The following is a 56,595-nucleotide window of genomic DNA, read 5'->3' as shown; positions in this document are numbered from 1 at the left end:
TGCCGTGATTCCGCTGGTGGTATTGGGCGCGGGCATGTTTGCCGCCTTGATTGCGTCGAAGGTGTTGCCAGTCCAGCTTTATGGCCATGCGCTGCCGCGTTCGGCATTTAGCTACGATCTGCTGAATAAGGTGAAATGGTTCTTTTCAGAGTACCTTAAAAACATCATCTGTCATTTTGATCTCGGGGCAAAAACCGTTTCGGTGATTCTCTCTTTAATCGTCATTGGCTTTGGGCTAAAGAAAATTAAAGCCGCTGGCACTGATAAGTTCTGCCTGATCTTTTTTTTATTGCTGATCGCCGCGCTGCCCAATCTGATTGTCAGTGAAAGCATGGCAGCCTATCGAACCCTGATTGCCGGCGCCCTGATTTCAACCAGCATTTTTATTGTCGGTCTGTTTGAGATCAGCCAAAAATTTAAATGGAAAAAGTGCTTATATGCCGCGCTGGTGCTGGCAGCGGCTTCACTGGCAATCAGTCATCTCAACAACGGCTATTCGGTTCCGGCGCGCAAAGAGTTTGCGCTGCTTAATCAGGCCATCACCTCTCAGGTGCCAAAAGATTTCCATGGCGCGCTCTATTATCGTCTGACCGGAGAATATCTGCCGAAAGTGGCGACATTGCGTAAATATGATGATTTTGGCGGGCTGGGATTAAGCATGTCGTGGACCTTTGCCGGCATGGCGCACTTTATCCGGCAACAAAACGGCATGGCGTTTACGCTGCCGGCGAATCCGGTTATTACCGACGAAGCCGGTTGTCCGGGTGACTGTCTGGTTATCGATTCGCGCGCGGTGCTGCGTCAGCCTCATTAAGCGCAAAGAAAAGGCGGCCAGCCAGGCCGCCCTTGTTGATTGCGTCACAGCACTGGCTAGGCAGACTTATTGCCGCCCTTCTGCAACGCCTCTTTCATCTGTCCTAACAGCTCGCGACGGAAATCGCCCAGCCGCGGCTTATCCTGCTCCAGCCACGGCAGTGGGCGACACAGTTCCATCGCTTTGATGCCCAGCCGCGCGGTCAGCAAACCGGCGCCAATACCCTGCGCGGCGCGGGTAGAGAGTCGGGCGGCGATATCCTGCGACATCCAGTCCATCCCCACTTCGCGCACCAGTTCCGACGCACCGGCAAACGCCATGTTGAGCAGCACCAGCCGGAACAGGCGTATACGACTGAAGTAACCCAGTTCGATACCGTAAATTGCGGCGATGCGATTGACCAGCCGCAGGTTACGCCAGGCAATAAATGCCATATCAACCAGCGCCAGCGGACTGACGGCGATCATCAACGTGGCTTCTGCCGCGTGACGGCTGATTTCACGTCGCGCCTGGCGATCCAGCACCGGCTGCACCAGCTGGGCATATAAACGTACTATTTCGCTGTCGTTATGAGTTTCATGAAGCGCGGCATGCCAGCGCTGTAACGCCGGATGCGCCTGATCCAGCTCGGCCTGCTGGGCCAGCTTTTCGCAAAATGCCCGGCCTTTACCTATGCCATGGCTGTGCAGCAGTTCGCGGCCGATGTCGCGCTCTTCGGCACGCTGACGAAGCTGATAGAGGCGGCGCCATTCACCGGCCAGCGCGCCGACGCCAGCCAGCACGATCAGGCCGCCCGCCACGCCACTGCCGAGCGAAAACCAGTCGCGGGCCAGCCAGGCATCATGGGTCCACTGCACGCCCTGTGCGACGACGCTGACGCCGAACAGTGCCACGCCAGCCATCACCAGTTTGCGCCACAGGCTGCGCTTCGGTTTCAGCGCCGCTTCCACCGCGCGCTCACCTGCGCCCTCCTCCTCGACGACGGCTTCATCATCCTGCACCGCCAGAAACGCCGCCTGCGCCTGGGCGTCAAAAGTCTGCGCGGGCCGTAACGGCACCTCTGTCGCCTCATCCAGCGGACGAGAAAAATCGATACGGGGCTTCAGCGGATCACTCATCGCAATTTATCTCCTAACAAAAATTCCAGCGCAGCATCCATGCGGATATGCGGCAACGGCCGATCAACGTCCAGCTGCTGTGGGCGGAATTGTTCAAACTGGAAACCCTGCTGCTGCCAGAAAGCATTGCCCGGCAGCCGCGGCGGCACTTCACCGGGATAGACGGTCAGCGGTTCGCCATCACTCAGCCGATTGCCGCGCAGCGCCGGGATCTTCTCACCCCGGTGATCCACCAGCCCGCTCTGCGTCGCCTGCACCGAGGCCAGGCCGATGCAATCCATGCTGATCCCCTCAAATGCGGCGTTCTGCCAGGCATCCTGCACCAGCTGCTGCAACAGTGACACCATATTACCGTGCTGATCGCTGGTGATATGGTCCGCTTTGGTGGCGGCAAACAGTAATTTATCGATAACCGGTGAAAACAGCCGGCGGAACAGCGTCCGCTGACCATAATGAAAGCTTTGCATCAGCTGCGTCAGCGCCAGCCGCATATCATTGAAGGCTTGTGGTCCGCTGTTGAGCGGCTGCAGGCAATCGACCAGTACAATCTGGCGATCGAAGCGCAGGAAATGATTTTTATAGAAGCCTTTCACCACGTGCTGGCAGTAGTAGTTAAACCGCTGCTGCAGCATGCTGAAGTTGCTGCCTTTGTCGGCCTGAGCGAGTTTGCTGAGCTGCAGATCGTCGGTAACCGGCCACGGGAAAAACTGCAGCGCCGGTGCGCCCGCCATGTCGCCAGGCAGGACAAACCGGCCCGGCTGGATGAAATGCAATCCTTCAGCCTTACAGCGGTGCAGATAATCGGTCCAGGCTGCGGCAATTTCCGCCAGCCGGTTTTCATCGGCGGGCGCGAGCGGGTCGAGTTGCTTACAGAGGGTGCGCCACGGCGTCGCCCACTCTGCGCGATCGCCCTGCAGCAGCCCGTTCATCTGCCGCGACCAGGCAAGGTAATCCTGCGCCAGCATCGGCAGATCGAGCAGCCATTCGCCGGGATAATCCACGATCTCCAGATAGAGCGTGGCGGTCTCTTTCAGATGTCGCAACAGCGATGCATTGGGGCGATAGCGCAGCGCCAGCCGCATCTCACTGACGCCGCGGGTCGGTGTCGGCCAGGCAGGTGGCGTGCTGTAGAGCTGTGCCAGTCCTTCATCGTAGGTAAAGCGCGCCGTTCCCATATCGCGCTGCGGTACCCGCTTTACCCCGAGCAGGCGCTCATCCCGCACCACGGAAAACAGCGGCAAACGTGCGCCGCTGTGGACCGTCAGAAGTTGATTAACCAGCGAGGTGATAAACGCGGTTTTTCCGCTGCGGCTTAGGCCGGTAACCGCTAAGCGCAGGTGCCGGTCAACGCCGCGGTTCATTAACGCGACAAATTCAGTTTGCAGTCTTTTCATCTTTCTCCCTGATGAAGCGCGACGCCGCGCGATTCATTACGCGTTTCAGCAATGGCTCCAGCGCCATCGCCAGTAAAAGACGTAACGGACGGCGTGCTACCGATTTTACCGCCCAGCCGGTGACGCCAGCAGGACCGTAAGTGACAGCGTTAATAATGATGAATTTAGCCGCCGACTTCAACGCGGGTGCCGCGCGGTGGCGAAAAGCAGTGGATCGCGAGAAGGACATCGACACCTCCGAAGGGTCAGCGAAAGGGCCTGTTACAGGCCCGGTATGATAAGAATTAAAGCTGGCGGAAGCGGCTGCGCACGCTAAAGGTTTCAGACGTGACGTAGCGTTCCACATCGCGCACGCTGCGTTCATCACGCTGCAGTGCGCTTTCTAACTGGTCCAGCAGTTCGCTGGCGCTGGGCTGACGTGGGTTGTCAGCGGCATTGGCCGGTTTAACATCCAGTACAAATCCCAGCACGAAATAGGCGACCACGGTAAACATAAACAGGCCAAAAAACAGTGACAGCACCATGATGACGCGCAGTAGCCGCACCGGAATATCGAGATACTCCGCCAGACCTGCACAGACGCCCATCAGTTTTCCTTCGTCAGGCTTACGCCATAACTTGCGGCCATTGATCATGGTTGCCTCCAGTTAGGGTGTTCTGCGTCCAGAATCGCCTCCAGCGCATCAATGCGTTCGCGCATCCGCTGCGCGTCCTGAGCAACACGCTGCAGGCGCTGGATTTCGCTTTGCGACAGTTCCGAACCGCCGTTGCGTTTGTTGCTGTAATGCAGCCATAGCCAGATCGGTGCCACAAATAACACGAAGATCGTTAGCGGTATGGCAAGAAAAAGTGCGCTCATTGACTCTCCTTAATCACTCATCGCAACGTCGATAATTATTCACTGCGGTTCATTTTGGCTTTCAGCGCATTCAGTTGCTGGCTGATTTCATCATCCGCTTTCAGATCGGTGAACTGCTGATCCAGCGTTTTAGGTTTGCCAAAACCGTGACTTTCCGCTTCCGCTTCCATGTGATCGATGCGACGTTCAAACGATTCAAAACGCGCCATCGCTTCATCAATTTTACCGCTGTCCAGCTGACGACGAACGTCACGTGAAGAGGAAGCCGCCTGATGACGCAGCGTTAACGCCTGCTGACGCGCCCGCGTTTCGCTCAGTTTTTTCTCCAGCTCGCTGATTTCGCCTTTCATGCGTTCCAGCGTCTCTTCTACCTGGCTCACTTCCTGTTTCAGGGTGGCGATCAGGTCAGTCAGTTTCTGTTTTTCGATCAGCGCTGAACGGGCTAAATCGTCTTTATCTTTTCGCAGTGCCAGCTCGGCTTTTTCCTGCCATTCGGCCTGCTGAATCTCTGCCTGCTCAATCCGGCGTGTCAGCTGTTTCTTTTCAGCCAGCGCCCGTGCAGAGGTTGAGCGGACTTCAACTAAGGTGTCTTCCATTTCCTGAATCATCAAACGGACCAGTTTCTGCGGATCTTCCGCACGCTCCAGCAGCGAATTGATGTTGGCATTTACGATGTCGGCGAAACGAGAAAAAATACCCATAATGATGTTCCTCTTTAAATGTGTCATGGCGTGTTGCGCTGTATGGCTAATACAAGATGCGTGCCAATTTTATAATTATTTGATTATTATCAATTTTTAAATTTTACAGCCCTTTTGGCTTGTTCTAATATAGTCAAAATGATTAAGGGGTGGCGAAATTCATCATGGCTGGAAACAACGACAACCTTCTCGGTGAGTCCAATAATTTTCTTGAAGTGCTGGAGCAGGTGTCGAAGCTGGCTCCGCTGGAAAAGCCGGTATTAGTGATTGGCGAGCGCGGTACCGGTAAAGAGCTGATCGCCAGCCGCTTACACTATCTTTCTGACCGCTGGCAGGGACCGTTTATCTCGCTGAACTGCGCCGCGCTGAATGAAAATCTGCTCGATTCTGAGCTGTTCGGCCATGAAGCCGGGGCCTTTACCGGCGCTCAGAAGCGACATCTGGGCCGCTTTGAACGGGCGGATGGCGGCACGCTGTTTCTTGATGAGCTGGCGACGGCACCGATGCTGGTTCAGGAAAAACTGCTGCGGGTAATCGAATATGGGCAGCTGGAGCGCGTCGGCGGTAATCACTCATTGCAGGTTAATGTGCGGCTGGTCTGCGCCACCAACGAAGACCTGCCTGCCCTGGCGGCCGCCGGAAAATTCCGCGCCGACCTGCTTGATCGTCTGGCGTTTGACGTCGTTCAGCTGCCGCCACTGCGCGAACGTCGCAGCGACATCCTGGTGATGGCTGAGCATTTTGCTATCCAGATGTGCCGTGAACTTGGCCTGCTGTTGTTCCCTGGCTTTACCGCGCAGGCGCAGCAGACGCTGTTGAGTTACCACTGGCCCGGCAACGTTCGTGAGCTAAAGAATGTGGTGGAACGGTCGGTTTATCGTCACAACAGCAGCGAGCAGCCGCTGGATAACGTGATTATTAATCCGTTCGCTCGCCGGCCTGAGCCGGTCGATACCCTGCCGGTGAGCCGTCCCGCGCCCGAGGGCGACCTGCCGGCGCTGCCGCTCGATCTGCGTCAGTGGCAAAATCAGCAGGAACGAGAGCTGGTGGAAACCAGCCTGCAACAGGCACGATACAATCAGCGCCGCGCCGCGGGGTTATTGGGCGTTACCTACCACCAGCTCCGCGCCATGATGAAAAAGCACGGTATTCAGGCGCGTGAAGATATCAGCTGATACCGTGCGGATCGACTTCGCCCTTCCCCTGCCGTCTCAGGCGCTTATCAGGCCAGCCGTCCGCTTCGCGTTGACCATTTCAGGCAAAAAAAAGCCCGCCATCAGGCGGGCAACAATACTGGAAGCAATGTGAGCAATGTCGTGCTCTTCTTCGGTAGAGCCACCGTCGAAGTGCAGGTGAATAATAATCATTCTTATTATCATCTGTAAAGCGCTAATTGAGAATATTTCTCATCACCACACTCTCTGTACGTTTTTTCTGCCGCAGGCTGAATGAATATCAGGCCGGGCAGCGTCGCAGATTTTGGGACAACGCCCGCTTTGCGATACACTCTGTCTAATGCCTCAAAATCGTTGAGTTCTATGTCAAAACTAATATGTTCGCTGTTGTTCAGCCTCAGCGTGTTGAGTTCGCCTGCGTGGTCGGCCCCCGCCGGTGATATTCGCCAGACCGGCTTTGTCTATTGCGTCAGCGGCACGCTGACCACCTTCAATCCTCAAATGGTCAGCAGCGGGTTAACCGTCGATACCCTGGCGGCACAACTGTACGATCGCCTGCTGGATGTCGATCCCTACACCTACCGTCTGAAGCCCGATCTGGCCGCCAGTTGGGAAGTGCGTGACAATGGCGCGACCTATCGTTTTCACCTGCGCAGCGGCGTGCAGTTCCAGCAGACTAATCAGTTCAAACCGACACGCGCTCTGAACGCAGATGATGTGGTGTTCAGCTTCGCCCGGATGTTCGATCGCCATCATCCGTGGCATAACGTCAACGGCGGAAACTATCCCTACTTCGATAGCCTGCAGTTTGCCGATTCAGTGCAGAGCGTGAAAAAGCTGGATAACAACACGGTTGAATTCCGGCTGAACAGCCCGGATGCCTCCTTCCTCTGGCATATGGCGACCCACTATGCGCCGGTGCTGTCTAAAGAGTATGCCGATCAGTTGACGGCTCAGGGCCGCCAGGAAGAGATGGATCGCCAGCCGGTGGGCACCGGCCCTTACCAGCTGAGTGAATATCGCACCGGCCAGTACATCCGCCTGGCGCGTAATCCGCATTACTGGAAAGGCGTGCCGCGTCTGCAGCAGGCGGTGATCGATTTAGGCGCCGGCGGCACCGGCCGTTTGTCGAAACTGCTGACCGGCGAGTGCGACGTGCTGGCTTATCCGGCTGCCAGTCAGCTCAGTATCTTGCGCGATGATCCGCGCCTGCGAATGACGCTGCGACCCGGGATGAATATCGCCTATCTGGCGTTTAATACCCGCAAGCCGCCGCTTGATCGTCCTGAAGTCCGGCATGCACTGGCGCTGGCGATCAATAATGAGCGGCTGATGGAGTCGATCTACTACGGCACGGCCGAAACTGCGGCCTCGATATTACCGCGCGCCTCGTGGGCTTATGACAGTGACGCGCGGGTGACCGAATACGATCCTGAAAAGTCTCGCGCTGCGCTGGAAGCGCTGGGCCTGACCGACCTGCATCTGCGGCTGGTCGTGCCGTCGGCCTCGCAGTCGTGGAATCCCAGCCCGCTTAAAACCGCGGAATTATTGCAGGCCGATCTGGCCCAGGTGGGCGTCCGCCTGACCATTGTGCCGGTCGAAGGACGTTTTCAGGAGGCGCAGCTGATGTCGATGAATCACGACCTGACCCTGGCGGGCTGGGCGACCGACAGCAACGATCCGGACAGCTTCTTTCGTCCGCTGCTCAGCTGCGCGGCGATCCGTTCCCAGACCAACTATGCGCATTGGTGCTCGCCGGCCTTTGATGAAACATTGCAGAATGCTCTGCTGACACAGCAGCTGTCGGGGCGCATCGACAGTTACGACAAAGCGCAGCAGATTCTGGCTCAGGAGCTGCCGGTATTGCCGCTGGCGTCGTCGCTGCGTCTGCAGGCGTTTCGCCATGACATTAAAGGCCTGGTGCTGAGTCCGTTTGGCAACGCCTCGTTTGCCGGGGTTTATCGTGAAGAGGGTGAGGAAAAGTAAGTGATCATCTATATTTTGCGCCGCCTGCTGCTGCTGCTGATTACGCTGTTTTTGCTGTCGCTGGTCAGCTTCAGCCTCAGCTATTTCACCCCAAACGCGCCGCTGGAAGGTGCTGCCCTGTCTGACGCCTGGTGGTTCTGGTTTAAAGGGATGCTGCAGTTTGATTTTGGCGTCTCCAGCACCAACGGACAGGAAATTGGCCTGCAGCTGCGCGAAGTTTTTCCCGCCACCATGGAGCTGTGCATTCTGGCGTTTGTGTTTGCCCTGCTGGTGGGTATTCCGCTCGGCATCTGCGCCGGGGTGATGCGCAACAAATGGCAGGATAAGACCATCAGTGCGCTGGCGCTGCTCGGCTTTTCAGCGCCGATTTTCTGGCTGGCCCTGCTGCTCACGCTGTTTTTCTCGCTGACGCTCGGCTGGCTACCGGTGTCGGGGCGGCACGATCTGCTCTATCCGGTACAGAACGTATCAGGCTTTGCGCTGATTGACGCCTGGCTCAGCCGCTCACCGTGGCGGCACGAGATGATTATCAGCGCCCTGACTCACCTGATTTTGCCGGTGCTGGTACTGGCGATGGCACCCACCACCGAAGTGATCCGCCTGCTGCGCAACAGCACCAGCGAGGTGATGGAAAAAAATTATGTTAAAGCCGCCGCGACCCGCGGACTGTCACAGCTGACGGTGATCCGACGTCACGTGCTGCACAACGCCTTACCGCCGGTGATCCCGCGTCTTGGCCTGCAATTTTCAACCATGCTGACACTGGCGATGATCACTGAAATGGTCTTCAACTGGCCCGGCCTTGGCCGCTGGTTGATCAATGCGATTCGCCAGCAGGATTATGCGGCGATCTCAGCCGGCGTGATGGTGATTGGCGGGCTGGTGATTCTGGTCAACGTCATCTCCGACGTGATTGGCGCAGCGATGAATCCGTTGAAACATAAGGAATGGTATGCCCTCCGATAATATCTACGCCGAGAAACGCCTGCCGAGCGCCTTTCGTCAGAGCTGGCACCATTTTTATGGCGATACCCCGGCGATGGTCGGTCTGTACGGCTTCGGCGCGTTGCTGCTGCTGTGCATTTTTGGCGGGCTGATGGCGCCTTACGGCATTGATCAGCAGTTCCTCGGCTATCAGCTACTGCCGCCGTCGTGGTCTCGCTATGGCGATGTTTCTTTCTTCCTCGGCACCGACGATTTGGGCCGCGATGTGCTGAGCCGCCTGTTGAGCGGTGCTGGCCCGACGGTCGGTTCGGCGATCCTGGTGACGCTGTTTGCCACATTCTGGGCGCTGGTACTGGGTATTCTGGCCGGCATGACCCACGGCGTGCGATCGGCGGTGATGAACCACGTGCTGGATACGCTGCTCTCGATTCCGTCACTGCTGCTGGCAATCATCGTGGTGGCGTTTCTCGGGCCACGGCTGGAACACGCGCTGCTGGCGGTCTGGCTGGCACTGATGCCGCGACTGGTGCGCGAAATTTACAGCGCGGTGCATGATGAGCTGGAAAAAGAGTATGTAGTCGCGGCGCGGCTGGACGGTGCCAGCAGCCGCAATATCCTGCGCTACGCCATCCTGCCCAACGTTCTGCCATTATTAATCAGTGAGATTACCCGCGCTCTGTCAATGGCGATTCTGGACATTGCCGCGCTGGGCTTTCTCGACCTGGGCGCACAGCTGCCCTCGCCGGAATGGGGTGCAATGCTGGGTGATTCGCTTGAACTGATCTATGTCGCGCCGTGGACGGTAATGCTGCCTGGCGTGGCGCTGATGGTCAGCGTATTAATTGTTAACCTGCTCGGTGACGGCCTCCGTCGCGCCGTCGAAGCGGGAGTGGAATAGATGCCGTTACTTGATATTCGTAATCTCACCATTGAATTTATGACTGCCGACGGGCCGGTCAAAGCGGTCGATCGCGTTAATCTGACCCTGAGCGAAGGTGAAGTTCGCGGCCTGGTGGGTGAGTCAGGTTCAGGCAAAAGCCTGGTGGCAAAAGCGATTTGCGGCGTGACCAAAGATAACTGGCGCGTGACCGCCGACCGGATGGTTTTTGATGATGTCGATCTGCTGCGCCTGTCACCACGCGAGCGCCGCCGCATTATCGGCCATAACGTCTCGATGATTTTTCAGGAGCCGCAGTCCTGTCTCGATCCGTCAGAAAGTATTGGCCGTCAGCTGATGCAGGCGATCCCGCGCTGGACCTATAAAGGCCCGTGGCTGAAGCGCTTCTGGTTCTGGCGCAAAACCCGTGCCATTGAACTGCTGCATCGCGTCGGCATCAAAGATCACAAAGATATCATGCGCAGCTTTCCTTATGAGCTGACTGAAGGTGAATGCCAGAAAGTGATGATCGCCATCGCGCTGGCGAATCAGCCGCGCCTGCTGATTGCCGATGAGCCGACCAACGCCATGGAACCTACCACTCAGGCGCAGATTTTCCGTCTGCTGAGTCGTCTCAACCAGAATAACAACACCACGATTCTGCTGATCAGTCACGACCTGCGTACCATGAGCCAATGGGCCAATCGGATTAACGTGATGTACTGCGGACAGACGGTAGAGACCGCCCAGAGTGACGATCTGATGAGCACGCCGCATCACCCTTATACTCAGGCGCTGATCCGCGCCATGCCCGATTTTGGCCGCGCTCTGCCGCATAAAAGCCGGCTGAACACGCTGTCGGGCGCGATCCCGTCGCTGGAGAGTTTGCCGATCGGCTGCCGGCTGGGACCACGCTGCCCCTATGCGCAGCGCAAATGCGTCGAAACGCCACGGCTGGCGGGCGGCAAGTCGCACCTGTATGCCTGCCATTTCCCGCTGAACATGGAGAGCCAGTAAGATGGAAACCCTGCTGGAAGTGCGCAACCTGAGTAAAACCTTCCGCTATCGCACCGGACTGTTTCGTCGTCAGCACGTTGAAGCGGTGAAATCGGTCAGCTTTACCCTGCGCGAACGGCAAACGCTGGCGATTATTGGCGAAAACGGCTCCGGCAAGTCAACGCTGGCAAAAATGCTCAGCGGCATGGTCGCGCCGACCGAAGGTGAGATCCTGATTGACGATCATCCGCTTAGCTTTGGCGATTACGGCTATCGCAGTCAGCGCATCCGGATGATTTTTCAGGACCCTTCGACCTCGCTTAATCCGCGTCAGCGGGTCAGTCAGATCCTCGATTTTCCGCTGCGACTCAATACCGATCTGACGGCAGAGGCGCGCGAAAAACGCATTATAGCCACGCTGCGTCAGGTCGGGCTGTTACGCGATCACGCTGGCTATTATCCGCATATGCTGGCCCCCGGTCAGAAACAGCGCCTCGGTCTGGCGCGTGCGCTGATCCTGCAACCGAAAGTGATTGTGGCAGATGAGGCGCTGGCCTCGCTCGACATGACCATGCGCTCCCAGCTGGTTAATCTGATGCTCGAGCTGCAGGAGAAACACGGCATCGCCTACATTTATGTTACCCAGCATCTGGGCATGATGAAGCACATCAGCGATCAGGTGCTGGTGATGCATCAGGGTGAAGTGGTGGAGCGTGGCGGCACCGCCGATGTGCTGGCCTCCCCGCTGCATGATCTGACCCGACGGCTGATCAGCAGCCACTTTGGTGAGGCGTTAACCGCCGAAGCCTGGCGGCGTGAGCACTGATTATTGCTGCATATCCCGGAAATTGCGGGCTGATTTACCTGATCTCTGACAGACGTGCTAGAATCCGCACGTCGATTAACGTCGGTCGCCTACTTTTTAAACAATGCGGCCGCCAACTACAATGACCATAAGGATTACAGCTATGGGTTTTCTTTCCGGTAAGCGCATTCTGATTACTGGCGTTGCCAGTAAACTTTCCATCGCCTACGGTATTGCACAGGCGATGCACAAACAGGGCGCAGAACTGGCTTTCACCTACCAGAACGACAAATTAAAAGGTCGTGTGGAAGAGTTTGCTAAAGATTTGGGTTCAGAGATCGTTCTGCCATGTGACGTGGCCGAAGATGAGAGCATCAAATCCCTGTTCACTGAACTGGCAAAAACCTGGCCGAAATTTGACGGTTTCGTTCACTCCATCGGTTTCGCCCCTGGCGACCAGCTGGATGGTGATTACGTGAATGCCGTAACCCGCGAAGGCTTCAAAATCGCGCATGACATCAGTGCCTACAGCTTCGTTGCGATGGCCAAAGAGTGCCGTGCGATGCTGAATCCACACTCTGCGCTGCTGACCCTCTCTTACCTGGGTGCTGAGCGCGCGATCCCGAACTATAACGTGATGGGTCTGGCGAAAGCATCGCTGGAAGCTAACGTGCGTTATATGGCCAATGCGATGGGTCCGGAAGGCGTCCGTGTGAACGCCGTTTCTGCCGGTCCAATCCGTACGCTGGCGGCATCAGGCATTAAAGACTTCCGTAAGATGCTGGCACACTGCGAAGCGGTTACCCCGATTCGTCGTACCGTGACCATTGAAGATGTCGGCAACTCAGCCGCCTTCCTTTGCTCCGATCTGGCGGGCGGCATCACCGGTGAAATCGTTCACGTTGATGGCGGCTTCAGCATCGCCGCAATGAATGAACTGGAACTGAAATAAGTTCTCAAGGGCGAGTCTGACTCGCCCTCTTCTTTGCTGCCTCTCGCCCCTTCCTGCCTGATTTTCCTGTCGTTATACCGTAACGCTATTAATTATCACCGATCATTCTTTTGCCCAGGCCTGGCCTTCGGCGACGATACGTCTGCCCTTCGGTTTATGCATTTTTTCAGATTCTGCCGCCTGCATGCCGAACCAGAATTTTGCAAAAGGATTGATCATGGAACAACGCCGCTATCCGGGCCATAACCACTGGTTTTACGAGAGCCAGACCAGTCCACGTACTTCGCAGGCCGCTCCGCTAGTCCCTGAAGCCGCCGATATCGATGACCGTTTTCTGCTGGGATGTGTCAGCGATCAGCTGACGCTGCCGTCACTGTTACGTGCTAATCAGCCCGCCTTGCTGGCGGCGCGCGATCTGGCGCAGCTGCTGTTCCCTGACCGCGTCGTGACGTCGCTGACCCACACGCTGACCCTTTACGATCGCCTGAGTACCGCCCTGACCGTCGCGCAAGTGGCAGGCGTTCAGCGCCTGTGTAATCACTATTCGGCGCGCCTCAATCCCCTGCCGGGGCCAGATTCGTCTCGGGAAAGCAATAACCGTCTGACTCAGATTACCCAGTATGCCCGTCAGCTGGCGATGCAGCCTGAGCTGATTACCGCCAGTGCGATTACCGCGCTTGATGCGGTGGGGCTGACCGAGCCGGACATCGTGACGCTCAATCAGCTGATCGGCTTTGTCAGCTATCAGGCGCGGGTAGTCGCCGGACTGCAGGCGCTGCAGGCCCAGCCGGTACGCTGGCTGCCCGGCACCACGCCGCCGCCGGATGCGGATGCGGCGGGCTTTGGCAAACCAACCGTCTGGCGTCCGGCGCTGAAACCGCTGGAGTTGCGCTACGCCAGTGCCGAACAGCTGGCAGCGGTGACCCGCAGTCAGGCGCTGGCCGGCATGCAGGATGCGGTGTGGTTGCTGGCGCATGATGCCCCGGTATTGTATGGCTGGGTAATGCTGCGTCAGCAGCTGTCTGCTGGTCAGCCGCTGGCCGAAGCGACCGCTGCGCGTATCCTCGGCAGTCGCTGGGTTTTCCAGCAACTGTCAGGCGTCGACGCGTTAATAGCGGGCGTGGATGAGGCGCAAGCGCCTGAGATTCAGCGGCAAATTATCGCCCTGGCTGCCCAGCTAACTCGTGCGCCGGAGCGGTTCAGCGCCGCGCATCTGCAACCGCTGGCGGAGGCTGGCTGGTCAGCCGATGCCCTGTTTGATCTGATTCAGTCGGTGGCGATCGGTAACTGGAACAGCCGTCTCTGTTATGCGCTGGGCGAGGCGCAGTAAGCGACTTAAACCGGTAACTGGCCGCGCGCTTCGTCGAAAAAGTGCTGCGCCAGAGGGGTTGCGCGTCCCGGTTCGGCAATCACCAGCGCCGCTTCGCGCGCCATCGGCGGCAGCGTAATCGGCCGCTGCTGTAATCCCTGCAGGGAAGCAGGCAGCAAATGGCCGACCGGTGAGACCAGCAATCCCAGCCCAACCTGCGCGCACTGCATCAGCTGCATCACCGAGGCACTTTCGACAATCACCCGCGGTACCAGCGACGCTTCGCGAAACGCCATGTCGAGATAGCGGCGAAAGTAACGCGTCTGTTCGGCCAGACAGAGCGGCTGCTGCGCCAGTTCACTGAGCGTGAGCGGCTCACCAGAGATCAGATCGGGAAAATGATCGGGATGGAAGATCGCCTCAACCCCACGATCGGCCAGCATTGCCGTCTGAAAATGGAGTTCGCGCAGCGTAGCCATCTCAAAAAAGCCAATGCCTACATCCACGGTGTGGCTGTTAAGCGCTTCCAGCAGCTGGTCGGCGCTCAGCACCGCGATCCGGTAATCAAGCTGCGGATAACGCGCCTGCACCGCCTTTAGCAACAGCGGCAACGCCACGCTGCACTGTGGCACCACCCCGACTCGCAGGGTGCCATTGACCCCATGTTTCAGCGACTCCACTTCCAGCTTCAATCCCTGGTAAACCGAGACGATTTCCCGCGCCCAGGCCAGTACCCGATCGCCTTCCGGCGTAAAACCGGCAAAGTTATTGCTGCGATTAATCAGCGACAGGCCCAGTTCACGCTCCAGATTTTTCAGGCGCATCGAAAGGGTCGGCTGGGTGACAAAACTGGCTTCGGCGGCCCGGCCAAAATGGCGTTCGCGTTCGAGATTACACAGGTAAATTAATTGTTTTATGTCGATATTCTTTTACCATCAATTACTTAGGTGGCTTCATTTTGCATGAATCTATTTTTATGTACTAGTTGCTGTACTAAATAAAATTTCGCTATGTTTTTATCGCCGGGATTGGGAACATCTTATGCCTAATATAGCCACGCTTCAAACAGCTGGAAACATGTCCCATCAGATAGTCGGCCGGTAGGGCTCATATACCGCCAGCACCTCGGCCGTTACCTTCCCCAGCACAATGACACACTCTAAACCTTCTCCATCGATCGTTTCACCGTCCTGAGTAATTATGCCGCTCGGGAAAAGCTTCCCGATTTGCGGGTAATCCTCAAGCTGATACGCGACCCTGTCACCGGGCTTCGGCCGTACCGAACGGTCTACCAACACGAACCCCTCTGGCGTCTCAATGCGCATCATGTTGGCCGGGTTTGGCATCAGGATACTGTTCAGGTTAAGACGCTGTTCGATGTGGTCAGCCGCAGGTGAGGGAAATCCCATGTCAGATTCCCCCGTTCGGGTTGAACTGAGCGTAGGTCTTGGACTCACCCTCCTGCGTTGATATGTCCCTGAACGTCGACGTGTGGACCTTTATCCACTGATTAGCCTCCCGCAGGCTGAAATGCCAGTTAACCCGCTCCAGTTGATGAACGAAGTCCTGTGTGGTAACGACATAACGGCCTGATGCCTCTCGTTTGATGGCACTGAAAAATGCGTCTTTGATTTGTTAGTCCCGCGGCATGTTAAATCCTCCTCTGATAAATACTGTATGTATAAACAGTAATATCGATCGATGGATTTGATCAAGAGGGTTAATCGTATTTTTCTAAACGTGCGTAACCCAGTGCGTGAAGAGGTAATTAAATAATCTTTTGGATTTTAATCGTAAGAAGGTGTTAGTAGATGATCATTTAGATAAATGCATGTATTTTACTTATCGGCCAGCGAAGCCGGACCGCACGTAACCAATATTGGGGTGAATGATATGAAGCCGAATCATGCTTCAGCCGGATGTAACGGCTTTTCTGTTCTTTTTCGCACAGCAAGGGCGGCAGGGTGGATTGTAGCTCTGCTTCTGACAGTTTTTGTTTGCCATGAGATCGCTCAAAACATCAATGAGCAACAGAAATGGCATAATTACGTGATAGATAACAATTGCTACATTTCATCTAACGGTGAGAAAACTAAGGCTTTTGATGAGCGCGGGGGACGTCTTGCGACAAAGCCTGCCCCTAAGGTGTGGTCCTGCGATAATGGACTAAATTTTACGCGATATTAATGGAGTAAAGGTGAAAAGAACTATTGCGGCATTTCTTGCCTCTGCGGCTATGGCGCTGTCTCTATCAGCGCACGCGCTTGACTACGAGGAAACAATTTTAGGTAAGACGACCACTATTAAAGCATCGAACTATGGCGAGTTGTCTGAAGCCATTAGCGAAGCTAACAAAAATGGTGGCACGATCATCCTGGCTCCAGACGTTCCGCGTGGCGAGATGCCGGTCAAGCCTAACGACAATACCCGCATTGTTGACCAGCGTTACAATGGCGGTATCGACATTGTTCGCGGCAACCATCCTCGCCTTGAGGGGCAATGGCCTCAATACAGCAATCTGGGTGTTGGTCTCGGCAAGAACTTCGTAATTTCTGACGTGGTACCTTACGACGCAAAAGTCGAGTCGTGGAAAGGTGAGCCCATGCAGGCTAATGCGGACAACCCTAACCGGGCGCAGGACTCACACGAATACTCTAACTCCCACAACCATTACCAGAACTTCCTGAGTGAAGTATGGACGTTTTCTCCAACGGTAAACGGCGTATCTATCTGGGGCGACAGCGGAGCGTTTTACCCGGGTGCCAAAACGTGGGGCGGATTCCTGTCAGCTCGTTCATGGCCGGTTCATTGGGAAAAATATGTCCCTGAGGGCACACCTTCGTTTGAAGACAAAGATTTTGACGCCCAGCTTGTTGGACTGGAAATCGACGTGCTGAATGGTGGCCTGCCTAACGGTCAGGTATCAGAAAAAATAGGTCGTCCTCTTTCGAAGTCTGGCATGCAGATTGTCGGCTTCGGCAACACGAACACCGCGGCTATTGAGTTACGTTCTGAAGATTCTGATGACATGTCGAAAAAGCCTGGTGAGCGTAAAGGCACCTGGCATTACGGCATCATTGCATATAATTCGCTTAACCCCGACTCAACCCTGATTTACTCGGCTACTCCGGCAGGCAAAACAGGTATCGATTTCGAGCAGACCCACTATTCCGACAGTGCGATCAAGATTAACTCAGAAGGTCCTAAAACTGGCATCAGCTTTACGCACTATGACGGTGGACAGATTTACTCTAAAGGCCGCGAGCTGTTTATTCAGCCTGGGCAGGAAGGCCTGACCATCGCAGCGCCTAATGGTGAGCCTGTTTGGCGGTTTGGGGTAGGTGGAAGCGTATGGTTCAAAGGCTTCAACCTTATGAAGGTGGGGATTCCAGTAGGAGCAATCCTGCTTATCATCTTTATCTTTATGTTGATTCAGATCATCTCTCTGCGTAAGCAGGTCGCTGAGATTAAGCGTATCGTTAAGCGCTAAAAACATGAAGGGGGCTTTCGCCCCCTTTTTTTACTTTTGGTCTAATGCGTCAAGTCGCTCGGACAACTCACTTATAGCTTTCACAACCGGAGCAATGAACTGCTCATATCGCAATCCTAGAGTGCCATCTTCGCCTTCGACATATCCTCCAAAGTCCTTCACGCCAAGCTTATCCAGTAATGCCTTCACCTCCTGAGAAATAAAGCCAAAATGTGTGCGCTTGCCAGCAACCGACGTAATTTTTTGCGTCATCTTTGGAACCTTTACTATTTCCATGCGGGGCTGACTGATGGTTTCCAGGTAATTGCCACTTTCATCCACGACGTCTATTGAATCAAATACAGGACGCTCAACCTGCTTAGTGACATATGAACGAACGTATTTTTTTACGCCATCAATTTCCACTAGCTCTTGGACCATTTCCGTAGAATCGGTAATTTCTGTAACCTGCCGCTCGACTTCCTCGTAACCGTCTTCAACCTCTTCAACAATGTTACCGCCACTGATAAACCGGTATGACACTGGTCGCAGCCCTTTAATGAATTCGAGCCCCAACTCTGAATCAACCACATTAGTTTTCAGGTTACCGTCAGACGTTTGAATTGCTCCATTCGCCGCCCAAACCTGAGATGCCCTCGCTCCAGATGCACCAATGGTGTAGGCATTATCGACATTGAAAACAATTGCCGCGTTTGGCCGTATGACGCTGTTGAACTGGATAAATCCTGAACCTTTAGCAGCCATCACTGTGTTGATATTAGTGTCTGGACCTACAGCTGATAGAGAGGCTGGGTTGCCAGCTGTGCCGCCATCAAATCTAAATCGGTTAACATCTCCGGTGGAAAAATTTCGGTATCCAAACTCTGCTGCGGATCTTCCGTAGCCACCTCCAACAGTGGTTACACCATTCGTACCGTCAACGGTGATTTGCCTGCGAGCGGTTCCGTCAGAGTCATAACCACTGCCAATATAAAGGGGATATTGATCTGTGCTACCTGAGGCTGCATGGAGATGATAGAAACCGCGAGCAGAGGCAATGATGGATACATTTTCCTCAAACCCAGCACCAGACAAGCGATGGACGCGTAAGGCTGAGACAAGATTATCAACGCTACCCCACCAGTAATAATCAACGTTGCTCGCGGTGCCAGCTGAAGCTGATAGCGTTGCTGACCAGGAGTCTGTATAAGCGGCTTGCGTGGTTGTTACGCCATTAACAACGAAAGTGGTTACGATGTTGTTGAGTGGAATAAATGGGTCTCCGGATATTCTTGTGATGGCAGTACCGCTGACATTGCACTTACCGCGCCCCCAGATATAACAACAGATATAAGTCATTGTTGCCGATGAAGAGAAGCTGACAGCGGTGCCGTTCAGGTTCGTTACGGTAAATGTATTATTCCCCACACTTGCTACGGTATAGCCAGCATCCTTTAGCCAGACTGTTTTACCTACTTCAGCTGAAGTTAGGCCCGCACCGCCGATAATAGTTACCTGATTAGTGCCTGCAACAGTCGTGCATTTACCTGCTCGAGAAGACGGTTGAATAGCCAATTCTACCGGGCTGGGGTACTTGCTAGGCTGCATAGTCAGCCAGCTTGAATACCCATCAATGAATGGAACAATTCCATCAGTGCCATGGATTGGATCCGCCCCACCAATCTGGAACCCCGTCACGTTACCGGCGTTACCACCGTACCTGAACATGGTGCCATATTGAGGATTGCCATCTCCGCCACGCACACCATTACTGGCAACGCTCACCGAACCAGTTGAACCATCATAGCGGTGGATTACAGCACGTCGCAGATAGCCGGAGCCGGAAAAGGTCACAGGCTCTTCGAAGATGAAGTGGCGACCGTAACAATCCACATCTGTACTAAGCAAATAATTTCCTGCTGGAACAAGAATTTGCCTACCCTTTGGAACCAATGTATTTGCAGCATTAAACGCAGCCGCCGCATTGGTTGTGCCGTTATAGGTATCACCTAGAAAATCAAGAATGCTTGAGAATTGCGCATTAAAATTATGCTGTGTTCTAGCAACGGACCCTGCATAAGGCTGCTTGACAGTAATTAGTGCGTCACCTTCGTTTATCCCCTCTCCTGCCAGTGCGCCAATACCAACAGCAATCCATTTACCAGAACCAATTCCCCCCGCTGAAGATGGAGTAGAGTTAGCAGGAACATCCTTCGGGAACGCCCCATCCCAGCGATAATATTCACCGTCAGTCGTATCTTTAAGAATCTGATTAGGTAGTGTTAGATTTGCACCAGCTTGGAATGAGCCGGCTGGCACCCAACCGTAAGCTGAAATTGCTTGCTGGGCCCACATTTTGAGACCCTCTATGGTGTAGTGGCTTACACCAAAGCGGTCTATATATTGTTGCTCAAGCGAAGTGACAAATTCATCAATTTTCCCAGCGTTGAATTTAAGGTCGCGCGGGGACTCACTTGGAACAGGGTTGTTTGTTGGCTGGGTTGTCATATTTTTTCCATAAAAAAAGCCAGCTCAATGGCTGGCCTGGTGTTGGATTGATATCTGTCAGGTGTAAATCAGATCGCTATATTCCGCGAGGGTTAATGCGGTAGTGCCATCGCTATTAGGCTGCTTCTCGCTGATGATCCACTGCGTCGCATTGAGCTCTTCAGTTGTGGCGATGACGTATCTTGATGGAGACTGAACGTCATAGCCGTCGAAGATGTTGAGGTCCATGTCAGGAACAGCAGCCGTAAAGCCAAAAGCAGTGTTGGCGATGGGTGAGGCTGCATATCTCGCGGAGGTATTGCCCAGCGAATCAGTAATGACGACAAACATCGAGCCAGAGAAGTTGATGCGCTCGCTGGTTTCAAACGTATTGCCATTGCGGGAAACAATGTAACCGGCCTGCTGGTTAGTGTCATAAGTGTCCGGCACCTGAACCATATCGCCTACGTTCACCCATTCTCCATCTGCCAGCGCGGTAATTGCCATGCTCATACGCGAATAAAGCAACCGGCGGCATTCCTTCTGAGCGCGATAGTCAGCCTGGAAAGCGTCCCGGATATACATCATTTCGAACTTTTTTGCCTTGTTCGGCGTACCGAGCTCAATTTGGTTGTTTCTAATCCGGTAGCGAACAAATGCCTGTTTATTGGTGGTCGGGTTTCGATACTGAACTTCAACGCCGTCATACCCGCCCGGTAGTGTCATGTCATAGCTTAATGAATAACCGGAGTCGACAGTGTTAGACCTGTTGAAAACCGTTGCTGGAGTGCTGCGCTTACTGTCCAGGGTGAAAGACAGGACACTGTCGTCCCAATAAACACTTACACCGGCAGCATCACAAATAGTCTCCATACGCTGGCCCAGCGAAACATCTTCGTCATCAAACGTGTAATCGAAACACGACAGTCTGGAGTCGCGAGCGTCTAGCTCCGATTGAATCTGATAGAGTCCGTAAATATCAATCGAGCTTTCTGACTGCCCGCCTACAATCAGCCAGTTGTGCAAGGCAATGTCTGCGAACTTACGCGATGCCCGGATTATGTAATCAACCTTTTGCGTTGTCAGGTTGTAACTGATGACATGGCGGTTTATCAGAGCGTTGTATTTCCGATCCCGTGAACTTGTGGCGTTCTCCGTCTGACGCACTGTTACACGGACCAATGTGTCGTTCGGATAGACCACGTTAGTTCTTATGTTCACTCCGTGAATGGCTTCTACCTTTAGCTTACTGTTATCTCCGCTATTGTCTGTTCTCTGGAAGCTAACAGCGTACCTGCCATAACCACCAGTGGGTGTCAGTTTGTCCGTGCGGTAAAAAGTATCAGATGTTGATTGGTGAGGCGTGGTCTGCCTGTATGTGAAGGTTTGTGTCGTGCCGGGGATCTGAACGTTTTCACTATCAACTTTCCAGATAGTCACCTGCCAGTTAGTTTCACTTTTTCCACCAAGCCCTGACTGCGTATGCAGCCAAAGTTCCGTCGACTCAACCGGTGAGAAAAAAGGACCAATCACTAACGCCTGATTGTCATTGAGAATGAACTTCGTAGTATTAATGGTGGCGTTGCTGATGTACGAAGCATTGGAACCCTCAATGCTATCCATTACGAAGTTGTAGTAATAAACGGGTGCTGTAACGGATCCATTGGATGTTTGAATGGCAGAAATCAGATTGCCAGATAATGTAAAGTCCTCTGTGACATTGCCGCTGGCCGTAGGGTATGTAACATTGATGACGAACGACACAGCATGGGGCAATGTTAGGCCCATGAAGTAATCAAAACTGGCCTGTTTGACGATCTTCATTAGAATCTGGCCGCCGGAGTAGCTTCCGCTTATCACAGTGCTAGCAGTGGCGCTCTCAATGGGGAACTCACCAGATTCGTTCTTGCCAGGCACCTCCTGACCGTCTACATCATCGAATTGATAACCCTCATTTATCGTGCCGATCACATCACCCGGGTTATATACGGTGAACGACGCGCCAGCCATCGACCCCAGATTGCTTTCCGAATACCTGACTGAGCTGACAGTGTATTTTCCAATACCAAAGTTCATGAATTCAGTAAGATATTTTAGGTTGCCTGAATACTCGAAAAGAGACTCCTGAATCAGGTCAGGAAATGCCCTGATAAGACCATAATTATCGGGTTTTGCCTCCCCATTTCGGGCAAGGTTAGACTGCCCCTTCAGGCTGTTATTCGATGACGTCTTGCTTTGCCCGATATTGCCTGTCCCAGGCTGCTTGATGAGCCCGCTCATGATTTTCTGAGTAAACTTTATCGGGTTGAAGTGCTCAAGCGGATTGAGGAGGGTTTTGGCAAGGTCGCCTGATTTAGGCTGGTCGAAGATGATAACGCGGTCTTCTTCTTGCAGGCTGAAGCCGATATCGTCATCGTCCCGCAGTTCCTGACCGTTAACGCTGATGCGTAGTTCGTTATGAAGATTCTGGCCTGCCAGCCACTCATTGAACGGCACACCCGCGGGGGCTTTAACTCTCTCTTTGGGCAGCCCCGGAACACGCTGAATCTGGACAATTGGCATACTGGTAGAACTCCACGCGCGTGAATATTTTTTGTATTGTTCGGATGCTGTCTGATCGCACATGCCCGCTCTCTCCGCGACTGTGCAAAGCCCGGCCGTCAAGAGTAAGTCCGACGTGAACAGGCTGGCTGCCGTACCAGGCAATAAAGATTCCGCTGTCACTGAAGATATCCGTTTGCCGCCAGTAAACGACCTCGCCTGTAAAGCACGTCAGAAAGTCGGCGCCAGATTCGTAGTCAGGCTGGTGGTGAATCTCTTCGCCCAGCACATGACGGTAGTAGAGAACTACCAGCGCCCAGCAATCCATAGACTCAAAGGTGCATGCCCTGTCACGCCATGGCACACCAGTCACCTTCTCAATGAACTCAGATTTAAGCATTCTGTAACCCCGGGAATTCCTCTGGCGTGTACAGCCGGCCAACGTTGTTATTAAGCGGATTTTTAAGCGTCAACGTAACGGTCACATCGTTCTGATCCATGCTTACGTCATTGACGTATAGCGTCCATGGCTTGAGTGGCGTGTTCATACGGCCAGAATTACAGTCGATACTACGTCAAGGTTTTCGCTCAGGGTAATCACTGCATCATTGAAGATAGCCACGCCAGCTTTAACCGTTGCCGAACTTCCGACGAACTGAGTGATATTGTTCCCGGCTGTTTGGAATGCCTGACCTATCGTCTGCGTGGTATTGGCAAACTCGCGGCCAATTGCATCGCCTTGACCCAGCAGGCCATTAACCACTACGTCTGTTGTTAACTTTCCTTGGGCCGCCATGGCTCGCATCTGGCCTATGCTGACGCCCATTGAATCAGCCAGGGCAACGATTAGCCGGTTGCCTTGCTCGTTTACTGAGTTAAATTCCTCACCCCGCAGCGCCCCTGAAGCTAAGCCCTGAGACAACTGGATGATGGCATTCTCAGCTTCCTGAGCAGTTGCGCCTGATACAACAAAGCCCTGATTTATGATTGTAGTTAGCTTCGCTACATTCTCAGCGCTTGTGCCATATTCACGAGTAGCGCGTTCGAGGCGGGCATATAGGGATGCTGTTGCGTCCAGGCTTGAGCGCGTAGATTGGGTTATGTCGAAAACGCGCTGGGTAACTTCTGCGAGGCTTTCACCAGTTCGGATAGAGTTGGCAAGTTTGTTATTCAGCGTCGTCCAGGCGTCGGCATAGTTTGCAACCTGCTGGATAGACAGGGCGGCAGTCAGAGCGCTGGCGACCTTTGATAATGAGGAAAATGACTTTTCAGCGCCAGACACAGACTTAGACGTGTCATCGAAGCTGCCTTGCAGCTTATCCAGGCGATCATTTACCTTCTTTTGATTCTCCAGCAACTTCGCGACGTTCATTTCTACTTCATAAACGATGTTGCCAACCTGCTGCTCGCTCGCCATTCATCTATCTCCGGGCGTAAAAAAACCCCGCCTGAGCGGGGTTTGGTGATTTTTATTTTATTCAGGTGTGATTATCAAAGATTAGATCTAAGATTTTCTTAGCCTGCTCAAAATATTTGGTATCAAGTTTTTCATCCACTGGCGTTTCATAAGGCCATTTTGTATATCGCGTGGAAACTATGCCTTGCTTACTTACTGACTCGATTATCTTCAATGAATCATCAGAGGAAAAAATGCCATCCTTGCCTGATGATATCGGCTTTTGTTTGCCGATCCTCACATAAGCAACCGTTCCCGGAAAATGATCACTTCCTACCAGGACGTTGTAGCCTGTTTTATTTTTGATGACGTAGAAACTCTTATGGCTTACGTAACAAGTTACATCATCTGTCATCGTGTCAGTTTTGCAGGCGGTACTCCATGCGCTCTTATCGCTGTAATCCCTGCCAATGGTTCCAGACGCGTCGGAGTGAAAGATGTTGACGTTAACTCCATCTACCTTAAAGGATTCTGTTACCTGCAATACGGGTATTTTAAGGTCATCAGTTTTAGCCCATAGATCACAAGTAACCTTACTATCAGCATTCAACCTTTTGTCTTTGAAAGAAGTCTCGCTTATTTCAAGACCCTCGCGCCCTGTTGTTGAGTAAGAGCTATCTTCGTATGCATCACAACCTATGGATTTTACCTCAGGAATTCCTTGCAACCATTCAATATCCTTTGGTTTCATTTTTTCACCAGCATGCGATAGTGAAGGCAACAGCAATGTACACAAACACAACGAAAATAATTTATTCATATCCCTATCCCCAAAGCAAAAGATGAGATAAATCCTAGCTGGGATGCATCGCAATGGGAAGCAACAAAACTATCGAGCTTGTGTTATGACGCCTTCGCCAGTCTCTTCGCCTTTTTAGCTAGGTAGTCATCTGCAACCTGATCGTACTCTTCCCGCGTGAATCCCTTCTGGTCAGGGTATTTGGCTGCAAGCATCATTTGGAATTCCGTCATGCTTAACTGCGCTGCCTCATCACGACTGACGCCAAAGTGGTTTCTGGCGGCGTTAATGTAATCGAACGCATTAAACTCTGTCGTCGCCTTACCGCTTTCATGGCGCTGCAGCTGGCGTACTTTCGCTTTGCCGATGATGCCGTGTGTTATCAGGGACTGAGCGATTAGCAGCATCTCAAAATCACCCATCAGGCCCATGCGGCGCTTAAATGTCCTGCCTTTCGCTCTGGCCGGACGGAACTCACCAATAAGAGCAGACAAATCATCCTCACAGCACGCCTGCATCACAGTCATGGCAGCCATAAGCGCTCGCTTTCCGTAATTGCAGCTGCGGATGTGCTCGATTAGCCAGGCGGGAACATGTCCATATGCGGCAGTTGCACGCTCTATCAGAGGTGTCAGCTCATCGTGGTGCAGATCGGCAAAGGCCTGAACAATCTCCTGCGGCTCACCGATTCGGCTCATTGCTGCAAATGACGGACGGAAAAAATATTCATCTTCACCGGCTGTGATGAGGCACTCACCAATTTCTTTATACGGCGTCATGTGGTCTCCATAAACATTATCAAGGGCTGAAACCAGCCCTTTGGAATGGCTACGAAGCAGTAACCGTTACAGTTGTGGTACCTGTGAAATTTCCGTCGTTCGACTTGAAGGTGATCGTCGCGGTGCCAGCGGCCACACCAGTAACCAGCCCGGTGCTGCTGACGGTGGCTTTCGTAGCATCTGAGGTTGTCCATGTGCCGGACTTATCAGTTGCATCAGCTGGTAACACGGTTCCGGTCAGCTGACGGGTTGCGCCTACAGCAAGAGAGGTTGTTGCCGGGGTGACGGTGACGCCAGTTACTGCAACGGCATCGTCAGTGTCGATTACCTGAATGGTGGTTGCATCAGCCACTTTGAACTCAGTGGAGAACGTCACAATGTCATTACTACCGCCATCTGAGCTAAGAGCATTAATCAGCATGTACCCAATGAATGTCACCGCACCAAATTCCATTCGAATCCAGACTGTAGGCTGGCGAGCAGCTTGGATTTCCGTGTTGAAATATTTGATCAGCCGGTAAACGCCATACTGGTCAAGGCGGTCGTTACGACGCACTTCACCCTCAAAGGAAATGGTCAGATCGGCATTGGTGACAATGTTTTCGACATAGCCCTTCGTGTCGTCAGCATCTGAGCTGACTGAGTTTGGGCTGAGGTCAAAACTTTTCGAGGTCCCGGCAGCAAGCGCCATCCATTCTGATTCTTGCGGCACGGTATCAGCGCAGCCATCAGCAATTTCGAGCACAATCGCTCTGCCGAAAAGCTTCGTGTTGTCGGTCTGGCAGATAGCCATAGGTGTAGTTCCTCTTTCTTTAGGCAATAAAAAACCCGCACTAGGCGGGCTTGTTTGTTAAACCATCGCTATCTGCCATGGTTCTCGTGATATCCGTACTTTATTTCAGCTAATTTCCTGGCTGATACTGCCTCATCTAAGGTTGAGTAATGCCCAAGATTGACCTTTTTGGTTCCATTGCTAATAAATGCGTAATACTTGCCGTTATCTTTGCGCTTGTGGATACCGACGAAACCACTGGTGTTGTTTTCGTATTTTTTCGCATTTCTCGTGTTCTCTTCATTGCTGACAACTCGGAGGTTTTCAATCCTATTGTCAGACCTGTCACCGTTGATGTGGTCGACAAATCCATCAGGATGATTCCTATGATGCAATGCCCATACAATGCGATGCAAAATGTAGGTTTTACCCATCAACTTAGTGAGAAGATACTTACGATTATTAATGGATCCTGCTTTTTTACCGGCATTGTCGCGATTGAAATTAACGTAAGCCGCTTTCGATTTGAAGTGTCGCTCAGGCCTGTTTTTCCATAAAACAATTCCAGTCTTTGCATCATATAAAAAGCATTCACTCAGGAAATAAATTGGTAACTCTTTGTCTTTATCAATATCCATTACAACCTCGTCAAAGTTGCTCGTCATTAGAGTGGGTGTGGCAACCCGGCGACGAAACCGGGCTTTCGGGGATCAGCCTAGCCACTGGTTAATTATACAGTCTATTCGCCGTAAGAACAGGCAAATTGCAGGCGCCAGACCATACGCCCCTCTGCCGTGGGGATTGGTGATGGTATGCCACCCATATTGGTGATTTGGCCGACGCAGGGGTCGCTGATAGGGTTTTGCTGCACGTAGTCGATGATGGATTGCACGTCAGACTCTGACTTTGCGTAATCTCCTGCAGACTTGCCGGTGATCAGGTCAACAAGCACGTAATGGTCGGAGCCGATATCTCTGTCTACCGGCGTGCCGCCATTGGGCCGAAACACGATGAACCGCTGCTTCAGGTCGCCCGTATCAGTCCAGATGAGTGACTGAACCGTGTATCCGGAAGTCAGGCCGGCACCGATAAGTAGATTTTTAACGCGCTGGTGCATTGGAGGATTCACAAGCTCATCTCCTTTTTAATGGTACGGTCGATGAGGTCGCGGGTATCCTCGAATCCCTTGGTCAGAAACTCCTTCTGAGCCGTTGCCCGCCGAAATGTCTGAGGCACGTTAGGGTCATGAACGTAAACGGCGTAGTTCGCCGAGTAGCCCACGCGCCCGGTTAGCCTGCTTCCGTTTACGCTCAGCTCGCGGTACTGACTATTGATGAGCGTGGATGTATCGATAGGCGTGTACAGAGCCGCCTGTGATGAACCGATGATCAATGCGCTTTGCAAGGCCCTGACTGCCTTCCTGCCCTGAATGTCACCAATCAGTGCGTTGAGGTTCTGCTGAGCCTGGCGGATGCCTTTAACTTTCACGCCCATATCAGACTCCGGTCAGAATTGCATAATCATCAGCCAGCCGCTCAAAGGTGTCTGCATAGCGAATAGCCTGCATAACCTCATCAGCGCCCGCTGCGATCGGGTCAGGATTGCTCGACTCACCAATCAGGATGTAATCACCGGTATCTGCCAGTGCGTACTCGGTCCATATGGTGTTCTTTACGACCTTCTCGCCACCTATGGCACCTAATCGCTTACTGAGTCCACCCTGATAGTCGCAGGCAATTACCAGTGGCTCAGACCAGCCAAGAGAATCGCCGTACTCATCCAGCCCCAAAGGCTTCCAGATAGTCGCCTGCGCCGTGTATGACCAGTTACCCAGCGAGCTCATGGTCACCTTCCCGGTAGACAGCATACATGGCTACACCGCTGTGGTTAACTTGATCCCCTTTGTGCGTAAAATTGAGACCGTCGCCCGAGAAATGGAAATCGCCAAGCTTCATAAAACCAGCTTTTTCAACTATATGACCATTGTGTTTTTCCAGCCATTTGACAGTCATATCCTCAAGAATCATTTCTATCTCCTCCAGCTGATTACATTTGGCCTTTCAGCAGCAATGCGAGGACAGTTAATCACCCACTCACCGCTGCTGTTCACGTAGCCGGTTGTCTGCCGACCATTTGAAGTTGTCACCCACACGCGTTCGAATGGCTTGGGTAATTGTGATGCCGGCAGCCAGCTCATCGACGCCCCCCACACATGCAACCGCCCTTCGCTATCCAGATTCCGGCAAAAGACTGCTGAGTTGGGTCGGCGGGTATCAATGCAGTGGCACACCCGTTTTTGTCGAGACCGCGCAGAAGCCCAAGCGAGCCCTTCCAGCGATCTGCAAATGAGCCGTAGCGGAATGATCTCGACGCACCAGATGGGGCTGACTGAGAGCTGATATATTTATCGCCCTGCCCCAGCCCCATCAGTCCTAACAGGTACATCTGAATGAGTAACGCAGTCGCTGGCGGGTAATTAGCATCCAGACATTCCTGAATGCTGTTTGCCTGCTCGACCAGCGCCGAGAGAATGAAGTCTGGCAGCGTAATACCCTGGCTCACCAGATACTCTTTTGCCTGCTCCTGGGTAACCATGAATACCTCTCAGCCCTGCCGGAACAGGGCATAAAAAACCGCCTTAGCGGCGGCTGTTATTCAGCGGTTGGGAAAAGCTTTTCCAGCTCACCGTCCGGCAGCAGCTCTGCCAGCTTGTCAGCGCCGAGATTGCCTTTGTACTCAATACCCAGCTCATCAAGACGCTTAGTGATCGCATCTTTGCGGGCCTGCTTGTCTGACGTGGCGCTAGGCGTTGCCGGAACCAAATCAGCCGATGCTTTATCAGAAAGCTTGCGGACGTGTGATTTAAGTGATGGATGCAATGTTTCCAGCTGCACCACATCACCCTTTGTCACGCCGTGCCACGGCCTAATCACTTCGTATTTATCAGCCATGATTTCTCCTTAAGCCAGGTTTGCGCCGTAGACCACACCGGACAGGCCTTCGCCGTCCTTCTTAATCTGCAAGCCTTCAGCAGACATGATCTGGAAGTTGTAATTGCTCTGCGGCATCGGGCGAGGCAGCGGCACTACGCCAACAGCCATACCGACGAGCGGAGAAATCACGTCCTGACGACGCTCATAGGCGAGGAACTCATTGCCGGATAGCGCGTAGGTCATCTGAATAGACTTCGCCGGGATGAACTTGCTGATCGCATCCAGAACGGTGCCGCTGAGCAGCGCATTGGTACCGGTGTTGATATCCACCAGATACGGCTTCGCCATGTTGGCCCATACTTCCGGGCTCACCCAGAGCTTGTCGTAGGCGGTCACCTTGTTTGTGCGGGCTGTCAGGCCGAACGGGCCGGTCGGACCGAAGAAAGCAAGAAGCTGCGCCGGTGTTGCCGTTGCCAGGTCGATATTAGCGCCGCCGGCACCGCTACCGAGGTTGATTTTCTGCGTGTTGCGGTGGTTCTTCATCCCCTGCGCCGGCAGCCCATCAACCACAATGCTTGAGTCGCCGTTCAGGTAGAAGTTAACGCGCTTCTTGTGGAATTTGCGCATCTTCGCCGACTGCGACTCCAGCGCCAGATCGATGCCGACGGTGCTCAGGCCTGCAGCGTGACGCCAGTTGACGCCGTAACCCGCGGTGAAAACCGGGATGGGATCGCCATCAGAACCAAATTCAGCGTGGTCAAATGAGTACGGCGCCTGACCATCGATGCTGATTGATACGTCATCAGCAATATCGCCCGACACGTTGTAGAGCTTGGCGGTTTTGCCGATCGGCAGCACAGTCTGAACGCCCATCAGGTCGTTGACGATTTCCATGCCAATTTCCTGATCGCGCATCTGGATGATCTGGCGGTCAATCTCAGCCCAGAATTCGCGGGTGAAGCCGCCGATGGCATTCGCCGCCAGCATTTCATGGGTCATGCGCGTACGGAACGCATTGACCATCATGTCGTGCTGAGCGTTAAAGATGTCACGGTTAGCCCACAGCTCATTCCAGTGTCCGCGCAGGCGGCTGTTAGCAGCCAGTGTTTCACGGGTAAAATACATTCTTATGCTCCTGATTAAGCGCCAGCGGCTGCGGCAACGGTGCCAACGCGCATACGCACGCGGATGAAATCGGTGGTGCTGGCCGCAATGGTGGCGTCGTCCTGGCTGTAGCCGATCACCGAGTCGGTGTCTGCGGTCGCCTTGGTGAACTGACCATTACTGCCCAGCTTGATCGGGTCGTCCTTGCCGTAGGTGCCAGACACGCACAGCAGAGCCAGCTCGCGGCCTTCTTCGACGTAGTTACCCACCGCGGAATCACCGGCCGGTACAGCTTCGGTGATGTTCAAACCCTGATGGTGAGCAACGTCGATAATGTAGAGACGACCGGCCAGCGCGGTAGCCTGCGCAAACTCATTGTCGCCGTTGATGACAGCAGCAGTGCCCGGCAGCAGTGCAGCGGCGGTGGCGCGGGTTTCGGTCTTGTACAGAGACTGACCGTCGATATTAACGCGGCGATAGCGTGGCATTATGCAGCACCTCCAAAGTAAGCGACCGGATCAGGTGCGCCGGTCACGGGTGGGTTTTTGGCAGAATTGGTGCCCAGCGGCGCAGCTTCACCGAGCGACTTGAACATCGCATCCAGCGCTTCACCCTGCAGTGCGTTCGCCACGATTTCACCGTGCACCGCGGCAACTGCATCACGCTTGGTTTTCTCTTCTGCGCGTGAGTTGGCTGTCAGGCTATCGGACAGTTCTTTCTGGTTCGCTTGCAGCTGCTGAATCTGTTCGGTCACGGGCTTCAGCGCATCAGCGAAGTTGGCAGCCAGGCCTTTACCGATTTCGGTGATCAGCTCTTGTTTCTCTTCAGTGGTTAAAGGCATGTCGCCCTCCGTTTGGTGGTTTGTTGCAGGAGCTTCCTGCGGTGTAAAAAGGGATTTAACTTTGTTGGCGACAACGGCTATCAGCGCTGTCGCCATTGATGTGGTCAACTTCAATCCCATCCTCAATCTGACCATGTGTCATAATCCATGCTATTCGATGAACACCCATGGCCTTCCTATCAACCCAGACCACTTTATACCCACCGGAATTTAGCGTTCCGGCCTCAACTCCTGCAGGACAGTTACTCACCCTAATCTTTCTGAAAAGGGAGCCTGTTTCTGGGTTGTAAGTGAAAAGCTCGTCGAGCCGTGATTTGCATGGGTCTTTCATAGCGTATTCCTTTAGAAACAAACCTGTTGCTCAGAACGCGGACACCCGAAAGCTCGCCAGCAAGCCAGCGTTCTCAGGTTCGTTTCTGAAGGTCTCGGGGTGGTTGGATGCGGGAGCAAACCGCGGGCACAAAAAAGGCCCACCGAAGTGAGCCATTTGAAATAGTTTAGTAGTGTTACTTATCCGCTGCAGGGTATGCGGTGAATCTTATCCCCGGGAGGGGATGAGCCGATTATATGAGGTTATTCGGCTCACTTTACGAGACGATTAAAATTGTAGTGGAGGGACTCGAACCCTCACCAGCGCTGGACATAGAACATCTTGACTCCACCGCCCACGACCAGCATGGCAAGGTCGCGTTGATGTATTACTCTACCGATTGAGTTACACCACAACGAAAAGCGCACTCCCCTATATCCCATGCCTCCCGGGGAAATATCACCCGCTGGCTCCGGCGTCATGGATTGCGCTTATCTGTTGTGCAGAATTAAAAACGCCCTCGCAGTTGGTGAGACCGCAGGGCGCTTTGACTATCACAAATCGATGGAACTGACTGGATTACGTTACCGCGTCAAACAACAGCGCGCAACTTCAACTGTTAGGAATCATATCCCCAGCTTCGGGAAAAGTAAATAGCCCACGATAAAATAATGAGCTATTTCTGATTGCGCTATCGAGTTACCTGATTGAGGGCGGCATTAGCCCATGATTCCTCCATCTCCACCTTGCCTATCAGGCCGTCATAGTACGGCTTAACGGACTTCTTCCAGGTATCAAGCGACACCGCATCAGTGAGATCTGTGATTGTGCGATGAACATCCGTAGATGGAATGCGCTCATAAGGCTTGTCGAACATGATTGCCAGCAGCTCTGTTGATGCGTTTGCGTAATCGCGAGCCAGAATGTCGAGATGCTCGCGGCTCCATGTATTTCTCATGCTGCGCTCCTACTCACTGTTTCTGATAATTTGCGGCCATAATTCATCAGTGCTTCCCGATCGACGTATGTGGTGATCGGTGTGACGGCTGCGACCGGGCGCCAGATTAGAAGCATTGATCCCTTGTTGTTTCCGTTAACCGGCTGCTTTGTGTCTGCGCGGACAAAGGACAGGCGCCCACCGGTAATGATCCGTACCTCACTCACGCTAAGCAGAGCCTCACGGAACCAGCCAACCGACATATCAGCCGGAACAAGCATCACCGTACCAACGCATCCAAACTTGTTCTGATCGGCAGCTTTCTTAACCCACGGCGTGATATCGCTGTAAGGTGGATTGCACCAACAGAAGCCTGATAAGCCAGGAACAGACCACGACTGAGCTAGCCCGTTATCCCGCTCAGTGAAGTACATGGGGAAGAGGTGGTTCTGATCGCTGGCCGCAACATCGAGGGTGAAATTGAATTCATCGTGTAATGCCGCTGCGATTTCCGGAGGTGTCTGCCAAAGATTTCGAATGTCGATCGGAGTGTTGCTTCCTGTGTAATCACTCATTCTGTTTATCCTTCAGTTTCTGGTATTCGCTGTCGCGTGGAATAGTCAGCCTGCAACCGACATTGAGCGCCCAGCCTTCAACCTGTGTGAGGTAGTAATGCATGTCGGCAGTATCGAGGCTCGATGTGTGCCGTAGCGTCTGGATTTGGGTTTTATCACCGGTTGTCACATCAACCATTTCCCGCGTTTCATAGCCCAGGTAGGTATGTTTCATCGCATCCTTCACCCATTCAGGCGTAGCAAAGGCTTTGCCGCGCTTAATGAGATAAGCGCTCAGCTCTGCGTACCACATGTGCTGAAGGGAGTTCTGAGGGATGCTGCGCTGGTCACGCCATTCTGAGAATTTGATGCGGTATTTCTTGCCGGAAGAAACGAGGTCGAAGATGAGTCTGGTGAATTGCCCGAGAGTCGTTGTGTGCAAACAAAAGTCCTGCACTGTTACCTCCCTTCTTTCGTCTCCACATAGTCATGGATGTTGTCAGCGGCTGCGCTCAACAACAGGTCAATGCTCTGCGTACTGTGCCCGCCTTCACGTAGCATTTTGAGGGCTGTCAGTATTGCTGAGCGTGAGTCTTTGAGGGGTTGATGCTTAGGTTTGAACTGAACGACGTTGCTCATGATTCACCTTTAACTTTTAAGCCTGCGTAATGCACAGACTGCCGACACATCTCAAGCATTTCTGCTTTATCTTCAGCATCTGCATATTCAGGAAGTTCGATTTCGATGGACTCGCGTGATGCTTTCCATGTCTGCCAGTGCCCTTGGAGGATGTCACAAACATATGTGCCACCTACATCGCCTGAACCTGGCTCTACGTGTCCAGCAGGGTAGCGCTCTAAGTCAGTAGCTTCACCTCCACGTGATAACCAATTTCCTTCAAACCGCTCCCTTTCCAGCTCATCGTTGTTTGTCATGCTTCCTCCGGTGGTGATGGACATGGTTGCCAGTGAGTGACCATCTCAGCACAAATTACTTTTCCGTCAGATATGTAGTTTCCTGATTCCTTGAATGCAATAGTGATCTCCTTCATGTGTCCATAGCAAACAACTACGCTTGCGAGCTCATATGGTTCACGCTCACTGCACTTAATCCAGTCACCCACATCACTGCCCTCCGTTCTGATTGATGGCCCGCTCCGGGATGATGCGGTAGGCGATGATGTCGGCGGCTGGAAATTGGTCGCGTACTGCTAATTTCCATCGGAATGTATCGGCCGGCGCAATGCCGACATAGCCATCCCTCATTCTGACTTCAACTTCAGTTTCGGATGAAACTGGGCAATCGCCACCCTTCCACTCAATCCACCCCTCACCCCGCTCCTGCTGCTCCAGTATGGGGAGTGCAATCTCATAAGCCTGAATATCGTATTCATCGCGAATAGACATACCTGGACCTTCGGCAGCCATCCACTTGAAGCCTTCGATTACGCTTCTGCACTTTTCTGCTGTTAGCTTTTTCATTGGTGACCCCCAATTGTTTGCGGCGCAGCACATGCACACCCCAGCGCCCTACTCGGATTTCCTTGCGACATCCGTTGCGAATGGAGAATGGTGCCGGGTATAAATCGCGATTGATGATGTTCAGGCCGTAGCCGAAGATGCGGAACCAGAATGAGCGTTTCGGCTTGTGCTGCCATGTGATGATTTTCAAAACCCACCTCCCCGTTTCTGCCCTTTCCCCGGCTGCTGGCGTGAATCACGCTCGGTGCGCGCCGCTGCCTGGTCCATGTCATGAATTGCGCCGTTCTGCTGAAGACAGAAAACCGTACCGGTTGGCCCGTGGCGGTTCAGTCGCAGAAGTAGCTCTGTTTCACCCGCCGGCACACTCTCATCGAAAGCGCCTTCGCGGTGGATGCCTACCCAGTAATCACAGTCCTGCTCAATCTGCCCGGTGTCGCGTGAGTCGCTCGGTAACGGTCGTTTGTTAACGCGCTTCTCCAGCTCGCGGTTCAACTGAGTCAGCAGCACAACAACGCAGCCAAGTTCTTTGGCGAGGTTCTTGAGGCCTTTGGTGATCATCCCGTATGCCAGGTCGTTACGATCGGCCTTCTCAGCGGTCATCAGCGTGAGGTAGTCGACCAGAATCATTCCGACGCAGCCCTTATCGCGCTTAACCTTGCGGGCTTCAGCAACGATGTGAGCCAGAGACATTCCCGGAGTGTCATCGATGTACAGCAATTCGAGTTCACGCATGCGGTTAGCTGTCTCGGTGGCGCGGGTGAAATCAGCGTCGTAATCACCCTGATACTCGTCGTCAGCTTCATCCGTGGCCGGCATGTAGAAGATGCTCGGGTTAATGCCAGACTTCTGCCCTACCAGCTTCTCCAGAATCTGGTCAGCGGGCATTTCAAGGCTGAACATCAGAGCGGGCTTCTTCTCACGCAGCGCGCAGTTGATAGCCATCTGACTGTAGAGTGTGGTCTTGCCCATCTTCGGGCGGGCGCCGATAACGAACAGTGAGCCTTTCACCAGTCCTTTCGGTGCCAGCATGCGGTCGAGTGAAGGAATGCCGGTGCTCATGCCACGCTGCTCACCTTGCGGATCAAAGCGCTTCTCCAGGTCGGTAACCCACTCGTCCATTACGTCGCCAAAGGAACGCAGCCCACGGCGTTTGCCGGTTTTGGCATAGTCGCTAATCTGGCTTGTCAGCATGGTGATCGACTCAAGCTTCTCAACCGCAGTCATGCTGTTTCTGCTGTAGAGCATCTCTGTCGCTTCATTCAGCTTGCTGATGGCGTAGCGCTCCATCGCCTTGTCGCGCACCACGGCAGCGTAGTGAACGAGGTTTGCTACTGATGGAGTGTTCTTCGTCATCTCAGCCAGGTAAGCAAAGCCGCCGTACTGCTTGCCGCCAGCTTCCAGCTCGTCAGATAGCGTCAGTGGGTCGATGGGCTTGTTGCGGGTCAGCAGGTCGCGGATGGCGCTGAAGATGATTGCGTGTGAAGCGCTGAAGAAACTTTCAGGCTTAAGCATCGCCATAACCTTCTGCGTCCGATCGTCGCCGCCGTCAAGCATCAATCCGCCGATGACTGCCTGCTCTGCGTCAGCGCTGTGTGGTGGTGTCAGGATTGATTCACTCACAGGCTTCCCTCCCTGGTTTTAGTTAGTGTGTCGCTACGCAGCAGGTAATCGAAGCTGGCCCGCCAGCCTGATGAGTTATCGCCGAAGTAAAACGGCTTGGCATTGCTCATGAAGGCGTGAACGTAATTGCCGAACGCTTCGACCGTTGGCTCTTTCAGTTCGCCAACCCTCCCTGCATAAACCCTGCCCACCTTGAGATAGGAACTCAGCAAGAGAATATCAGGGACAGAGATGGGAGAGGTCGCACTTTCGTACACGCTGGCGAAACCACCCCCAACTCAAAGCTAACCAATAAGGATGTCCTTTACATCCTGCAATCATCAGATAACAACACGTTCCTGGGAAAGAAATTCGGAGTTAACTCTTCAACGATACTCGCGATCAAAAGACGGAAAACGTGGAGGCATATTGGTAAAGCAGAATAAATCGGCACGTATGACCCTTTTATTAATCATCGCATTTATTCGCGGTAAGCCGCCAAAGGAGTAGATATGGAATCGCCATACATGACATTTGAGGAAACGGCGGCCTTTTTTCGCCGTTCAGTGAAAACTATCCGTAACTGGAACAGCCGTGATCGGCGCACAGGTGAAAAGCGCATGTGCGGATTTCCCGACCCCGCACATCACGGGCTGTTCCTGAAAAGCGACATTGAGAAGTTTGGTAAGCTAGTTTGTCACGATTGAGCGAACTTTCGACTCACCATTCACTATCTTCATTACCAGCGCCCACCAGGCGGTATAGGCCTTTCTCTGCTCATCCAGATAATCGTTATGGTCGTATACCGCCCAGATGCCCGGTAATGCATGCCCCATCATCACTTCACAGATATGCGGTGGAGCAATGGAAGCCCACCGCGTCCTCGCCGTTCTCCTTAAGTCATGGATCGACCAGTGAGGCATCAGCTCTCCTCTGGTTCGAAGGTAATATGACATTACTGTTTTTGGCAGACCAAGCGCAGACGCACTGTTGAGCGCCCTTTCCCTGTCCTTTTTCAGTGCGCTCTGGAAAATAAATTCTTTATGGGTGCTCAGCCCCATGGCTTCCTCGATCATGGCCTTTGCTGCTGGTATTATAGGCCTTCTCAACGACTTACCGCTTTTCCCACCCTTATGATGCTCAGGAGGAACTGTCCATACACCCGACTCAAAATCAAAATGCTCTCTTTTACTCTGTATCATCTCGCCGGAACGACACCCGAAAAGTAAAATAAGCTGCATCAACAGTGCGTTTTTCCTGCGCATCCCGGTATTTTCAAATGTTTCATAGAGCACTCTGATTTCATCGTCGGACAGTACGCGCTTGGTCACGTTAATTTTCATGCCGAAGTCATGTGGCTTGATTCCTTCAACCGGTACCGTTTCAACCATCTTCCGACGCAATGCCCAGGAATGTGCCTGCTTTGCGCTTGTGAGCAATCTCCGGGCGATGCCGGGCTTTTTGTTTTGTACGCCCTCAATGATTTCTATCCAGGTGTGCGTGTTGACTGAATCATGCGGGAGGTGACCTATCCTGGGGAAGATGTGTAACTCAAACGACCGGATAATGTCGGCAGCATTCTTTATATTGCCGCTTGCGTAGACCCGTCCCCACTCCCTGATAACACTCTCGACGGTAATAGCACTCAGGTTCTTTTCATACCTTGAGGCAAGATAAAGCTGCGGGTCGATGCCCTCATCAAGCGAGCGGCGGATTTTAAGGATCTCATCACGCGCCTCTCTTAGCCCCAGCGAGGGGTAACTGCCAATGTCCACACGCCGCTGCTTGCCGGCGAACATGTAGCGCATCTGGAAAACCACCTTGCCCTTTTTTGACACCCGGACAGAAAGGCCATCCCTGTCCGCCTTCTCAAACACCTTTTCATGCTCCCGCCCAAGAACGGAACGAAGGTAGCTGTCAGTGAGCGCCATACAATCCTCATTAGTACATAAAAAAGAGAGGATCGCAGACTAACCGATTTTCTGTACTAACACATGTACATAAATCACAGGGTCGTTTCGGGATGTTTGGTGATTGCATGTGAGCATGCAGGACTTAGATTAGTTGTTTGGTATTGGTATGCGGGGAAATTATGGGATGGATTGGGATACGTCAGGATGGCAAGTTATCTAACCAATTATTCCACAGGTAAATTAATTGTTTGATGTCGATGTTAATGACCCGTCAGCAGGTTGAAGTTGAATCAACGATGTTTTTTATGATTGCGGGCTTAAGCCCGTTTATGACGGTTAATTTTAGCGCCATCCGGCGTTTTATTGTTAACCGCAATGTGCATTCAGCATGGCATTTCTCATCAGCACTGGCGAGGAATCCGCCGGTTACACCGCGCCTTTCCGGGCCGCTGCCGGCCTGAATATCGCCTTCAGCGCCAGAGCCATTAATCCGAACCCGACCGGCAGTAAGAAACCATAGCCCAGCCACTTATACAGCCATATGCCTGCCACGCCGCCCGCGAGGAATGAGAGCAGCGTCAGGCCATGCAGCCGCAGACGATCCAGATACAGCGGCGCCTCTTTCGGTGAGACTTTGCGCCGTAACACCTCATACAGCATCGCCAGTTCGATACCGATATCGGTCGCCGTTCCGGAAACGTGCGTGGTGCGCACCCGGGCATTTGAGATCCGCGTTACCACTGCATTTTGCAAACCCATCAAAAAACTCAGGCTCATGATCAGCACTACGCCCGGCGAGAGTGGCGTGAAAAAGCATTCGGCCACGCCGAGAAAAACCAGCGCTAAGCCTTCGGCCAGAATGACAAACGCGTAGATAGTGCGAATATTGCGGCGGCCGCCTGAATTAATTACCAGCGTTGAGACCAGCGAACCGGTAATAAACAGGCAAACGACCGACAGAAAAAACAGCCCCGCGCTGAGGTTGGCTTTTGCCAGATGATCGGACAGTGATGAGACGTTGCCGGTCATGTTGGCGGAGAAAAAGCCGACAATCTCAAACGCGGCGGTATTCAGCGCGCCTGCGGCCGCGGCCAGGGTGCAGGCCAGTCGGCTATCGGCGCTGTGGCTGCGTGCATCCTCGGTGGTAATCAGCATGGAACCTACAAATCCGGGTCAATATTGCGGTTATAATCCGCTGATTTTTCATCGCAAACAAGTTACCGATTCAGACAAAACAGATTTGCCCTGCGCCGCGTCAGCTAACCGCCAGAATCTGTCGTTCGCTTGCCGCCGTCCGATTACCGCCGCCATACAACCGCTGCTAAAGTACCACCGCGATAGTATCGCCGCGCCAGTGCCGTCCTGCATCCAGCACGGCTCTGCCGGTTAGCTGGCTGACAGACGGAAGGTGGAAACCGACTGTGTCAGATAGCGCACCTGCTCTTCAAGCGAAGCCGAGGCAGCGGCAGACTCCTGCACCAGCGCGGCGTTCTGCTGCGTCACGCTGTCCATCTCAGTCACCGCCTGTTCGATCTGTCCGATGCCGCGACTCTGTTCGTCTGATGCGGTGGAGATGTGCTCCATCAGCTGATTAACCCGGCTGACCGAGGAGATGATGGCGCTCATGGCATCACCGGTGCGGCTGACCTGATCGGAACCGGCATGAATAATCGCCACCGATTCAGCGATCAGCGTTTCTATTTCTTTCGCCGCCACGGCGCTGCGCTGGGCCAGATTACGCACCTCGCCGGCCACCACCGCAAAACCGCGCCCCTGTTCACCGGCTCTGGCCGCTTCAACCGCCGCATTCAGCGCCAGAATGTTGGTCTGGAAAGCGATGCTGTCGATCACGGTAGTGATCTCTTCAATCTTCTTCGAGCTGGCATTAATCAGCTCCATCGATACCACCACTTCCTGCGACACTTTCTCACCGCTTTCGGCATTTTTGACCGCTTCACTGGTCAGGCGGCAGGCTTCAAACACGTTTTCGGTGTTCTGTTTTACCGTGGCACCCAGCTGCTCCATGCTGGCGGCAGTCTCAGTCAGCGCCGCTGCCTGTTGTTCGGTGCGCGAGGCCAGATCGATATTACCGGCGGCGATCTCCTGTGACGCGCCAGAGACCGAGCGGGTAGAGTCACGGACCTGCAGGATAATCGCGGTCAGGGCGCTACGCATCTGCTCCAGTGAGGCCATCAGCTGCTGGATCTCGCTGCGGGAACCGGCTTTCACCGGCACCGTGCTATCAAGAACACCGGCCGCTATCAGCTTACAGTGCGCCTGCGCATCGTTGAGCGGCGACAGCACATAGCGCTTCATGAACAGATAAATCGCCATGATGATGGCAAAGAACAGGACGCCAAAAATCGCCAGCAGGGTGATCCCGGAGGTGAAATGGCTTTGCGCATCGGTATTGAGCTTCTTCGCATAGGCTTCGTGCTGGGCCAGTACCCGATCAAGGATGATTTCATACTGGCGGTCCAGCCGCACCACGTTGGCGATCTGGTTTTTAAACCGCAGCTGATCGTGCGCTTCGGCGGCGTCAATCAATGGCTGAAGTCCCTGCTGGCGGTAAGCCAGATACGCCTGGCGATAGGCATCGGCCTCTGCGTCTTCACCCGGCAGGCGCGGCGCATTCATGTAGGCTTCAAAGGCAGCATCGGCTTTGCCGGCAACGACCCGTACGCTCTCTAAGGTGGCCGGATTATTCGCCTCGCTGCCCTCAATCGCTTTCATGTATTCCATCAGACGCACGCGCAGCGTCCGGCTGTGGTTAATCGGATCGATGACCGACAGCACCACGCGGATCTCTTTATTGACCGCATTTAACGACTGATTGCTCTGAATCAGTAGCCAGGTACTGATGGCTACGCTGGTGAGAAACAGCGCCAGCAGAAAAGAAAAGATCAGCAGGGAGGATTTTTTGAGTGACATAGCAACTTCCGGATAATGAACGAATGAAGAGTTATATCGGCCAGAAATTGCCCCCCATTAGGGCGCGGCTTTTTTTAGTTACAATAAGCCAGACGGTAATCGGATAATTACAAACATAAACAGCGCGTTACAGCCCGATCAGATCGGGCTATAAGCGGTTGATCGGCGTGGGTTCGCTACGCCACGCCGAGCGCCATCTTCACCTGATTGGCGATTTTCTCCACCTGCGGGCCATAAATCACCTGCACGTCGTTGTCGCTGACGCGGTTTACGCCGTTGGCACCGGTGCTCATCAGGGTTTGATCGACCACCTCTTTCATATCTTTTACCCGCACCCGCAGCCGGGTAAAGCAGCAATCGACATCCTCGATATTGGCCTGTCCGCCCAGCCCGCTGATGATCACCTGGGTGCGTTCGTCACCCGACACCTGCTGCGGTTTCTCATCATCCGTTTCCCGTCCCGGCGTTTCAACGTTCATCCGGGTGATCACCAGGCGGAAGGCGTAATAGTAGACAGGCGCATAAATCACTCCCAGCGCCAGCGTCCACCACCAGTGGGTTTTCGCACCGCCCAGCACGCCGAATACCACCAGATCGATGATGCCGCCCTGCACGTTGCCGATCATCAGATGCAGCATCGACATCAGCATAAACGACAGCCCGGTAAGAAACGCGTGCAGCAGATAAAGCACCGGCGAAACGAAGATAAAACAGAACTCCAGCGGTTCGGTGATCCCGGTAGTAAACGAGGTTAACGCCCCGGCCAGCACCAGCGCCTTCACCCGCTGCTTATGCTCAGGCCGCGCAGTGTGATAGATCGCCAGCGCGGCCGCCGGCAGACCAAACATCATCACCGGAATTTTGCCCTGCGCCAGAAACTGGGTGGCGGTGCGCAGCGTATCGTCCGGGATCAGCCCCGGATGGGTCAGTGAACTGTTGAAGATATTCAGCGCGCCAACGATGGTCTGTCCGTCAACAATCGCCATACCGCCAATCGGCGTAAAGCGCACGGTTTCATTGAGGATATGGTGCAGGCCGGTGGGGATCAGGATGCGTTCAAACGCCCCGAGCAGAAAAGCGCCGTACTGGCCGCTTTTGCCGATCATCTGGCCAATCCACGCAATGCCGTTGCCGATGGTCGGCCAGATCATTGCCAGCAGCACTCCAATCAGCGGCAGACAGACCACGGTGACGATTGGCACAAAGCGTCGCCCGCCGAAGAAACTGATCGCGGTCGGCAGCTGCTGGGTATAGAAGCGATTATGCAGCGCTACCGTCGCCAGCCCGGCAATCACCCCGCCCAGCACGCTCATGTTGTAGGTGAAGACGCCCAGCATCTCGATATATTCCGCTGAGGTCATCATGGCAGTGGTCTGGTCCAGGCCGGCCTGCTGTAACGCCTGCGGCGTGGTGGTGGCCGCCGTGATGCCTTTGGCCGCCAGCGTGGCGTTAATGCCGACGTTCATGGCGATATAGCCGATAACGGCGGCAAAGGCGGCGGTCGGCTTTTCCGCTTTAGCCAGTCCGATGGCGCTGGCAACCGCAAAGAACACCGGCAGGTTCGCGAACAACGCCCCCGCCACCTTACGAATAAAGCCGATAATTAACTGTGGCACCTGCATCTGTGCAAAGGCATCGCCGGTGACTGCCGGGTTTTGCATTGCTGCCGCCAGCCCGAGAAAGATCCCCGCCGCGGCGATCACCGAGATTGGCATCATTAACGCTTTGCCGAACGCATGAATCTGGCTGGTCAGCTGTTTCATCGAGTCGCGCCCTCTTCTGTTATGAACAGCAAGTATTAGCGCGTTGTGATAAGAACTCCCGTTATCGGCAGGTTACAAGCGGGTAAAATTTGACCAGCATCACAATTCTGGCCGATGCATGATAAACAGCAGCTATCGCACCATTAAGTCAATCAATTAGACAAGGTTTGATGATAATTGCACACTCCCCTTCACCATCAGGCCATAACCTGATAACAAACTATCTACAATACTTCCTACTATAAAAAAGCCTGCACTCAATATGAAATTTAAACGCCAAATCAAACCCTATCGCGCGGCTGCGGGCGGCTGGGGTTCACTGGAAGCCACCACGCGTTTCGTTCTTGACAGCAAAGCGGCCCTGAAAAATATGCGCAACCTGATGCGCATGAATAAAGCTCGCGGTTTTGACTGTCCGGGCTGCGCCTGGGGTGATGACAATAAAAGCACCTTCAGCTTCTGCGAAAACGGCGCCAAAGCGGTGACCTGGGAAGCGACCCGCCGGGTGGTCGACAGTGAATTCTTTGCCCGTCACAGCGTCACCGCGCTCTATACCCAGAGCGACTATTTTCTTGAATATCAGGGTCGTCTGACCCATCCGCTGCGCTACAACGCCGAAACCGACCACTATGAGCCGATTAGCTGGGATGATGCGTTTGCGCTGATCGCCCGTCACATTAAGGCGATGGACAACCCGGACCAGATGGAGCTCTACACTTCCGGTCGCGCCAGTAATGAAGCGTCGTGGCTCTATCAGCTGTTTGGCCGCCTGATGGGCACCAACAACTTCCCTGACTGCTCTAATATGTGCCATGAAGCGAGCGGGACCGGCCTGAAGCGCAGTATCGGCGTAGGCAAAGGCACCATTCGTCTGGATGATTTTGACCATGCGGATGCCATTTTCGTCTTCGGTCAGAACCCCGGCACTAACCATCCGCGCATGCTGCACAGCCTGCGTCATGCCGCCGATCACGGCGCGAAAATTGTCACCTTTAATACCCTGCGTGAGCGCGGTCTGGAACGTTTTGCCGACCCGCAAAAACCGCTGGAAGTGGTGACCTCAATGGCAGGTACCATCAGCTCCTCTTACTACCAGCCTAACCTCGGTGGCGATATGGCCGCGGTGCGCGGCATGGTGAAATGCCTGCTGGAGACCCATCGCGCCCGGCTGGCCGCCGGTGAAAGCGGCCTGTTCGATCAGACCTTTATCAATGCCAAAACCAACGGCATCGAAGCCTATATTGAGGCGGTTGATAACACCGACTGGATGCAGATTGTGGCGCAGTCGGGGCTGACCCAGGCACAAATCCGCGAAGCGGCGGCGATTTATCAGAGTGCCGACCGGGTGATTTGCACCTGGGCGATGGGCATTACCCAGCATAAGCATTCGGTTGATACGGTGCGTGAAATCACTAACCTGCAGCTGCTGTTCGGCCAGCTGGGCAAAAAAGGCGCAGGCCTGTGTCCGGTTCGTGGTCACAGTAACGTGCAGGGCAACCGCACCATGGGGATTGATGAGAAGCCGTCTCAGGCGTTTCTTGATGCGCTGGGTAACCACTTCAACTTTGAACCGCCACGCGCGCACGGCCACAACACCGTTGAAGCGCTGAATGCGATGCTGCGTGATGAAGTAAAAGTGCTGATCGCGCTGGGAGGCAACCTGGCCGCCGCTGCGCCGGACTCGCCGCGTACTGAAGAAGCGCTGTCACGCTGTGGACTGACGGTTCACATCAGCACCAAACTGAACCGCAGCCATCTGGTGCCGGGTCACGAAGGGCTGATCCTGCCGACGCTGGGCCGTACCGAGCGCGACCGTCAGGCCACCGGCAACCAGTTCATCACGGTGGAAGATTCATTCAGTATGGTGCACGCCTCTGAAGGGATTGGTATTCCGCTGGCAGAGACTCAGCGTTCTGAAACTGCGATTGTGGCCGGTATCGCCCATGCGGTGCTGGGTGATGAGAAAGTGAAATGGCTGGAGCTGGCAGGCGATTACAACCTGATCCGCGAACACATCGCGGCCACCATTCCAGGCTTTGCTGACTTTAACGCTAAATGCGATATCCCGGGCGGCTTCTACCTCGGTAATGCGGCAGCGGAACTGCGTTTCAATACCGCCAGTGGTAAAGCCGAGTTCAGCGCCGCGGCTCTGCCGGCCTCGCTGTTCCCGAATCTGGATCAGGAAGTGCCATTCACCCTGCAGACCCTGCGTTCACACGATCAGTACAACACCACCATTTACGGCCTTGATGACCGTTATCGTGGCGTGTTTGGTCAGCGTGAAGTGGTGTTTATCAACCCGGACGACATGGCGGATTTAGGCTTCACGGAAGGCCAGAATGTCGATATTGAAACCCTGTGGAATGATGGCATCACCCGCCGCGTCAGCGGATTCAAACTGGTGCCGTACAATATTCCGCGCGGTAATCTGGCGGCTTACTATCCGGAAACTAACCCGCTGGTGCCGCTGAACAGCTTTGGCGATGACAGCGGTACGCCGACCTCGAAATCGGTGCCGGTTAAACTTGAACTGTCGTCGGCGCTGGCCGACCAACGCATCGCCTGATCGCGGTCAGGTCTCCACCCCTAAAAAGCCGGCCTGTCCGGCTTTTTGCCTTGCCGCGCGGCGTCGATTCGCGTAAAACTGTCAGCCGCAATCAGGCCACGAAACGTAAAAATTATGTTCCAGGATAACCCGCTGCTCGCGCAGCTGAAAGAGAAGCTCCACTCGCAAACGCCTCGCGCTGAAGGCGTTGTTAAAGGCACCGAAAAAGGCTTCGGCTTCCTGGAAGTCGATGCACAAAAAAGCTACTTCATCCCGCCGCCGCAGATGAAAAAAGTGATGCACGGTGACCGTATCGTCGCCGTGATCAACAGCGATAAAGATCGTGAAAGCGCTGAGCCAGAAACGCTGGTTGAGCCGTTCCTGAGCCGCTTTGTTGGCCGGGTACAGAAAAAAGACGATCGCCTCTCCATCGTGCCGGATCATCCACTGCTGAAGGACGCCATTCAGTGCCGTCCGGTGCGTGGACTGACGCATGAGTTTGAAAATGGCGACTGGGCAGTGGCGGAGATGCGCCGCCACCCGCTGAAAGGCGATCGCGGTTTTTATGCCGAACTGACCGATTTCATTGTCAAAGCTGACGATCACCTCGCGCCATGGTGGGTGACGCTGTCGCGTCATAACCTTGAGCGTGAAGCGCCTGATGTCAGCTTTGGCGAAATGCTGGATGAAAACCTGACGCGTGAAGATCTGACCGCGCTGGATTTCGTCACCATCGACAGCGCCAGCACCGAAGATATGGATGATGCGCTCTACGTTGAAGCGCTGGAAGATGGCGCGCTGCGCCTGACCGTGGCTATCGCCGATCCCACCGCCTACGTGGCGGAAGGCAGCCAGCTGGATAAACTGGCGGCGCAGCGTGCCTTCACCAACTATCTGCCGGGCTTTAATATTCCGATGCTGCCGCGTCAGCTTTCTGATGACGTCTGCTCGCTGCGTCCGCATGCGCGCCGTCCGGCGCTGGCCTGCCGCGTCACTGTCGCTGCGGATGGCAGCCTGACTGATGATCCGCAGTTCTTTGCTGCCTGGATCGAGTCCAAAGCTAAACTGGCCTACGACGACGTTTCTGACTGGCTGGAAAACAGCGGTGAATGGCAGCCGGAAAGCGAGGCGATTGCTGAGCAAATCCGCCTGCTGCACCGTTTCTGTCTGGCACGCAGTGAATGGCGTCAGACCCATGCACTGGTGTTCAAAGATCGTCCTGACTACCGCTTCCTGCTGGGTGAGAAAGGCGAAGTGCTGGAGATCGTGGCTGAACCTCGCCGTATCGCCAACCGTATCGTTGAAGAGTCGATGATTCTGGCTAACGTCTGCGCGGCTAAAGTGCTGCGTGACACGCTCGGGTTTGGTATCTATAACGTTCATGCCGGTTTCGATAGCACTAACGCCGAACAGGCAGCCGCCGTGCTGGCGAACCACGGTATCAGCGTGGATGCGCAGGCGATTACCACGCTGGAAGGTTTCCGCGTGCTGCGCCGCGAGCTGGATGCCCAGCCGACGCAGTTCCTCGACAGCCGCATCCGTCGCTTCCAGACCTTTGCTGAGATCAGCACCGAACCGGGCCCGCATTTTGGTCTCGGCCTTGAAGCCTACGCCACCTGGACCTCACCGATCCGTAAGTTTGGCGATATGATCAACCATCGTCTGCTGAAGGCGATCATTCGCGGCGAGCAGATCGCCCGTCCGGATGAGGCGCTGACCGTCACCATGAGTGAACGTCGTCGCCTTAACCGCATGGCCGAGCGCGATGTTGGTGACTGGCTCTATGCCCGCTATCTGGCACCGTTCGCGGCTACCGACCGTCGTTTCAGCGCCGAGATCATCGACGTGTCGCGCGGCGGCATGCGGGTACGCCTGCTGGAGTTCGGTGCGGTCGCGTTTATCCCGGCCCCGTTCATCCACGCGGTACGTGATGAACTGGTCTGCAGCCAGGAAAATGGCACCGTGCAGATCAAAGGCGAAGTGGTTTACCGCGTCACTGACGTTATCGACGTGACCATCGCGGAAGTCCGGATGGAAACTCGTAGCGTAGTAGCTCGCCCCGCCGTTTAAGTCTGAAATCTGACGGGATAACGCTGGTTATCCCGTCACTTCCCACCGCCTCTGCTTTGCAAAAATGTTAAATTTGTACCCCGCTTCACACTTCTTCCTCGATTAACTTTCACTTACATTCCATTACATTAAGTTTGACTCGTTGTTTTCGATCGCATCTCTCTCGATCCTCACAAGGAGTTAGTCATGAAAAACGTCAAAACCGGCGCGATCTGGTTAGTGGTGGCGTTAATCGGCGCGGGCGCTTTCGCTATGCTGGCACTCAGCCGCGGCGAACACGTCAACGCAGTCTGGCTGGTGATTGCGGCGGTTGCCTGCTACAGCATCGCCTATCGCTTTTACAGCCTGTTTATTGCCCGCAATATTTTTGAACTGGATGACCGCCGTCTGACGCCCGCCGAGCGGCTGAATGACGGTCTCGATTATGTGCCAACCAACAAGTGGGTGCTGTTTGGTCACCACTTCGCGGCCATTGCCGGTGCCGGTCCGCTGGTCGGGCCGATCCTGGCGGCACAAATGGGGTTCCTGCCCGGCACCATCTGGATTCTGGTCGGGGTGATGCTGGCGGGTGCGGTACAGGACTTCCTGATCCTGTTTATTTCTACCCGCCGCGATGGCCGCTCGCTGGGTGAAATGGCCCGTCAGGAACTGGGTGCCTTTGCCGGTGTGGTCACCATGCTTGGCGCGCTCGGCGTGATGATCATCATTCTTTCGGCGCTGGCGCTGGTGGTGGTCAAGGCGTTAGCCAACAGCCCCTGGGGCCTGTTTACCATCGCCGCCACCATTCCTATCGCGCTGTTTATGGGCGTTTATATGCGCTTTATCCGCCCCGGAAAAATCGCTGAAGTGTCGCTGATCGGTTTTGTGCTGATGATGGCGGCGATCATCTATGGCGGTGACGTGGCGCAGCATCCTTACTGGGGACCGTTTTTCACCCTGAAAGGCACTTCGCTCACCTGGGTACTGGTGATTTACGGCTTCATTGCCTCGGTCCTGCCGGTCTGGCTGCTGCTGGCCCCGCGTGATTACCTGTCTACCTTCCTTAAAATTGGCGTCATTGTCGGACTGGCGATTGGCATCGTGTTTGCCATGCCAGAGATGAAAATGCCGGCGGTGACCAAATTTATCGACGGCAGCGGCCCGGTCTTCTCCGGCGCAATGTTCCCGTTCCTGTTTATCACGATTGCCTGTGGTGCCATCTCCGGCTTTCATGCGCTGGTGTCGAGCGGCACCACGCCGAAACTGGTGGAGCGTGAAAGCCATATCCGCTTCATTGGTTACGGAGCGATGCTGATGGAGTCATTCGTGGCGATCATGGCGCTGATTTGCGCCTCGGTGCTGGACCCCGGCGTCTATTTCGCCATGAACTCACCGGCTGCGCTGATTGGCACCACCGTTGAGAGCGCCTCGCAGGTGATCAACGGCTGGGGCTTTGTGGTGACGCCAGAGATGCTGAGCGGCATTGCCCGCGACGTGGGGGAAGGCTCTATCCTCTCACGTGCCGGTGGTGCACCAACCTTTGCCGTCGGGATGGCACACATCATTACCGACATTTTCAACAGCCGGGCGATGATGGCGTTCTGGTACCACTTCGCCATCCTGTTTGAAGCGCTGTTTATCCTGACTGCCGTCGATGCCGGTACCCGCGCCTGCCGTTTTATGGTGCAGGATCTGGTCGGCACCGTGGTGCCTTCACTGGCGAATAACCGCTCCTGGCTCGGTAACATGGCCGGTACCACGGTCGCGGTGGCGGGCTGGGGCTTCTTTGTCTATCAGGGCGTGGTCGATCCGCTGGGCGGCATTAACACCCTGTGGCCGCTGTTTGGTATCGGAAACCAGATGCTGGCCTCAATGGCGCTGATCCTCGGTACCGTGGTGTTGTTCAAAATGAAAAAACAACGCTACGCCTGGGTCACCATCCTGCCAACCCTCTGGCTGTTCATTACCTCAATGACCGCCGGCTGGCAGAAAATCTTCCATGAAAAACCGTCAATCGGCTTTCTGGCGCAGGCCAGTAAGTTCCGAAAAGGGCTGGATGAAGGCGTATTGATTGCCCCGGCGAAAACCGTGGCCGATATGCAGACCATCGTCTTCAGCAATCAGATCAATGCGGCGCTGTGCGGCTTCTTTATGCTGGTGGCGGTGACGATGCTGATTGCCGCCTTCTTTGTTATCCGCAAGGCATTGCGCAGTAACCTGCCGACCACGCATGAATCGACGGTTGCGCTGCGTAATAAGGAGGTGCGTCATGTCTGATGCGATTCATCCGGTGCGTCGTCCGCAGGGCGAGTGGCAGATCCATCGCTGCCAGTTTGTTACGGCCCGCGAGGCGGTGCCCTTTCGCTGGCGGAGCCTGTGGCGAGGGCTGCAACAGTGCTTTCGCTTAATGGTCGGGGTGCAGGATTATCAAACATACCTGCAGCATATGCGACTGCATCACCCTGAACAGACGCCGATGAATGAGCGTGATTTCCACCGCTACTGTCTGGATGCCCGCTTCCCCAGCCAGGCCGGTAAGCTCGGAAAATGTCCCTGCTGATGAACGTAATAAGCCCCACGGAAGTGGGGCTTTTTTGTGCCATTCATATCTTGATAGCAAAATATATTTGGTTTGTACCTTGTGCTAACGTCGGATGATGAATACTGTTGCTAAAATAATGAGATAACGCCTGCAGAGCACTCCCCGGAGGAAGTTTCCATGACCGATGAACAAGGGCAAACGTTGTTGTACACCTTGTTTGGTACAACCAGCCCTCATTGGCGTCTGACCGCGGACAGCGATGCGCTGAATTTTGCCGAAGATGAGTCGTCACTAACCAATATAGCCCTGCCGCTAACCCCCGGCCAGGCTGCGATGATACGGGCCATGCCGGTCATCACCTCAAGTATTAATCTGACGCTGCCGTTGCAGGGTGTTGCGGTACCGTTGCATCTGGTCGGCCGCAAAGTTAACCAATCTTCGTGGGCCGGAACCGCCTCTGCCTGGGGCGATACCGCCGCGGTTGCCCGTGATTTGACATTAGGGCTTTCATTCGCCGAACAGGTGGTTTCGGAAGCCAATTCGGTGATCGTCATTCTCGACCAGCGTGGCAACATCCAGCGTTTTAACCGCCTGAGTGAAGAATATACCGGTCTGAACGAACATGAGGTGATTGGCCAGAATGTCTTTCAGCTGTTTATGACCAAACAGGAAGCTGCGGCCTCGCGACGTAACATTGCCGGCTTCTTCCGGGATGGTAACTCCTATGAGGTCGAGCGCTGGGTGAAAACCAGAAAAGGCCAGCGACTGTTCTTGTTTCGTAATAAGTTCGTTCACAGCGGCAGTGGCAAAAATGAAATTTTCCTCATCTGTTCAGGCACGGACATAACCGAGGAGCGTCGCGCCCAGGAACGCCTGCGGGTGCTGGCCAACACCGATACGGTGACCGGATTACCCAATCGTAACGCGATTCATCAGCAAATGAGTCAGGCGCTGGAGCAAGCTGGCGGCGATGAGACCGGCGTGGTCTATCTCGATCTCGATAATTTCAAGAAAGTGAATGACGCCTACGGTCATATGTTTGGCGATCAGCTGTTGCAGGCTGTGTCGCTGGCGATCCTGAGCTGCCTCGGCAAAGATCAGACGCTGGGTCGCCTGGGCGGTGATGAATTTGTGGTGCTGGCAGAACACACCAGCCAGGCGGCGCTGGAGGCGATGTCTTCCCGCATCCTCGAGCGTCTGCGTCAGCCGTTCCGCATTGGGCTGATTGAAGTCTACAGCGGCTGCTCGATCGGTATCGCCCTCGCCCCGATGCATGGCGAGGATCGCGAGAGCCTGATCCGCAACGCCGACACCGCGATGTACCATGCTAAAGAGAACGGCCGCGGCAAATTTTGTGTGTTTGCGGCTGAGATGAATCAGCGGGTGTTTGAGTATCTGTGGCTCGACACTAACCTGCGTAAAGCGCTGGAGCTGGATCACCTCATTGTCCACTACCAGCCGAAAATCGACAGTGACGGCAACGTGCGCAGCGCCGAAGCGCTGGTGCGCTGGATTTCACCGGAGCGCGGGATGGTCTCGCCGGGCGATTTTATTCCCTACGCCGAAGAGTCTGGGCTGATTGTGCCGCTGGGTCGCTGGGTGATGCTTAACGTGCTGAAGCAGATTATCGCCTGGCGTCAGGACGGCGTGTATCTGCGGGTGGCAGTCAACGTCTCTGCCCGCCAGCTGATCGATCAAAGTATCTACAGCGATTTGAAACAGGCGCTGACCGAGGCCGGTCTGACCGATTGCCCGATCGATATTGAACTGACCGAAAGTTGCCTGATCGAAAATGAGACCGAAGCGCTGAAGCTGATGAAGCAGTTTCAGGATTTGGGGGCTCAGGTGCATCTCGATGACTTTGGTACCGGCTACTCTTCGCTGTCACAACTGGCGCGTGTGCCGATTAACGCCATTAAGCTCGATCAAAGTTTTATCCGTAATATCAATAAGCAGCCGGTTTCACAATCGCTGGTGCGTGCCATCGTCGCCGTCGCCAAGGCGCTTGACCTGCAGGTGATTGCCGAGGGTATTGAAACCCAGGATGAAGAGAAATTTATCCTTAAAAGTGGTGTTGACGGGCGTCAGGGCTATCTCTACGCAAAACCAATGCCCGCGGAGCAATTTGGGCATTGGCTGGCTAAGCATCCTGCCCGCGTTTAACGCTGTTAATTACTAGCCCGCTTTACGCAGTGATGCGCTGTGGCGGTTTTGTAACTGTACCAGACGTTCCATATAAGCAATGTCTTTGGGTTCAATAGTAAAGGCGTAATCAACCCAATCTTCGGTAATGTCCATCAGCTCAGCGCGTGACAATTGCAGCACGCGCTGACGTGCTTTCAGCATTGCCCGCACGCCGTTGAGTTTCGGACGTAAGGTATCGATAAAGGTTCGGGTGGCGCGATAGCTGTCACCAGGCTGAAATACTTTATCCACCAGACCGCGTGTTTCGTACCATTCCGCGCTGTGCGACTCCCCTTCACAGATCAGCTCTTCGGCCAGCTTCATGCCGGCACGACGTGCCACCAGCGAATAACCGCCCATTCCCGGGAACAGGTTAAAGGCAATTTCCGGGAAGCCCATCCGCGCGTTGTTCTGCGCCAGAATAAAGTGGTGCGCCAGCGCAGCTTCAAAGCCACCGCCCAGCGCACTGCCCTCAATCATCGCCAGCGTGACCGCGCCGGTGTCAAAGCCGCGTGCTGCTGAATGGATACAGTCAACACAGGCCCGGGCATAAGCCCGCAGTGCTTCGCGCCGGTTATTACGGATGCACTCAACAAAGAAGCGCAGATCGCCTCCGGCGTTAAACATCTGTGGAACCAGCGAGCCCGTCACCCAGAAATCGATTGGCAGGCCGGAACGCTGCGCGGCATAGCTCAGGTTCATGATCTCCTCAATCAGTTCGTGGTTGAAGCTGGGACGCGGCTGAGCGCGCAGCATCATCCACATGGTGCGTCGTCCTTCCTCGTAATAGGCGACTAACTGGGTGGTGTTACCGACTTCGGTAAATAATCTGCACGTTGCTTGGTTAATAACTGTCATTGTCTCATCCTCTGTTTATATTTGATGCGCTTAATACGCCACATCAGCGTAATGCAGAGTGAGTCCAGACCAAATGAGAGATTGATTTACAACACAAAATCCAGAGTGATCCCCGACAGAGCTGTCGGGGATTGATTAGGCGGGTTACTTAATGGCAGCGCGTTGATCGATGGCGACATGCATACGCTTAACGCGTTTTGAATAGAGTGCGGTAATGATTGGCACCAGTACCGAAGTGACGATCACCGAGGTCGCCACCAGTGCCGTTGCCGCCGGCGCAACCGCTTTAAACTGCGGCAGCATTTCCGCAATCAGCACCGGTGTCGCTACTGCTGCCCCGGCGGTACTGGACGCGGCCACGCCCGCCGTGCCGTCACCGCCGCCGATCAGTCGATCGGCGAGAATCAGCGGGATGCCGGTAATGATGATCACCGCCACGCCCAGCATAATGCCCAGCAGGCCGGTTTCGGCGATCACCGCCAGATTGATGGTATTACCCAGCGCAAACGCGAAGAACGGGATCAGGGTATGCACCGCTTTACCGAAGAATTCACGCAGTTCAGGATCAAGGTTCCCTAATGCAAATCCCACCACAAACGGCAGCACTGCTCCGACAAACACATGCGGCTCGAATGAAGCAATTCCTGCCGTCCCGAGAATCACCATGGTCATCAGCGGACCGGATTCAAGCGACATCAGCACAAAGGCGCCTGATTCCTCTTTCGAACCGTATTGCTGCATGATCGACGCGTAAAGTCCGCCGTTGGTCATATCCATCGCCGCCACCAGCGCCAGGGTGGATAAACCGGCAAACATACCGACTTCAACCCCGTTTTCCGGCATTACCCGTGACGCAATGGCCGCGACTACCCACGCCACAGCAATTTTGGTCAGCACCAGCGTGCCGGACTTGCGTAACACCGTGCCGGTGGCGCTCAGCTTGATCGACGCCCCCATACAGAAAAACCACACCGCCAGAATCGGTACGGTACCGGTCATTAAGCCGTTGGTGAAAGAGCCAAAGTATTTCCCGGCACCGGGAGAGAAGGTATGACAGAGCGCGCCGATAAACAGCGGAATTAACATCATGCCGCCAGGGATTTTGTCTATTGCACGTTTGATATGCATATTAATGTCACCTTTGCTATGCCAGTGGGAGCTGCGAAAAGTGCCCGAAGGCGATGCAAGCAAAATAGTGACTGGGCGTAACGAAAACAGTGATCGCCACGATAAAATGAAACAGCGTTTTATTTTTATTGATCGATTGTTTTGATAAGTATGATCACGATCGCCATACCAGTTGTGGCGGGAACAAAAAAACGGGACGCTGCTGGCGTCCCGACGATTATTTCTGACCGTACCAGGCGTTGTCGCCATGCTTACGTAAGTAGTGCAGGTCCAGCAGGGTTTGCTGGATCGGTGGCAGATTTGCCGTCAGCTGCTGGCTGAACAGCCCCATGTAGGCCACCTCTTCCAGCACCACCGCACTGTGTACCGCCGCATGTGCATCTTTACCCCAGGCAAAGGGACCGTGCGAATTGACCAGCACCGCCGGTATCGCTGAAGGTGACAGGCCCCGCTGGGCGAAGGTTTCAATAATCACTTCACCGGTATTCCACTCATACTGCTGCTGGATCTCTTCATCGCGCATCGCGCGGGTACAGGGGATCTCGCCGTAGAAGTCATCGGCATGGGTGGTACCCCAGGCGGGAATCGCTCGACCTGCCTGCGCCCAGATGGTCGCATGCCGCGAATGGGTATGGACAATACCGCCGACCTCCGGCCACGCCAGATAGAGTGCACGGTGAGTGGCGGTATCAGATGAGGGACGTTTATCGCCTTCCACCACCTTGCCGCTGGCCAGTTCAACCACCACCATATCGTCGCGTGTCATCTCTTCATAACGCACGCCGGACGGTTTGATCACCAGTAAGCCCTGTTCGCGGTCTACCGCGCTGACATTTCCCCAGGTGAAGGTCACCAGGTTGTATTTAGGTAGATCCAGATTCGCGTCCAGAACCTGTTGTTTTAGCTGTTCCAGCATGCCTTTTCTCCTGCGGACAATTGTCCTTAAATTCTGCGGATTACGGCGCGAAAAGGTTATGGAGCAAATGGCTATAAACGCAGAGGGAAATGGCTGTGAATGCAAAAATGTGTCGTGATTTCAGAATTGTCTATCTTCGTAATTGGCGCAGAATGCATAGAATTCTCTCAGGCAACGCGTGGTCCTGATGGGCTGGCGTTGTCACTCACCCGCTACAGACAGTGTGTCGATGGTGAAGCCTGTTTCGATGCCGACAGGGAAGCGGCAATAATGGGCGCACAAGCGGGTTGAGGAAATATCGGAGCTATACTTAAGGTGTTGCCTCTGTGAGCACATTAAAGGAGAAGTTATGACAATTACAATGAAACGAATCACCGCTGCTGTACTGGCTACCACATTAGTTGTCGCGTTAAGCGGCTGTTCTAACTGGTCTAAACGTGACCGTAACACCGCGATTGGCGCGGGTGCGGGTGCGATTGGTGGTTCAGTACTGACCAACGGAAGCGCGCTCGGCACGGTCGGCGGCGCTGCTGTAGGTGGTATTATCGGTCATCAGGTCCATTAATGACCGTATTAAAATAATAATCGGCTACGCTAAGCATCTACCTGTCAATCGGGCTACTTCTGTAGCCCGATTTTTTTATTCAGCCGCCCGCCAGTTTAACTTTCATTCCTTTGGCTTCCAGCAGCGTTTTCAGCAGGTCGCGTTTGTCGCCCTGAATCTCAATAACGCCCTCTTTCAGCGAGCCGCCACAGCCGCACTTCTTTTTCAGCTCAGCCGCCAGTTGCGTTAATCCGGCATCATCCATATCGATACCGCTGATCAGGCAGACGCCTTTGCCTTTACGGCCACTGGTCTGGCGCTGAATGCGGACAATCCCATCACCTTTTGGCCGTTCAGCCTTTTGCTCCGGCTGCGTGATGCGGCCGCTGTCGGTTGAATAAACCAGTGGATTATCATTTGCCATTACTTCTCCTCCAGGCTTTGCAGAATGGCCTGCAGTGCCGCTGCCGGATCGGCAGATTGGGTAATCGGACGGCCGATCACCATATAATCCACGCCCGCCTGTTTAGCCTGCAGGGGCGTCATAATACGACGCTGATCGCCGGCATCGCTGCCTGCCGGACGAATACCCGGCGTGACCAGGGCAAAATCCTGACCGATCACCTGTTTGAAGCGGACCGCCTCCTGCGCTGAACAGACCACACCATCAAGGCCGCATTCGCGCGTCAGTTTCGCCAGTCGCTCAGCCTGTTCGGCTGGCGAGAGCGTGATGCCCAGCCCTCTCAAATCCTCTTCATCCATGCTGGTCAATACCGTGACGGCAATCAGCAGCGGTGCCTCTTTACCATAGGGTAGCAGCGCTTCACGTGCGGCGTTCATCATGCGTGCCCCACCGCTGGCGTGGACATTGACCATCCATACGCCCAAATCGGCAGCGGCGGCCACAGCATGCGCGGTGGTGTTGGGAATGTCGTGGAATTTAAGATCGAGAAACACCTCAAATCCGCGCTGCTGCAACGTGGTGACCAGCGAGGGGCCAAACAGCGTGAACATCTCTTTGCCCACTTTCAGCCGGCAGCTGCGCGGATCGATCTGATCGACAAAGCGCAGCGCGCTGTTGATGTCGTGATAATCAAGCGCCACCAGAATCGGCGAAGCGGTCACGGTGTGGGGTGAAGGCATGTCATTTCCTCTGCAGTTGGCACCCGCGGGCGCGATAGACAAACGGCAAGCATTCTACCTGCGGCCTCGGGTCATCACAATCGCCATTCTCCGCCTGCCTGACGTTGCGTGCACCGTTGCCGCATTGGGGTTCAGTAAATATCCTT

General features: G+C 54.3%; 58 protein-coding genes, 1 tRNA gene and 4 pseudogenes (1 of these 63 only partly in view). 17 read left to right on the top strand and 46 right to left on the bottom strand.

Going from position 1 to position 56,595, the window contains the following annotated elements:
• On the top strand, positions 1-814 hold the 3' portion of the coding sequence (locus tag AABB92_RS04820; RefSeq protein ID WP_046288298.1) for a hypothetical protein. The gene continues 605 nt to the left of window position 1, outside the view; the window shows 814 of its 1,419 coding nt (coding positions 606-1,419); its start codon lies off the left edge, out of view; it ends in the stop codon at positions 812-814.
• A gap of 56 nt (positions 815-870) precedes the next feature.
• On the opposite strand, the gene AABB92_RS04815 is transcribed toward AABB92_RS04820, so the two are convergent.
• The 6 genes from AABB92_RS04815 to pspA are packed head-to-tail and all read right to left on the bottom strand — an operon-like array spanning position 871 to position 4,886.
• Complete coding sequence (locus AABB92_RS04815; protein WP_046288297.1) at positions 871-1,932, bottom strand: YcjF family protein; 1,062 nt, start codon at positions 1,930-1,932, stop codon at positions 871-873.
• Positions 1,929-3,326 (bottom strand): YcjX family GTP-binding protein, encoded by a 1,398-nt coding sequence (locus tag AABB92_RS04810; protein WP_031377767.1) that lies wholly within the window; start codon positions 3,324-3,326, stop codon positions 1,929-1,931. The genes AABB92_RS04815 and AABB92_RS04810 overlap by 4 nt, the downstream gene beginning before the upstream one ends.
• Positions 3,307-3,555, bottom strand: coding sequence for a phage shock protein PspD (gene pspD, locus AABB92_RS04805; protein ID WP_031377768.1), 249 nt, complete (start codon positions 3,553-3,555; stop codon positions 3,307-3,309). Before pspD ends, AABB92_RS04810 begins: the two co-directional genes overlap by 20 nt.
• Before the next feature lie 55 nt (positions 3,556-3,610).
• A complete protein-coding gene (gene pspC / locus AABB92_RS04800) occupies positions 3,611-3,961 on the bottom strand; it encodes an envelope stress response membrane protein PspC (protein WP_031377769.1) in 351 nt (116 codons plus the stop codon).
• A complete protein-coding gene (pspB, locus tag AABB92_RS04795) occupies positions 3,958-4,185 on the bottom strand; it encodes an envelope stress response membrane protein PspB (RefSeq protein WP_031377770.1) in 228 nt (75 codons plus the stop codon). Before pspB ends, pspC begins: the two co-directional genes overlap by 4 nt.
• Positions 4,186-4,220: 35 nt before the next feature.
• Positions 4,221-4,886, bottom strand: coding sequence for a phage shock protein PspA (gene pspA / locus AABB92_RS04790; RefSeq protein ID WP_031377771.1), 666 nt, complete (start codon positions 4,884-4,886; stop codon positions 4,221-4,223).
• A gap of 164 nt (positions 4,887-5,050) precedes the next feature.
• Here pspA and pspF point away from each other — a divergent pair, with 164 nt between their 5' ends.
• Complete coding sequence (gene pspF / locus AABB92_RS04785) at positions 5,051-6,061, top strand: phage shock protein operon transcriptional activator (protein WP_046288526.1); 1,011 nt, start codon at positions 5,051-5,053, stop codon at positions 6,059-6,061.
• Between the two features lie 36 nt (positions 6,062-6,097).
• Here the strand turns inward: pspF and AABB92_RS04780 are convergent, their stop codons facing one another.
• Positions 6,098-6,253 carry a hypothetical protein gene (locus AABB92_RS04780; RefSeq protein ID WP_162287699.1) on the bottom strand — a complete coding sequence of 52 codons (156 nt, stop codon included), beginning with the start codon at positions 6,251-6,253 and terminating at the stop codon, positions 6,098-6,100.
• Between the two features lie 171 nt (positions 6,254-6,424).
• Here AABB92_RS04780 and sapA point away from each other — a divergent pair, with 171 nt between their 5' ends.
• The 7 genes from sapA to AABB92_RS04745 all read left to right on the top strand — a co-directional run bounded on the left by sapA (position 6,425) and on the right by AABB92_RS04745 (position 13,952).
• Positions 6,425-8,047 carry an ABC transporter substrate-binding protein SapA gene (gene sapA, locus AABB92_RS04775; RefSeq protein ID WP_046288296.1) on the top strand — a complete coding sequence of 541 codons (1,623 nt, stop codon included), beginning with the start codon at positions 6,425-6,427 and terminating at the stop codon, positions 8,045-8,047.
• Positions 8,048-9,013 (top strand): putrescine export ABC transporter permease SapB, encoded by a 966-nt coding sequence (gene sapB, locus AABB92_RS04770; RefSeq protein WP_031377772.1) that lies wholly within the window; start codon positions 8,048-8,050, stop codon positions 9,011-9,013.
• The gene (gene sapC / locus AABB92_RS04765) at positions 9,000-9,890 is read left to right on the top strand and encodes a putrescine export ABC transporter permease SapC (protein ID WP_031377773.1); all 891 of its coding nucleotides are present in this window, start codon (positions 9,000-9,002) and stop codon (positions 9,888-9,890) included. The genes sapB and sapC overlap by 14 nt, the downstream gene beginning before the upstream one ends.
• A complete protein-coding gene (gene sapD / locus AABB92_RS04760; RefSeq protein WP_031377774.1) occupies positions 9,891-10,886 on the top strand; it encodes a putrescine export ABC transporter ATP-binding protein SapD in 996 nt (331 codons plus the stop codon).
• A gap of 1 nt (position 10,887) precedes the next feature.
• A complete protein-coding gene (sapF, locus tag AABB92_RS04755) occupies positions 10,888-11,691 on the top strand; it encodes a putrescine export ABC transporter ATP-binding protein SapF (protein WP_031377775.1) in 804 nt (267 codons plus the stop codon).
• A gap of 142 nt (positions 11,692-11,833) precedes the next feature.
• Entirely contained in the window at positions 11,834-12,622 is a 789-nt protein-coding gene (fabI, locus tag AABB92_RS04750; RefSeq protein WP_031377776.1) for an enoyl-ACP reductase FabI, read from the top strand.
• A 217-nt stretch (positions 12,623-12,839) separates the two neighbouring features.
• Complete coding sequence (locus AABB92_RS04745) at positions 12,840-13,952, top strand: CMD domain-containing protein (protein WP_046288295.1); 1,113 nt, start codon at positions 12,840-12,842, stop codon at positions 13,950-13,952.
• 5 nt (positions 13,953-13,957) lie between these two features.
• Here AABB92_RS04745 and AABB92_RS04740 read toward each other — a convergent pair whose 3' ends face one another.
• Complete coding sequence (locus tag AABB92_RS04740; protein WP_046288294.1) at positions 13,958-14,854, bottom strand: LysR family transcriptional regulator; 897 nt, start codon at positions 14,852-14,854, stop codon at positions 13,958-13,960.
• A gap of 162 nt (positions 14,855-15,016) precedes the next feature.
• Positions 15,017-15,340 carry a LexA family protein gene (locus AABB92_RS04735; RefSeq protein ID WP_031374508.1) on the bottom strand — a complete coding sequence of 108 codons (324 nt, stop codon included), beginning with the start codon at positions 15,338-15,340 and terminating at the stop codon, positions 15,017-15,019.
• A gap of 788 nt (positions 15,341-16,128) precedes the next feature.
• Between AABB92_RS04735 and AABB92_RS04725 the strand changes: the two genes are divergently transcribed.
• Positions 16,129-17,421, top strand: a complete 1,293-nt coding sequence (locus AABB92_RS04725) for a hypothetical protein (RefSeq protein ID WP_031374509.1) — start codon at positions 16,129-16,131, stop codon at positions 17,419-17,421.
• A 30-nt stretch (positions 17,422-17,451) separates the two neighbouring features.
• On the opposite strand, the gene AABB92_RS04720 is transcribed toward AABB92_RS04725, so the two are convergent.
• The 28 genes and pseudogenes from AABB92_RS04720 to AABB92_RS04595 all read right to left on the bottom strand — a co-directional run.
• Positions 17,452-19,908, bottom strand: coding sequence for a tail fiber/spike domain-containing protein (locus AABB92_RS04720; protein WP_031374510.1), 2,457 nt, complete (start codon positions 19,906-19,908; stop codon positions 17,452-17,454).
• A gap of 57 nt (positions 19,909-19,965) precedes the next feature.
• Entirely contained in the window at positions 19,966-22,449 is a 2,484-nt protein-coding gene (locus AABB92_RS04715) for a host specificity factor TipJ family phage tail protein (RefSeq protein ID WP_031374511.1), read from the bottom strand.
• Positions 22,397-22,828: a hypothetical protein gene (locus AABB92_RS04710; protein WP_031374512.1), complete on the bottom strand. Its 432-nt coding sequence runs from the start codon at positions 22,826-22,828 to the stop codon at positions 22,397-22,399. Before AABB92_RS04710 ends, AABB92_RS04715 begins: the two co-directional genes overlap by 53 nt.
• A gap of 150 nt (positions 22,829-22,978) precedes the next feature.
• Positions 22,979-23,845 (bottom strand): annotated as a pseudogene (locus AABB92_RS04705) (tape measure protein); the annotation flags it as partial.
• 61 nt (positions 23,846-23,906) lie between these two features.
• Positions 23,907-24,644, bottom strand: a complete 738-nt coding sequence (locus AABB92_RS04700) for a hypothetical protein (RefSeq protein WP_031374514.1) — start codon at positions 24,642-24,644, stop codon at positions 23,907-23,909.
• 83 nt (positions 24,645-24,727) lie between these two features.
• Positions 24,728-25,402 carry a DUF6246 family protein gene (locus AABB92_RS04695; RefSeq protein WP_031374515.1) on the bottom strand — a complete coding sequence of 225 codons (675 nt, stop codon included), beginning with the start codon at positions 25,400-25,402 and terminating at the stop codon, positions 24,728-24,730.
• A gap of 49 nt (positions 25,403-25,451) precedes the next feature.
• Positions 25,452-26,195: an Ig-like domain-containing protein gene (locus AABB92_RS04690; protein ID WP_031374516.1), complete on the bottom strand. Its 744-nt coding sequence runs from the start codon at positions 26,193-26,195 to the stop codon at positions 25,452-25,454.
• A 68-nt stretch (positions 26,196-26,263) separates the two neighbouring features.
• A complete protein-coding gene (locus AABB92_RS04685; RefSeq protein WP_046288525.1) occupies positions 26,264-26,812 on the bottom strand; it encodes an HNH endonuclease in 549 nt (182 codons plus the stop codon).
• Between the two features lie 101 nt (positions 26,813-26,913).
• Positions 26,914-27,303, bottom strand: a complete 390-nt coding sequence (locus AABB92_RS04680) for a phage tail termination protein (protein ID WP_031374518.1) — start codon at positions 27,301-27,303, stop codon at positions 26,914-26,916.
• Positions 27,300-27,668 carry a hypothetical protein gene (locus AABB92_RS04675; RefSeq protein WP_031374519.1) on the bottom strand — a complete coding sequence of 123 codons (369 nt, stop codon included), beginning with the start codon at positions 27,666-27,668 and terminating at the stop codon, positions 27,300-27,302. Before AABB92_RS04675 ends, AABB92_RS04680 begins: the two co-directional genes overlap by 4 nt.
• A 1-nt stretch (position 27,669) precedes the next feature.
• On the bottom strand, positions 27,670-28,017 hold the full coding sequence (locus tag AABB92_RS04670; protein WP_031374520.1) for an uL10 family ribosomal protein: 348 nt from the start codon (positions 28,015-28,017) through the stop codon (positions 27,670-27,672).
• Positions 28,001-28,201, bottom strand: a complete 201-nt coding sequence (locus AABB92_RS04665; protein WP_072050982.1) for a hypothetical protein — start codon at positions 28,199-28,201, stop codon at positions 28,001-28,003. Before AABB92_RS04665 ends, AABB92_RS04670 begins: the two co-directional genes overlap by 17 nt.
• A 166-nt stretch (positions 28,202-28,367) precedes the next feature.
• Positions 28,368-28,769: a DUF7370 family protein gene (locus tag AABB92_RS04660; RefSeq protein ID WP_031374522.1), complete on the bottom strand. Its 402-nt coding sequence runs from the start codon at positions 28,767-28,769 to the stop codon at positions 28,368-28,370.
• A gap of 56 nt (positions 28,770-28,825) precedes the next feature.
• On the bottom strand, positions 28,826-29,125 hold the full coding sequence (locus AABB92_RS04655) for a hypothetical protein (protein ID WP_031374523.1): 300 nt from the start codon (positions 29,123-29,125) through the stop codon (positions 28,826-28,828).
• Positions 29,126-29,134: 9 nt separating this feature from the next.
• Positions 29,135-30,232 carry a major capsid protein gene (locus AABB92_RS04650; protein WP_031374524.1) on the bottom strand — a complete coding sequence of 366 codons (1,098 nt, stop codon included), beginning with the start codon at positions 30,230-30,232 and terminating at the stop codon, positions 29,135-29,137.
• Between the two features lie 14 nt (positions 30,233-30,246).
• A complete protein-coding gene (locus tag AABB92_RS04645; protein WP_031374525.1) occupies positions 30,247-30,699 on the bottom strand; it encodes a gp53 minor capsid family protein in 453 nt (150 codons plus the stop codon).
• Positions 30,699-31,133: pseudogene (locus AABB92_RS04640) on the bottom strand (hypothetical protein); the annotation flags it as partial. The pseudogene AABB92_RS04640 and the gene AABB92_RS04645, both read right to left, overlap by 1 nt.
• Entirely contained in the window at positions 31,108-31,194 is an 87-nt protein-coding gene (locus AABB92_RS23415) for an HNH endonuclease family protein (RefSeq protein ID WP_425343569.1), read from the bottom strand. The pseudogene AABB92_RS04640 and the gene AABB92_RS23415, both read right to left, overlap by 26 nt.
• A 462-nt stretch (positions 31,195-31,656) precedes the next feature.
• A tRNA-OTHER gene (locus AABB92_RS04635) sits at positions 31,657-31,777 on the bottom strand.
• A 276-nt stretch (positions 31,778-32,053) separates the two neighbouring features.
• Positions 32,054-32,224 (bottom strand): annotated as a pseudogene (locus tag AABB92_RS23410) (antitermination protein); the annotation flags it as partial.
• Positions 32,225-32,316: 92 nt separating this feature from the next.
• Positions 32,317-32,874 (bottom strand): phage N-6-adenine-methyltransferase, encoded by a 558-nt coding sequence (locus tag AABB92_RS04625; RefSeq protein ID WP_031374529.1) that lies wholly within the window; start codon positions 32,872-32,874, stop codon positions 32,317-32,319.
• Positions 32,867-33,295 (bottom strand): YbcN family protein, encoded by a 429-nt coding sequence (locus tag AABB92_RS04620; RefSeq protein WP_031374530.1) that lies wholly within the window; start codon positions 33,293-33,295, stop codon positions 32,867-32,869. The genes AABB92_RS04625 and AABB92_RS04620 overlap by 8 nt, the downstream gene beginning before the upstream one ends.
• 193 nt (positions 33,296-33,488) lie before the next feature.
• The gene (locus AABB92_RS04615) at positions 33,489-33,788 is read right to left on the bottom strand and encodes a phiTE_015 family protein (protein ID WP_031374532.1); all 300 of its coding nucleotides are present in this window, start codon (positions 33,786-33,788) and stop codon (positions 33,489-33,491) included.
• On the bottom strand, positions 33,785-33,976 hold the full coding sequence (locus AABB92_RS23405) for a DUF551 domain-containing protein (protein WP_072050979.1): 192 nt from the start codon (positions 33,974-33,976) through the stop codon (positions 33,785-33,787). Before AABB92_RS23405 ends, AABB92_RS04615 begins: the two co-directional genes overlap by 4 nt.
• 1 nt (position 33,977) lies before the next feature.
• Positions 33,978-34,259, bottom strand: coding sequence for a hypothetical protein (locus tag AABB92_RS04610; RefSeq protein WP_152659084.1), 282 nt, complete (start codon positions 34,257-34,259; stop codon positions 33,978-33,980).
• Positions 34,243-34,524 (bottom strand): hypothetical protein, encoded by a 282-nt coding sequence (locus AABB92_RS04605; RefSeq protein WP_152659083.1) that lies wholly within the window; start codon positions 34,522-34,524, stop codon positions 34,243-34,245. Before AABB92_RS04605 ends, AABB92_RS04610 begins: the two co-directional genes overlap by 17 nt.
• The gene (locus AABB92_RS04600) at positions 34,521-35,954 is read right to left on the bottom strand and encodes a DnaB-like helicase C-terminal domain-containing protein (RefSeq protein ID WP_046288293.1); all 1,434 of its coding nucleotides are present in this window, start codon (positions 35,952-35,954) and stop codon (positions 34,521-34,523) included. The genes AABB92_RS04605 and AABB92_RS04600 overlap by 4 nt, the downstream gene beginning before the upstream one ends.
• Positions 35,951-36,121, bottom strand: a pseudogene (locus AABB92_RS04595) (replication protein); the annotation flags it as partial. The pseudogene AABB92_RS04595 and the gene AABB92_RS04600, both read right to left, overlap by 4 nt.
• Positions 36,122-36,445: 324 nt before the next feature.
• On the opposite strand from AABB92_RS04595, the gene AABB92_RS04590 reads away from it, so the two are divergent.
• Positions 36,446-36,640: a helix-turn-helix domain-containing protein gene (locus AABB92_RS04590; RefSeq protein WP_031374535.1), complete on the top strand. Its 195-nt coding sequence runs from the start codon at positions 36,446-36,448 to the stop codon at positions 36,638-36,640.
• Here the strand turns inward: AABB92_RS04590 and AABB92_RS04585 are convergent.
• The 4 genes from AABB92_RS04585 to AABB92_RS04570 all read right to left on the bottom strand — a co-directional run bounded on the left by AABB92_RS04585 (position 36,623) and on the right by AABB92_RS04570 (position 42,540).
• Positions 36,623-37,864 carry a tyrosine-type recombinase/integrase gene (locus AABB92_RS04585; RefSeq protein WP_031374536.1) on the bottom strand — a complete coding sequence of 414 codons (1,242 nt, stop codon included), beginning with the start codon at positions 37,862-37,864 and terminating at the stop codon, positions 36,623-36,625. The two genes, AABB92_RS04590 and AABB92_RS04585, sit on opposite strands and share 18 nt — an antisense overlap.
• Before the next feature lie 408 nt (positions 37,865-38,272).
• Positions 38,273-39,001: a YoaK family protein gene (locus tag AABB92_RS04580; protein ID WP_031374537.1), complete on the bottom strand. Its 729-nt coding sequence runs from the start codon at positions 38,999-39,001 to the stop codon at positions 38,273-38,275.
• Between the two features lie 231 nt (positions 39,002-39,232).
• Positions 39,233-40,777, bottom strand: a complete 1,545-nt coding sequence (locus AABB92_RS04575; protein WP_031374538.1) for a methyl-accepting chemotaxis protein — start codon at positions 40,775-40,777, stop codon at positions 39,233-39,235.
• 176 nt (positions 40,778-40,953) lie between these two features.
• Positions 40,954-42,540, bottom strand: coding sequence for a PTS transporter subunit EIIC (locus AABB92_RS04570; RefSeq protein WP_046288290.1), 1,587 nt, complete (start codon positions 42,538-42,540; stop codon positions 40,954-40,956).
• Positions 42,541-42,802: 262 nt separating this feature from the next.
• On the opposite strand from AABB92_RS04570, the gene AABB92_RS04565 reads away from it, so the two are divergent.
• From AABB92_RS04565 to pdeR, 5 genes are all read left to right on the top strand, one after another.
• Complete coding sequence (locus tag AABB92_RS04565; RefSeq protein WP_046288289.1) at positions 42,803-45,106, top strand: FdhF/YdeP family oxidoreductase; 2,304 nt, start codon at positions 42,803-42,805, stop codon at positions 45,104-45,106.
• 114 nt (positions 45,107-45,220) lie between these two features.
• Positions 45,221-47,155, top strand: coding sequence for an exoribonuclease II (locus AABB92_RS04560; RefSeq protein WP_031374539.1), 1,935 nt, complete (start codon positions 45,221-45,223; stop codon positions 47,153-47,155).
• A gap of 186 nt (positions 47,156-47,341) precedes the next feature.
• Complete coding sequence (locus AABB92_RS04555) at positions 47,342-49,411, top strand: carbon starvation CstA family protein (protein ID WP_031374540.1); 2,070 nt, start codon at positions 47,342-47,344, stop codon at positions 49,409-49,411.
• Complete coding sequence (locus tag AABB92_RS04550) at positions 49,404-49,694, top strand: YbdD/YjiX family protein (protein ID WP_031374541.1); 291 nt, start codon at positions 49,404-49,406, stop codon at positions 49,692-49,694. The genes AABB92_RS04555 and AABB92_RS04550 overlap by 8 nt, the downstream gene beginning before the upstream one ends.
• A 159-nt stretch (positions 49,695-49,853) precedes the next feature.
• On the top strand, positions 49,854-51,839 hold the full coding sequence (pdeR, locus tag AABB92_RS04545) for a cyclic di-GMP phosphodiesterase (RefSeq protein WP_031374542.1): 1,986 nt from the start codon (positions 49,854-49,856) through the stop codon (positions 51,837-51,839).
• Between the two features lie 12 nt (positions 51,840-51,851).
• Here the strand turns inward: pdeR and AABB92_RS04540 are convergent, their stop codons facing one another.
• From AABB92_RS04540 to araD, 3 genes are all read right to left on the bottom strand, one after another.
• The gene (locus tag AABB92_RS04540; RefSeq protein WP_031374543.1) at positions 51,852-52,718 is read right to left on the bottom strand and encodes a crotonase/enoyl-CoA hydratase family protein; all 867 of its coding nucleotides are present in this window, start codon (positions 52,716-52,718) and stop codon (positions 51,852-51,854) included.
• Positions 52,719-52,862: 144 nt separating this feature from the next.
• The gene (gene kdgT, locus AABB92_RS04535) at positions 52,863-53,846 is read right to left on the bottom strand and encodes a 2-keto-3-deoxygluconate transporter (protein ID WP_031374544.1); all 984 of its coding nucleotides are present in this window, start codon (positions 53,844-53,846) and stop codon (positions 52,863-52,865) included.
• Between the two features lie 217 nt (positions 53,847-54,063).
• Positions 54,064-54,762: an L-ribulose-5-phosphate 4-epimerase gene (gene araD / locus AABB92_RS04530; protein ID WP_031374545.1), complete on the bottom strand. Its 699-nt coding sequence runs from the start codon at positions 54,760-54,762 to the stop codon at positions 54,064-54,066.
• 349 nt (positions 54,763-55,111) lie between these two features.
• On the opposite strand from araD, the gene osmB reads away from it, so the two are divergent.
• On the top strand, positions 55,112-55,327 hold the full coding sequence (gene osmB / locus AABB92_RS04525; protein ID WP_031374546.1) for an osmotically-inducible lipoprotein OsmB: 216 nt from the start codon (positions 55,112-55,114) through the stop codon (positions 55,325-55,327).
• A 79-nt stretch (positions 55,328-55,406) separates the two neighbouring features.
• Here osmB and yciH read toward each other — a convergent pair whose 3' ends face one another.
• Both yciH and pyrF read right to left on the bottom strand, forming a co-directional pair.
• Positions 55,407-55,730 carry a stress response translation initiation inhibitor YciH gene (gene yciH, locus AABB92_RS04520; protein ID WP_031374547.1) on the bottom strand — a complete coding sequence of 108 codons (324 nt, stop codon included), beginning with the start codon at positions 55,728-55,730 and terminating at the stop codon, positions 55,407-55,409.
• Entirely contained in the window at positions 55,730-56,449 is a 720-nt protein-coding gene (gene pyrF / locus AABB92_RS04515) for an orotidine-5'-phosphate decarboxylase (protein WP_031374548.1), read from the bottom strand. The genes yciH and pyrF overlap by 1 nt, the downstream gene beginning before the upstream one ends.
• Positions 56,450-56,595: the final 146 nt, after the last annotated feature.

The sequence above is a fragment of the Pantoea brenneri genome, assembly GCF_038594305.1.
In the GTDB taxonomy this organism is placed as follows: domain Bacteria; phylum Pseudomonadota; class Gammaproteobacteria; order Enterobacterales; family Enterobacteriaceae; genus Pantoea; species Pantoea brenneri.
This window is presented reverse-complemented; position numbering and strand designations above follow the sequence as displayed.

Bases quoted from the DNA above. Each gene is read 5' to 3' on its own strand.
- AABB92_RS04815 (WP_046288297.1), bottom strand. From the start codon at position 1,932: ATGAGTGATCCGCTGAAGCCCCGTATCGATTTTTCTCGTCCGCTGGAT.
- AABB92_RS04810 (WP_031377767.1), bottom strand. From the start codon at position 3,326: ATGAAAAGACTGCAAACTGAATTTGTCGCGTTAATGAACCGCGGCGTT.
- pspD (WP_031377768.1), bottom strand. From the start codon at position 3,555: ATGTCCTTCTCGCGATCCACTGCTTTTCGCCACCGCGCGGCACCCGCG.
- pspC (WP_031377769.1), bottom strand. From the start codon at position 3,961: ATGATCAATGGCCGCAAGTTATGGCGTAAGCCTGACGAAGGAAAACTG.
- pspB (WP_031377770.1), bottom strand. From the start codon at position 4,185: ATGAGCGCACTTTTTCTTGCCATACCGCTAACGATCTTCGTGTTATTT.
- pspA (WP_031377771.1), bottom strand. From the start codon at position 4,886: ATGGGTATTTTTTCTCGTTTCGCCGACATCGTAAATGCCAACATCAAT.
- pspF (WP_046288526.1), top strand. From the start codon at position 5,051: ATGGCTGGAAACAACGACAACCTTCTCGGTGAGTCCAATAATTTTCTT.
- AABB92_RS04780 (WP_162287699.1), bottom strand. From the start codon at position 6,253: ATGATTATTATTCACCTGCACTTCGACGGTGGCTCTACCGAAGAAGAG.
- sapA (WP_046288296.1), top strand. From the start codon at position 6,425: ATGTCAAAACTAATATGTTCGCTGTTGTTCAGCCTCAGCGTGTTGAGT.
- sapC (WP_031377773.1), top strand. From the start codon at position 9,000: ATGCCCTCCGATAATATCTACGCCGAGAAACGCCTGCCGAGCGCCTTT.
- sapD (WP_031377774.1), top strand. From the start codon at position 9,891: ATGCCGTTACTTGATATTCGTAATCTCACCATTGAATTTATGACTGCC.
- sapF (WP_031377775.1), top strand. From the start codon at position 10,888: ATGGAAACCCTGCTGGAAGTGCGCAACCTGAGTAAAACCTTCCGCTAT.
- fabI (WP_031377776.1), top strand. From the start codon at position 11,834: ATGGGTTTTCTTTCCGGTAAGCGCATTCTGATTACTGGCGTTGCCAGT.
- AABB92_RS04745 (WP_046288295.1), top strand. From the start codon at position 12,840: ATGGAACAACGCCGCTATCCGGGCCATAACCACTGGTTTTACGAGAGC.
- AABB92_RS04735 (WP_031374508.1), bottom strand. From the start codon at position 15,340: ATGGGATTTCCCTCACCTGCGGCTGACCACATCGAACAGCGTCTTAAC.
- AABB92_RS04720 (WP_031374510.1), bottom strand. From the start codon at position 19,908: ATGACAACCCAGCCAACAAACAACCCTGTTCCAAGTGAGTCCCCGCGC.
- AABB92_RS04715 (WP_031374511.1), bottom strand. From the start codon at position 22,449: ATGCCAATTGTCCAGATTCAGCGTGTTCCGGGGCTGCCCAAAGAGAGA.
- AABB92_RS04710 (WP_031374512.1), bottom strand. From the start codon at position 22,828: ATGCTTAAATCTGAGTTCATTGAGAAGGTGACTGGTGTGCCATGGCGT.
- AABB92_RS04700 (WP_031374514.1), bottom strand. From the start codon at position 24,644: ATGAATAAATTATTTTCGTTGTGTTTGTGTACATTGCTGTTGCCTTCA.
- AABB92_RS04695 (WP_031374515.1), bottom strand. From the start codon at position 25,402: ATGACGCCGTATAAAGAAATTGGTGAGTGCCTCATCACAGCCGGTGAA.
- AABB92_RS04690 (WP_031374516.1), bottom strand. From the start codon at position 26,195: ATGGCTATCTGCCAGACCGACAACACGAAGCTTTTCGGCAGAGCGATT.
- AABB92_RS04685 (WP_046288525.1), bottom strand. From the start codon at position 26,812: ATGGATATTGATAAAGACAAAGAGTTACCAATTTATTTCCTGAGTGAA.
- AABB92_RS04675 (WP_031374519.1), bottom strand. From the start codon at position 27,668: ATGGGCGTGAAAGTTAAAGGCATCCGCCAGGCTCAGCAGAACCTCAAC.
- AABB92_RS04670 (WP_031374520.1), bottom strand. From the start codon at position 28,017: ATGAGCTCGCTGGGTAACTGGTCATACACGGCGCAGGCGACTATCTGG.
- AABB92_RS04665 (WP_072050982.1), bottom strand. From the start codon at position 28,201: ATGATTCTTGAGGATATGACTGTCAAATGGCTGGAAAAACACAATGGT.
- AABB92_RS04660 (WP_031374522.1), bottom strand. From the start codon at position 28,769: ATGGTTACCCAGGAGCAGGCAAAAGAGTATCTGGTGAGCCAGGGTATT.
- AABB92_RS04655 (WP_031374523.1), bottom strand. From the start codon at position 29,125: ATGGCTGATAAATACGAAGTGATTAGGCCGTGGCACGGCGTGACAAAG.
- AABB92_RS04650 (WP_031374524.1), bottom strand. From the start codon at position 30,232: ATGTATTTTACCCGTGAAACACTGGCTGCTAACAGCCGCCTGCGCGGA.
- AABB92_RS04645 (WP_031374525.1), bottom strand. From the start codon at position 30,699: ATGCCACGCTATCGCCGCGTTAATATCGACGGTCAGTCTCTGTACAAG.
- AABB92_RS23415 (WP_425343569.1), bottom strand. From the start codon at position 31,194: ATGACACATGGTCAGATTGAGGATGGGATTGAAGTTGACCACATCAAT.
- AABB92_RS04625 (WP_031374529.1), bottom strand. From the start codon at position 32,874: ATGAGTGATTACACAGGAAGCAACACTCCGATCGACATTCGAAATCTT.
- AABB92_RS04615 (WP_031374532.1), bottom strand. From the start codon at position 33,788: ATGACAAACAACGATGAGCTGGAAAGGGAGCGGTTTGAAGGAAATTGG.
- AABB92_RS04610 (WP_152659084.1), bottom strand. From the start codon at position 34,259: ATGTCTATTCGCGATGAATACGATATTCAGGCTTATGAGATTGCACTC.
- AABB92_RS04590 (WP_031374535.1), top strand. From the start codon at position 36,446: ATGGAATCGCCATACATGACATTTGAGGAAACGGCGGCCTTTTTTCGC.
- AABB92_RS04585 (WP_031374536.1), bottom strand. From the start codon at position 37,864: ATGGCGCTCACTGACAGCTACCTTCGTTCCGTTCTTGGGCGGGAGCAT.
- AABB92_RS04580 (WP_031374537.1), bottom strand. From the start codon at position 39,001: ATGCTGATTACCACCGAGGATGCACGCAGCCACAGCGCCGATAGCCGA.
- AABB92_RS04575 (WP_031374538.1), bottom strand. From the start codon at position 40,777: ATGTCACTCAAAAAATCCTCCCTGCTGATCTTTTCTTTTCTGCTGGCG.
- AABB92_RS04570 (WP_046288290.1), bottom strand. From the start codon at position 42,540: ATGAAACAGCTGACCAGCCAGATTCATGCGTTCGGCAAAGCGTTAATG.
- AABB92_RS04565 (WP_046288289.1), top strand. From the start codon at position 42,803: ATGAAATTTAAACGCCAAATCAAACCCTATCGCGCGGCTGCGGGCGGC.
- AABB92_RS04560 (WP_031374539.1), top strand. From the start codon at position 45,221: ATGTTCCAGGATAACCCGCTGCTCGCGCAGCTGAAAGAGAAGCTCCAC.
- AABB92_RS04555 (WP_031374540.1), top strand. From the start codon at position 47,342: ATGAAAAACGTCAAAACCGGCGCGATCTGGTTAGTGGTGGCGTTAATC.
- AABB92_RS04550 (WP_031374541.1), top strand. From the start codon at position 49,404: ATGTCTGATGCGATTCATCCGGTGCGTCGTCCGCAGGGCGAGTGGCAG.
- pdeR (WP_031374542.1), top strand. From the start codon at position 49,854: ATGACCGATGAACAAGGGCAAACGTTGTTGTACACCTTGTTTGGTACA.
- AABB92_RS04540 (WP_031374543.1), bottom strand. From the start codon at position 52,718: ATGACAGTTATTAACCAAGCAACGTGCAGATTATTTACCGAAGTCGGT.
- kdgT (WP_031374544.1), bottom strand. From the start codon at position 53,846: ATGCATATCAAACGTGCAATAGACAAAATCCCTGGCGGCATGATGTTA.
- araD (WP_031374545.1), bottom strand. From the start codon at position 54,762: ATGCTGGAACAGCTAAAACAACAGGTTCTGGACGCGAATCTGGATCTA.
- osmB (WP_031374546.1), top strand. From the start codon at position 55,112: ATGACAATTACAATGAAACGAATCACCGCTGCTGTACTGGCTACCACA.
- yciH (WP_031374547.1), bottom strand. From the start codon at position 55,730: ATGGCAAATGATAATCCACTGGTTTATTCAACCGACAGCGGCCGCATC.
- pyrF (WP_031374548.1), bottom strand. From the start codon at position 56,449: ATGCCTTCACCCCACACCGTGACCGCTTCGCCGATTCTGGTGGCGCTT.